Raw genomic sequence first — 57,671 nt, 5'->3', positions numbered from 1 at the left:
AACATGTCTATTCTACGAATAGAGAATCTCAAGAAATATTATGGAAAAGGAGAGCATACGGTCAAAGCCCTGGATGACGTGTCTATAAATGTAGAAAAAGGGGAGTTCGTGGCAATCGTCGGGACGAGCGGCAGCGGAAAAAGCACGCTGCTTCACATGCTTGGCGGTCTGGACCGGGCTACAGAGGGCAAGGTTTATGTCAACGGGCATGATATTTTTCAGATGAGTGATGAAAAGCTGACCATCTTCAGACGCCGTTCTGTAGGATTTGTCTTCCAGAGTTATAACTTGGTGCCGATCCTGAGTGTGCTGGCAAATATCGTCCTGCCCATTGAGCTTGATGGTGGCCAGATTGACCAGGAATATCTGAACCTGATCATCACAAGTCTGGGGCTTCAGGAGAAAGTTGGTAACCTGCCTTCTGCGCTCTCCGGAGGCCAGCAGCAGCGTGTAGCTATCGCAAGAGCGCTTGCCACCAAACCTTCCATTATTCTGGCCGATGAGCCCACCGGCAATCTGGACAGCAGGACCAGCCAGGAGGTACTTATCCTGCTGAAACAGCTCAGTGTCAAATTCGACCAGACCATTGTAATGATCACACATAACGAGAGCATTGCACAGATGGCGGACCGGATCATCCGCATTGAGGACGGCAGGCTTGCCGTGGGATCGGCGCAGGCCCACGGGGAGAGCCGGTTATGATCGCGACGAACAACCGGAAGACCATATTAAATCTGGCGATTACTAGCCTGAGAGCCAACCGGCTGCGGAATCTGGCTGCCATCTGCGCCATTATACTGACTACACTGCTCATCACCTCCATTTTCACCATGGCTCTAAGCATTAACCAATCCATGCAATACGCACAGATGAAGACAGTCGGAAGTGACTTTCACGGAGGGTTTAAATATCTTAGCCCGGAACAAGTGGAGACGCTGCTGAAGCACCCTTCCATTAAACAATCCTCTCTCTCCCTTAATTCCGGCATATTACATAATAAAGTGTTCGACCAGGACCGGGTTGAGGTGCTGCAGGTTGACCAGAATTACGCTGATCACGGCTTCATAGAATTTGTTGAAGGGGGATTGCCTGCCGGAGAGAATGAAGTTGCCCTGAATACCTGGGTTCTGGGCAAGCTAGGGGTGCAGCCAGAGCTCGGGAAGGAAATCACACTGCAGATCGATACCGGAGAACGGATCATTAACCGCAAATTCACCTTGTCGGGCTATTATGAAGCGGACAAGCAATTGGCGATGGCGGGTCTGGCTTTTGTCTCCAAGGCCTTTACCGATAAAAACCTCTCAGACATTGATCCCGTACAATCGAAGGAAAGCGGATCCTACGTAAACACCTCAGAACTGAGTGTCATGTTCAACAATTCATTTCATATTGAGAAAAAAATGAACAGGATTCTAGCTGATACTAGAATTACGGCTCCTATCGGGATCAATTGGGCCTACTCCAGCGTATCTTTGGCGGAAAATGTTGAGAGTATCCTTCCATATGCCGCAGTTATCTTTATCATTATGCTTAGCGGCTACCTGCTTATTTACAATATTTTTTATATTTCGGTGGTCCAGGATGTGAAGTTCTACGGCCTGCTGAAAATGATTGGCACCACCCCGAGACAACTGAGGAGAATCATCGCTATTCAAGCCAGGCTGCTGTACCTCATTGCTCTGCCATTCGGCCTTAGCTCCGGTTATATGACCGGCAGATGGGTTACACCTCTGACCACTTCGCTATCCGGGGAGTTAAAAGGAAATTCTCTTTCATCCAGTCCATGGATATTTGCAGGGGCAGCCCTCTTCTCCTTCCTGACCGTGTGGATCGCAGCGCATAAGCCGGGCCGGCTGGCAGCGGACATCGCCCCGGTGGAAGCCGTTAAATTCTCAGGCGTTCAGAATAGCGGAAAAAGAACCCTCAAGCCATCCAAGCATGGAGCCAGACTATACCGGATGTCGTTCTCCAACCTGTTCCGGAGCAAGAAGAAGCTGAGCCTGATGCTATCCTCGCTCTTCTTAAGCATTCTGCTATTTAACACGATATTTACGGTAATCTCCTCTATGGATGTCAATAAATATCTCAGTGCATATATTCATGGAGATTATATGATTCACAACAAGGGAATTGTCCAGCAGGAGGGGGAACGCTCAGTCAATGAAACCGAGCTGTCCGAGGAACTGTGTGCGAAGCTGAAGCATCTGGACGGTGTGGAAAGTATCGATAAAGTATATTATACCCTCTTCTCTTATCCTCCGGATGATTCCGTCCGTGCTTCAGCAGAGTCTTCAGCCACTCTATCAGCTATTCCGGATTGAAGAGGAGATACGAAGTGATGGCCGTGCTGAAATATAATGCTTTCTATGCAGCAACCAGTCAAACGTATTTCGGTAACGGCTACAATGCCTTTTTGCCTGCAGCCGAACTCCGGCAAGCCACTTTGGAGAGCGGGACTCCAGCAGACATCCTCTCGCTTACCCTGAATGCAGCCCCAGGCAAGCTTGATGAAACGGGGCAATTGATCAGGGAGGCTATCCGCCCGCTGGATGCTCTGCAGCTGAAATCAAGAGAAGATTACAGGAAGGAGTTAAGCGATGATATCCATATTTTTCAGATTATAGGGTATGGACTGAGTCTCGTAATTGCACTTATTGGCCTGCTTAATTTCATTAATTCTGTCCTGACCGGAGTGATCGCACGCAGGCATGAATTTGCCGTTCTAGAGAGCATTGGAATGACCAAACAGCAGCTCAAGCGTATGCTCGTCTACGAAGGCATGTACACCGTGCTTCTCACTGCGCTGCTTACTTCTACTTTAGGTGTGCTGCTGACTTACTGCACCGCCAGGGGTATTGCCGCAGGGATGGCCTACATGGAATTCCGGATGATGTGGCTGCCGTTTATTCTGATCATCCCGATCCTGGCAGTCCTCTCTTATCTCATCACCTTAAGCGCCTATAAGCCGCTCGCCCGCAGCCCGATCGTCGAAAGGCTCCGTAAAATGGAATAAAGGCATGCTGAAACAGCCGGATGCTCTAATAGAGTACCGGCTGTTGCTGTTATAAGATATGAAATACAGTTTAATAATAGCGTACCTGAACAGTCAGCAGAATGTGGTTATTCGCTCTCAGTGTACCGACTGCTGCGGCGGTTGTATATCAAGCGTTGCTTGAGTAGCCGCCGGCTGTGGCTTACTACGGAAAAGAGTTACCAAAACCACAGCCCCGATAATGATCACGGCTGCGATCAGGGTGTTCAAGGTAAGCTGTTCGCCTACCAGCAGCCAGCCAAGCAGCACAGCGACTACCGGATTAACGAAGGCATACGTGGAGACGAGGGTAGCGTCAGCATTCTTAAGCAGCCAGATATAAGCTGTATAGCCGACAATGGAGCCGAAGGTGATCAGGTAGGCCAGAGCCAAGTACGATCGCATAGAAATGCCAGAGAGTTCAAGTCTGGACCAGTCGCCGGTAAAATAAGAGAAAATCACCAGCAGCGCACCTCCCGTTAGCATCTGCGCCGCTGTCGCCATCAAAGGTGAACCCGGCATGGTCGCGCTTCGGGAGTACATGGACCCTACTGCCCAACTGATGGAAGCTGCCAGCACGGTAATAATTCCGATCAGATCGGTAGCGGTCCCCGTCTCCCCCTTCCCCGGCTGGAAGACCAGTACGGCGATGCCGAGCAGTCCAAGAACGATTCCTGCGATAACTCCGGTATTCGGCCGTTTGCCGCCGCGTCCAAGCCAGCCCATCAGCATCATCCAGACAGGCACTGCCGCCACGATGAGCGAAGCGATGGAGGAAGAGACTCTTTGCTCTGCCCAGGCCACAACCCCGTTGCCCCCAAGCAGCAGCAAGGCGCCGACAATCGCAGAGGCACGCCATTCACGCTTTACCGGACGTTTCGCTCCGCTTACTCTGGCAATGAGGTACAGGACCACACCTGCCGCAAAAAAGCGGACCCCCGCCATCAGAAAAGGCGGTATCGACTCGATGGCAATCTTCATGCCGACATAGGTGCCTCCCCAAAATAAATACACAAATAAGAGCGCTATTCCCACCACATATAACTGATTCATTTTCCCCTTATGCTTCATGCCACATCATCCCTTTTCTCTAAAAAACAGGTTTGTGAGGGACTCCCGTTCTATCATTTATAAGAACATCCCCTGGGCAAAATTATAGCATATCCCTCCCCGTACATTGACTAATCGTTAGAGTATCTCAATGTTAGCGGCTGGTTCTCATCAAGCCCAACTTTCTCAATATCTCCCTCTTCAATAGTATTATTAATAAAAAGTTTCCAGTGCTTCTCTTTATCATTTTTTATATCATCTACCTTAATTATTTGTCCTTTCTGATTTTTTTCGATTAGCATCCCCTGTTCAGCATTGTCTGAAATGGCCTGAAGTGCTTTCCAGACCGTGGGATTATCATCAATAATCTTAACGGTCTGAAGAAACAAAATATCATCTTCATTATAAATAACTACATTAACGTTTGTTTCCACATCTCCTTGACCTGTATATTTTACGCCATGATACTCAGGAGAAATCTCATCCCCCTTTTTACTTCCACATGCTGTTAACGATAATGCAATAACCATTACCACAACTAATATACTGTAAACGGGTTTTGTAGAATTCACTTTAGATTGAAACACTATTATTGCCCCCTTAAATATTATATTCAGCTATTTGCTTTCCCTCGCTCATTCACTAAACCGGATTCGTTCCATCAAGCTCTCCTTACTCAAGCGCCACTGCATATAGAAGGTAGTCACAACTTGAACTATAAAATAAGCGCATATTAAAATCAGCATCGCTCTCTGTGGTAGTTGATATTGGACATAGGTGGCGGATTGCTTGAAAATTTCAACGCCAAAATATCCTGCTGGAATGCCCAGTGAAAAAGTGAACAACAGACTGATTAGGATCACCATTAAGCCTTCACTGCCTAATTGTAAAATCAGCTGACTCCGCGACAGTCCAATAGCTTCAATTAAGCTAATTTCCCGCTTTCTAGAATTCATACTCGTTAAATTGGAATTTATTAAATTAAATATGCTAATAATCATTAATGCTGAAATAAGACCATTAGCCGCCAACTGAAGCACTTTCTTCATTCCATTGAACTCTTGATATATTTCTTGAAAAGAAGTGAATGTTATTCTTCTATCAGCATTTGCAATCCCTTTGAGAGTTTGCTCTACCTTCCCTTGTTGTCCTTGATCAACTAAAACACTAATCTGTTTTATACGTTGATCTAAACCCAATCGTTTGAACAAATCCTGATGAGCAATAAGAACTCCACCTTCTGAAGAATCACCTTTATAAGTAACATAGTTAGGCAAAACACCAACAATAGTGAATTCACGTTCTTTCTTTCCTTCTCCGTACTGAGCCATCCGAATTTTATCTCCCACATGGTAGCTTCCATCTTCTGCAATTGCGATGAGATTATCACCATTTCTCAGTTCCATAAGCATAGAATCATCTTTCCCAAGTCTTTTAAGTGTGTTTTTCATTAAGGCATCATCGTAAGCATAAATATCCGTTCGAATTTCCGGGTTTTTCATACTCGCCATGTCCTTGAGATGAAGGTTTGCATCTTGTTTGTTATAGATCAAGACATCATACATTTCTGTTAATACTTTCTTGACACCAGTAATAGCATCTACTTGGTTTATAACTTTGTTATTTAACAGATCTAGGTTTACATCAGTTCCACGGTAAGCAGCAGTACTTAATTTATAATCACCAGGCACCATACTTCCAGCCATATTATTAATATTAATACTACTTAGAATACTCCCAGTGACCACGAAAATAAGTCCTGTCAGGGTAATCGATGTTATGGTAACCCAAGTGCGTTTACGGTATCGGATCAATTGTGCCAATACCAAGGTGAACCCGCTAATTGAATTTTTGAATTTTTTTTTGGTCTTATGACTTCTCTTTCCCAAGTCTTCAGCGGGATTATAACGAATAGCTGCAATCTCCGTAATTCTTCCTACTTTTTTAGCAGGAATATAAACAGAAAATATAACGAGAATCAGACCTGTAATAAAAGCAATACAAGCAATGTAAGGAGTCAGTTGAACATATAATTCGGAGCCACCACTAGCCATATGTCCTAAGAAGGGGATAAATGCCGCGCTCCCCCCTACACCCAGCAAAAGCCCCATAGAACTCCCAACCAGCGAAATTATAAGTCCTTCCGTAAGAATCATCTTTCGCAGTTGATTAGGAGTCATTCCTATTGCTTTCATCATCCCAAATAAACGGATCTGCTCTGATATATATATATTGAATATGTTATAAATAACCATGGCTGCACTAATTATAATTACAAACACAACAATGGTTGCTTTCAGAATAGTTAACGGATTCTGCTCATATGCGCCATTGTAACGTTCATTGATTTGTATTTGATCAACTTTTAGCTGAGAACCCTCACCAATTTTGTGAGCCGTAGATGAAGCATTAAAGTCTGAATTCAAAAGAGCAAATAAAACAACATCCGGGTTAGGACTATATTGCCTGGAAAGGTTTTGAGAAATAAACATCAGACCAGCTCTAACCGTTTTACGTACGGCGATATCATCAATAATACCAACTAGTTTAAAGTTTTTTGTTATATGCTCTGTTTTCCCTGCATTCATAACTTGTAAATTCAATGGAATTACTACTCCTATGTTGGGCGAGAAACCAAGTTCCTCAATCACCCATTTATCCAATACAATTTCGTCGTCCGTTACCGGGGCTCTCCCTTCCCTTAATTGAATCAGTCCTTTATTAATTCCCTCTATATAACTTATAGCCATATTAATATTCAATTTTTCAAACGTGTCCGATTTAACATTTTTACTGATATAGGAAACATAGTGCTTTTTTATCTTCGGATTATTCTCAATAGCTTGTTGCTGCTCCGGCAACAAATGCTCATACTGCACATGATAGGCACCTAGCTCATTAATCGCTTCTCGCTTGCTCCTCTGGTCTTCAGAGTAGAAATAAGTCAGCACCACAAAAATTAAGGCTACGGCTAAAGCTACTGTACCTACAGTCAATAAGGTCCGGCTTTTGTAATGACGTAGATTTTTCAGGGATACATTGTGAACAGTAATTTTATTTTTCATCCTTCTACCTCTACTGCAATGGAACCGTCCACCACTCGAACAGTCCGACCTGCAAGCTTAGCCACTTCGTCATTATGCGTTACAACAATCAAAGTCTGGTTATATTTCTCTACGGATAAACGCAGCAAATCCAAAACGTTATTGCTAGAACGGCTATCGAGATTTCCTGTGGGTTCATCTGCGAGCACAATAGCCGGTCTAGCTGCCAATGCACGGGCAATTGCCACCCTTTGCTGCTGGCCTCCAGACAATACTGTGGGCAGACTGGCCCGCTTTTCATAGATCCCCAAAGTATTTAAAATATCTTCAATATAGCTAACATCTGCTTTCTTCCCATCCAGCCCAATGGGTAAAATGATGTTCTCCCACACATTAAGTGAGGGTACCAAATTAAAAGCTTGAAACACAAATCCGATTTGGCGGCGGCGAAACACTGCTAGTTGACTCATTGGCAATGTATAAATGGAAGTCCCATTTATGATGACCTCACCGCTTGTAGGAGCATCCAACCCCCCAATGATGTGCATTAATGTACTTTTGCCTGCACCAGACTGTCCAACAATAGAGATAAACTCACCTTTCGCCACTGAGAAATCAACATTGTGGATTGCCTTCACTTGACCTTCTCCGCTGCCATAATATTTACATAATTTCTTTCCTTCCAGAATCATATCGGCGCCTCCCTTTATACGTGGATACAAAAATATCCTCCCCTAAGTGGTTCTCTAGGAAAGGATATCCAATAGTTATCTATTATTTATCAACTCTGGTGCAGCAAAATCGAAACTTTCACACAGGCGCCACCTGACTTATTGTTCGTTAGCTGAATACTGCCCCCTTGCTTCTCAGCCAGTACCTTGCAAATATTCAACCCCATGCCATAATGGCTCTCCTCAGCTTCCGCCTTGCTTGTATAAAATGGCGTGGTAGCAAGCTTCAGATCCTGGCTTGAGAACCCTTTGCCATCATCACTGACTGTAATTGAAAAGAATCCTTTAACAAATTCAAAACGTACAGAAATCGTCTGACTTGCATAACGAAGCGAATTGGCAATCATATTTTCGTATATCCTGGTAACCATTCCTGTATCAATGTTCAACGATTGTTCAGCGATTTGATTTTCAAATGATAATTCCAATGAATGTTCCCGTGCCAGAAATTCAGCCAAACTGCTTAGTTGTTTCAAAAAAACGGAAACCTCTACTTGGGTCCATGCTACCGAGATATCTTCGAGTTTTTGGGCCTCGCCCATAATTTGCACATAATTCTCCAGCCGTAATATATGTATACTCATAGTTGTTATCGTATCCAGCAGCTTCTCCTTGTTTATTTTACCTTCTGGAAGATATCTATTTAAAAAGTCAGTGTATCCGCGCAATACGGTCAGTGGTGTCCGCAAATCATGTGAAAAAGCGGCATTTAACTGTTTTCTGTCCTCTATAGAACGCCACATCTGACGGTTGTTATCCTCCAAAGCAGCTCTCATGCTCTCAAAAGACCTGCACAACTGCCCCATTTCATCTTCGTTATATTGCGGAATATGAAAATCCAAGTCATTATTGGATATTTTAGCAGAAGCTTCGCGCAAAATCCCAATCGGTTGTTTGAGCTTATTGTGGTAAAACAACAAAGAAGCCGCCAGGGTAGCTAGCCCAAAAAATATCAAAATGGACCAAGAATCCAGAAAACTGCAAAACTTAATAATCTGTTCATCTGTATAAGAATAATCTGTATTAAAGTCCTTCATGTTATAGGTAATGGCTGGATTCTCAATGTCCGCTGAGGTGTAAGAGTCGTTATACTTCAGAAACATATTATTACGTATCTGGCCTGCCCCAGTAATAGTAATCACACTAAGGAGTCCGGCAATAAGGACAAATACAAGCATATAGATCATAAATGTCACCCTAATGGATAAGTTACGCCAACCTTTTATTACCCTACCCATTTATAGCCCACACCCCATACTGTTGAAATGTATATGTGATCACTAACCTCATTAAATTTAGACCGAATTCTTCTGATATGCTCTGCAACAACGATGCTATCCCCTTCATGATCCAGGCCCCAGACTTTTTCATAGATATGTTCTTTATCAAAGACTTGACCGCTGTTCATGGACAACAACTCAATAATACCAAATTCTTTCTTGGCAAAAGAAAGTGCGCGTCCTTTGTAATACACCCCTCTGGCGGAGTAGTCGATCACTAAATCATCTGAAAATCTGGTTTGTGTCTTAACAGATTGTCTTCGTTCACGGCGCAGATGTGCCTCCACCCTGGCTCCAAGCTCATCAATGCTGAACGGCTTCACAATATAATCATCCCCACCCACTCGAAAGCCATTAATTTTATCTGACTCTTCCACTTGCGCAGTCAGGAATATAATAGGGCAGGATACGAAATCCCGTATACGAGTGCACACCTCAAGACCATCAATCTCCGGCATATTAATATCCAGTATAATAATGTCTGGATTATACACTACTTTGCGTAATGCCTCCCCGCCGCTCCGCGCGGTTAAGACCTTATAACCATTTATCTCAAAATAATCTTTCAGCAGATTAACTATATCCGCCTCATCATCAACAATAAGAATTTGATTATTCATAGCTCATACTCCGCCTTCCTCGCCGGTACTTCCCCGTTCCCCGCCGAATATCGCTCCTTCCGCAAGCCCCGACACGAACCGCTGCAGCCAGGCATAGTACTCGGCCGCGTGCTCCAGCTTCTCCAAATCTCTGAGGCAGGCCTGCCGCTCCTCTTCGGGTGTGTCTGCTGCATAGGCCAGTGCCTGGAGGTCAGGGACCGCAGTTCCCATCGCTTCCTGCATGACATCGATCTCCCGCTGAAGCTTCAGGGTGAAGAAGTTCCGGAAGGCCTCGAAGAAGTCCGTCTCCGCTGCGTACAGCTCCTTCCGCTCACGCTTCTCCGGAAGCTTCGTAACCATGCGGGAGGCGATCAGGGAGCGGACTCCGTAGCTCATATTGCTTTTACTCATATTCATGACCTGCTTCATTTCCTCCAGTGTCATCGGCTTGTCCTCGAAGAACATCACCCCATACAGCTGCCCGAAGGAATAATTCGCTCCATATAAATCCATGGTCTGGGCTATGGCATCGATCACCGGGCCGAGCAGCTGCTCCCGGGGCGAACGGTGCGGATGTTCCTCGCCGAATGCGGCCTGCTTCATCAGGTGGCACCTCATTTTCACATAGAATCGTTCTCTCTACCTTACACAATACCGCAGCTTTACCGCAATCATCCTACAAATTTTACACAAAATCCGACCGGGTTTTACCCCCGCTTGACCACAAGCCTGCCTCATGAGTGTACAATTTTTTTTGAACAGAGGAGCTGTCCTCTGCATTATACCGCATCAACCAATATGAATGAAATGGAGAATATGGACGAAAATGACACGTTCAAAATTATTCAGCGGCTTGAAGCCCGTGCTGTTCACTCTGCCGGCCATGATCCCTTTCGCCGTATTCTGGCTCGCGCCGCTGCTGTATGTGCTGTATCTCAGCTTTACGGAATGGGATTTCATGAGCCCGGAGAAAACCTTTGTCGGCTGGCAGAATTATACCGATCTGCTCAGCAACCCCGCTTTTTACAAAGCGCTGAGGGTGACCGTTCTCTTCTGCCTCGGCAGTGTGCTGCCGGTGATCCTGCTGGGACTGGGTCTGGCCCTCCTCATGAACAGAAAGCTGAAGGGCTCGGCCCTCTATCAGATCCTGCTGTTCTCACCTTGGGTGACGCCGACCGTCGCTGTGTCTATCGTCTGGTCCTGGATTTATCAGCCTGAAGCCGGGCTTGCCAATGCGGTGCTGAACTTCTTCGGCCTGGATTCCATCGGATGGCTGCAGGACCCCAAATGGGCATTAATCGGCGTCCTGCTGGTCACGATTTGGAAGTCGGTCGGCTGGGCAATGATCTTCTATCTGGTGGCGCTGCGCAATGTGCCTTCCGACCTGCTGGAAGCCGGGGAGCTGGACGGGGCAAGCCCGGTGCAGAAGTTCCTGCGGATTACATGGCCGCTGATCTCGCCGACTACTCTTTTCTTATTCGTGGTGCAGTTAGTCTCGGCACTTCAGGCCTATGACCAGATTAATGTCCTGACCCAGGGCGGCCCGTCCGGCTCCACCCGCACTCTGCTCTATCTGTATTATCAGTCCGCCTTCGAATCGTTCCAGATCGGAGAGGCCTCTTCCGTTGCTGTCGTCCTGGTCTTGATCTGCATGCTGCTGTCTGTCCTCTCGTTCGGGATCAGCAAGCGGACCACTCATTATCAATAGAAGCTATACCATCAACCCCTAAGGAGGTCTCACCGCTTGCCTATATTCACACGTATCAGCGGGCTGGTCCGCCAGATTTTTTTCGCCGCGCTTGCTCTTCTGATGGCCTTCCCGTTTTATTGGATGGTTACGAGTGCCCTCAAAACCAATGATGAGATCTGGCGCTCCCCGCCCACACTATGGCCTGAAGTGCCGCTGTGGGGTAACTTCGCCGCAGCCTGGAACGAGGCGCCGTTTGCCAGATATATGGGTAACAGTATCTTCGTCGCTGTCTCCATTGTCCTCCTGCAGACAATCAATTCCGGGATGATGGCTTATGCGCTGACGCATATGAAATTCCGCCTGAAGGGCGTTTTTGCCGGAGTGATTCTGTTCGGTTATATGGTTCCTGCAACGGCAGTCTACCTGCCCGGCTACCTGGTCCTCTCCGAGTTACACTTGCTGAACTCCTATGCGGGCCTGATTCTCTCCAACTGTGTGAGTATCTTCTCGATCTTCCTGATTAGGCAGGCCTTCCTTCAAGTCTCGCATGAGCTGGTGGAGGCCGGTGAAGTGGACGGTGCCTCGCATATGCGGATTCTCTGGACGATCCTTGTGCCGGTCACAAGATCCTCATTCGCCGTACTGGCGCTGATTACCTTCATTGACCAGTACAACAATTACTTCTGGCCGATGCTCATTACGAAGGACCCCAGCCTGCAGCTGGTCTCGGCCGGTCTGCGCAGCTTTTTCGTGGAAGGAGGTGCTTACGGACTGAAATGGCCGCTCATCATGGCCGCCAGCGCCTTCACGATTGCCCCGCTGCTGCTAGTCTTCCTGCTGGCGCAGAAAACGATAATGCAAAGTGTCAACATGACCGCAGGCTCAAGTAAAGGCTAAACCCTAAACTTCAATACCCAAGAGGAGAATGATGATGAACGTATCAAGTGGAAACAGCTTCGCCGTCCTTTTAAAGGACCGTACCGTTCCAGCGAGAAATTCTTCTATTTTCAAAAGGTTGTCTGTAGTATCCCTGATCGCCGGACTCTCCGTGCTCACCGCTTGCGGCGGAAATGCCGCTCCCAACAATGCAGTCACAGCGGACGGAGCAGCCGCCGCAGTCCCTGCTGCCAATGCCGCTCCGGCTGGAGGCGCACCGGTCACGATTGAATTCTGGTATGGGCTCGGCGGCAAGCTGGGTGAAAATATGGAATCGCTCATTCAGAAATTCAACGCCTCCCAGCAGGAGGTCATCGTCAAGGGAATCGTGCAGGGGGATTATACAGAGACTGAACAGAAGCTTCAGGCAGCGATTGCTGCCGGGCAGGTCCCGGCGGCGGTCCTCTCCTCCAATATCGATTGGGCGCGCAAGGGTTATTACGCCGCGATGGATGAGCTGATTGCCGGGCAACCGGACTTCAATAAAGAGGATTTCGTCCAGACCTTTCTGAACCAGGGCCAGGTTGACGGCAAGCAGTATTTCCTCCCGATGTATGGATCGACCCAGGTGATGTACTACCGTAAGGATGCTTTTGCGAAAAGCGGCATAGACGCCAGCCAGATTAAGACCTGGGAAGACCTCGCTGCGGCCGCGAAAAAAATGACCGTCTCCGAAGGTGGCAAAACCACCTTCTACGGCTGGGAACCGATGTGGGGCTCCGGCAATATGGTTGATGCCGCTCTCAGCAAAGGAGGCAGTATTCTTAGTGAGGACGGCACCAAGGTCACGATTGATTCCCCGGAGTGGATCGACGCCTGGGAGTTCTTCCGCAAAGCAATTCATGAGGACAAGACGATGCGCATTCACTCGGGCGGGCAAGGCTGGGAGTACTGGTACAAGACAATTGACGATGTGATGAAAGGCCAGGCGGCCGGATACACCGGCTCCAGCGGCGACCAGGGCGACCTCGATTTCAGCGTCGTCTCCGCTATGGAGCAACCGGGCTGGGCCGGAGCCGGCGAAGGCAAACCTGTCGCCGGGGCGAGTATGGCCGGTATTCCTGCCAAAGCCGGAGACGCCGAGAAGCAGGCAGCGATGAAATGGCTGACCTACTTCACAAGCTCCGAGAATACGGCCTTCTGGTCCATCAACACCGGCTATATTAGCGTCCGCCAGTCTGCGCTGGAAGATCCGGCATTCGTCGCTTTCAGTGAGAGCAACCCGCAGATCAAAATCCCGCTGCAGCAGGCGGCTCATGCTTCCCCTCCGTTCCAGGACCCGACAGGCGGCAAAATTAATGATGCCTTGACCATCGCTGCGGATAAGGTGCAGATTGAGAATATCCCTGCAGCCGAGGCGCTGAAGGAAGCGCAGCAGACGGCTCAGGCGGCACTGGATAAACTGAAATAGAACGGCTGAACTACGCATGCAGGAACAAATATACTGCCGTCTGATGAAGGCGGCGGGTTCTATCTGAATGTGAGAGCATCTTGACTATTCAAATTATGAAGGGGGACGCTGCGTGATTGAGCTTAACACTCCGCAAGGAAACTATCCCATATCGGCCATCCTCTTCGACAAGGATGGAACCTTACTACAGTTCGTATCCCTCTGGGGAAGCTGGGGCGAGTGCTTCCTGGACCAGTTCACCTGGAAGCTTGAGCAGCGCGGACTAAGCTTCCCTGAGCAGCACCGGGCCTCCCTGCTGGGAACGGTTCATGATGCCGCAGGGAAGATCACCGATTACGACCGCAACGGTCCGCTCGCCATGGGCACGATGAGCGATCTGTACGCCATTGCGTCCTGGCAGGGTTATTCTCTCGGCCTATCCTGGGCCGAAGCGGTCGAACTGGTGGACTCCTGCCGGAATGCAGCGGATGCGATGCTGGAGCAGAGCCGTCCGGTCCGTCCTCTTCCCGGGCTGGTGCCCTTTCTGGACGCGTGCGCAGCCCAGGGCACGCCTATGGCCGTAGTGACTGCCGACGAAACTGCGGCAGCCGAGAGTCATCTGCGCTGGCTGGGCATCCGCCAGTATTTCACCGCCGTGATCGGCACCGATCAGGTGGAGCGGGGCAAGCCCTTCCCCGACATGGCGCTGCTTGCCTGCGGGCGGCTGGGGGTATCTCCGGCTGAAGCCGCCGTGATCGGCGATACGAACGGAGATATGCGGATGGCGAAGGCAGCGGGCGCTGCGGCAGCCATTGGGATTGCCGGCGGAATTACCGCCGGGCTGGCGGCAGACACGCGGGCTGCCGGGACTCTTTTGCCGGATGCAGATTGTATCGTGTCCTCTTATGCGGAGCTTGGCGTACGAAGGATGGTACGATGAAGGCCGAAGGGGCCATGGCCTGGGTATTTCTTGCCTTAGCTATTGTCTTCGAGCTGTCCGGAACGGTCTCCATGAAGCTGTCGCATGGCCTCACCCGGCCCTGGCCCTCTGTGCTGATGTTCGTATTCTACGGAATTAGCTTCACCTCACTGAGTGTCGCCCTCACCTCCATCAAGGTTGGAGTCGCTTATGCCGTATGGTCCGGGGCGGGTATCCTCCTGATTTCTCTGGCGGGGGCATTGTTGTTCGAAGAGAGGCTGACGGGCTCCTCCCTCCTATGGGTGACTGTGATTGTAGCCGGAATTATTGGTTTGAACATTAGTACCAAGGGGCATTAGCCTAACGAATAAAAAATATTTCAAGGAGGCTTCGCTTGCCTATGAATACATTTGCCACACCCGACGTTACTGAACCGCTGTTGACGTTCCAGATTATTACCGACACCCATGTCACGGCCGATCCCGAGCATGAGTACAATCAGAACTTCGGACGGGCGCTTGAGGATATAGCGGGACATGCTCAAGGCAGCAGCGGCATCATGCACATTGGAGATATAACAGACAATGGCTTCCCGGAGGAGTATGAGGAGGTCCAGCGTATTCTTGAACAGCATCAAGCCTCACTGCCGCAGCTTCGTTACACCTTGGGCAACCATGATGTCGGCCTCGGGCATTGGGAATCCCGCCTTGGGATGTATACTTCCCGGATGGGGATGCCGGGCCCCTATCATGACCACTGGATCTCAGGGTATCATTTCATCTTCCTCGGCACGGAGGAAGGGCTGCCTACGTTCTGCAATCTATCCGCTGAACAGCTGCAGTGGCTGGACCGCAAGCTTGGTGAACACGCACCAGACAAACCGAAGTCTAACGGGCAACTGCCGCCTGACCAGGAACAGACTTACCTGCCGGATCAGCCCGTCTTCCTCTTCCTGCACCAGCCGCTGAAGGATACGGTAGCCGGTTCACTGGAATCTCAGGAATGGTACGGGGTAACACAGGATCAGGAGCTGCGTACTATTCTGTCGCGGCACCCGCAGACCTTGCTGTTCACCGGACATACCCACTGGGAGCTGGAGGTCAGCAACACGATGTTTCCCGGCAACGGGCAGACGGCTACAATGTTCAATGCTGCTTCGGTGGCCTACCTCTGGACGGATGCAGATGAACACAAGAGCGGCAGCCAGGGCTATTATATAGAAGTCTATGCTGATAAAGTGCTTGTGCGGGGACGGGATTTCACTACCGGAACCTGGATTGAAGCGGCGCAATATGAGGTGGCGTATCCCGTTAACGCTCTAAGGTAATTCCGTTCGCGGAGCGTCCACCCAAGTGTCCACGCTACTCCTAATTACAATAAAAAGCTGTCCCAATCAGCCAGTTCATGGCGTTTGGGACAGCTTTTTCGTTTACTTTAATATAGCAGTCAATCCGTGTATCTTCTATTTAAAAGCAGGAAGCGCGATGTCCGCGTAATTATCCTCCAGGAACTTCTTCACTTCCGGGCCGCTGATCGCCTTCGCCAGCTTCTGGATGGCTTCGGAATCCTTGTTGTCCTCACGGGCAACGAGGGTGATGGTGAAGGCGGAATCTTCACGCTCGGTGATCAGCGCATCCTTCTTCGGAGTCAGACCCAGCGGGCTCGCGTAGGCTGGCGTCATCGCTACCAGATCCGCATCATCCAGCATCCGGGCCAGCATCAGCAGATCGACCTCCTCGAACTTATAGTTCTTCGGATTGGCAGTAATGTCAGCTTGGGTAGCCTGAATTCCTACCCCATCCTTCAGCGTGATCAACCCGGCATCTGCGAACATTTGCAGGGAGCGTCCAATATTGGAAGGATCATTCGCCATCACGAGCGTTGCTCCCTCGGGCAGATCAGCAATATTCTTGAAGCGTTTGGAGTACCCGCCGTAGATGGCATCATATACAGGCTGAACCGGCACCAGCTTTGCCCCTTTGCTGGCATTGAACTGTTCCATGTACGGGACATGCTGGAAGAAGTTCGCATCCACCTCTTTATTCGCCAGTGCTTCGTTCGGCTGCACATTATCGGACAGCACGACAACCTCCATATCCACGCCTTCTTCCTTCAGAATCGGCTTCACGATGTCGAGGATATCTGTCATTGGCGGAATCAGCGAGGCTACTTTGATCTTCACAGGCCCGGTGCTGGTTGCCGCCGGTGTCTCTTCCGCTTCTTTGCTGTTGCCGCAGCCTGCAAGTGCAAGCGTCAATACAAGCAGTACCAGTGCAAACGTGGTGGTTATTCTTCTTCCTGTTCTCTTCATGATATCTCTCAAGCCCCCATTATTGTATAGTATTCTAGCGTTTGTCCAGCAGTCTGGCTATCGTGCTTCCCGTGAACTGGATGAGCTGCACCAGCACAATCATCACGAGAATGGCGTAGATCATCACCTCAGTCTCGAAGCGCTGATACCCGTAACGGATGGCGAAATCACCCACCCCGCCGCCGCCGACAACCCCCATTACGGTTGAAAAAGAAATGAAGCTGATCGTAGACGCCGTGAGTCCCAGCACAAGCCCTGAACGGGCCTCTACATACAGAAATTTGAAGATGATTCCCAGCTTGGATGCTCCCATCGACAATGCCGCTTCAATCGTTCCCCGCGGAACCTCCAGCAGTGATTGCTCTACCAGCCGTGAGTAATAAGCAATGGCAACGATCGACAGCGGCACCGTGGCCGCCAGTGTGCCAATCGACGTACCTACGACCAGCCGCGTGAACGGAATCAGCGCCACCACCAGCAGCAGGAACGGAAACGAACGGATGACATTGACGATGCTGTTCAGCACCAGGGACAGCCCTCTATTCTCATACAACTGGCCTTTGCGGCAAAAATACAGCAGTGTCCCCAGCGGAAGCCCCACCAGCAGCGCAGCGCCTATGGCAATGCCGACCATAACAAAGGTCTCGCCGATAGACTGCCACATCTGATCCTGGTATTTCAGCATACTCTCAAACATGGGATGCCCCCGTTCTGCCGGTGATTCTCTCCCGGAAGGAGCCTGAATGCGTTCCCGGCGGGAGGAAGCCGCCCTCGCCGCGGGAGAAGGAATCTACGATCCGTCCGCCCTCCATGACGGATACCTCGGAACAGATGCTCCGCACAACGTCCAGCTCATGGGTAACGATCACGATGGTTACGCCCAGGGAAGCATTGATATGGCGCAGCACCTCCAGAATATCCGCAGTGGTGCCCGGATCAAGCGCAGATGTCGGCTCATCGCACAGCAGCAGCTTCGGATTGTTCGCCAGCGCGCGGGCAATCGCTACCCGCTGGCGCTGTCCGCCGCTGAGCTGGGCCGGATATTGCCCGGCTTTGTCTGCAAGGCCTACGAATTGCAGACATTCCTCCACCCGCTTCATCCGCCCTGCACGCGGCACTCCGGCAAGCTCTAGAGAGATCGCCACATTCCGGCTGACAGTGGCATTGCCGATCAGGTTAAAATGCTGAAAGATCATACCGATTCTCTGCCGCTGCCGGCGCAGCTCCTTGTCCGGCAGCTCCGTAAGCCGCTGCCCGTCAACCGTAACCGTTCCTGCATCGGGCCGCTCCAGCAGATTGATCAGCCGCAGGAGCGTGGACTTCCCCGCCCCGCTGGCGCCAATAATACCGTGAATGGCACCCGCCTGTACTTCAAGTGATACCTGATCGACAGCCGTATAAGGGCCGTCCTTCAGAGTGAAGCTCTTGCTAACCTGACTCAGCGAAAGAATATGAAGCCCTCCCTTACAGACTGCCTGAACGTACTCTCTGAACCTCAGGACTTATTGTACTATAATTATTTAAAATCTGTTTCATTAAAAATCTCTTTAAATAATAAGGTATTTCTTCCGCTGTGTCATCATTTTTTTCAAAATGATTGCTAAGCCCTTGGAAGAGCAGAGCATTATAAGGATGCTCGCCGCTCTATGGGATTATTCAAGGGAAGCAGGATAGTAGCACAAAAACGGGTGCAGTCCCTGGTAGGACTGCACCCGTTTTGCTATTTTGCATACATCAGTCTATTCGCTCTGAACGCTTATTCTTTCACACTGCCGACATTAAGACCCACTACGAAATACTTCTGCATGAACGGATATACCAGCAGTATAGGTACGGAGGCGACCACTGTGATAGCTGCCCGGATCGAAATCGGCGTGACCATCGCCCGTGCTGAATTCTGATCCATCCCCACCCCGTTGGTTACGGTAGGGTTCCCGTTAGAGTTCATCGTTGAAGACAGCAGCTTCATCAGCTCATACTGCAGTGTACTCAGATGCTGCTTGGAGGAGGTGTAGATGAAAGCATCGAACCAGGCATTCCAGGCTCCGACCGCCACGAACAGCGCAATCGTCGCCAGCACCGGCTTACAGAGCGGGAAAACGACCCGCATGAAGATTTTGAAATCCCCGGCGCCGTCGATTCTGGCCGATTCCATCAGACTCTCCGGTATCGTACCGATGTAAGTGCGGATGACGATCATGTTGAACGCGCTGATCATCGATGGAATAACATAAACCCAGAAGCTGTTCAGCAGGCCCAGGTCCTTAATCAGGAAGTAGTTCGGGATCAGACCTGCGCTGAAATACATCGTCAGCACGAAGATTACAGTAATAAACTTACGGAAGACATACTCCCTGCGGCTTAAGGTATACGCCAGCATGGTGGTCAGAAAAATATTAAGCAATGTAGAAACCACTGTACGTGCCACTGAGATCAGGAAAGCATCAAAGATCGTTCCGGTAGCAAAAATCGCCTTGTAATTCTGAAAGGTCCACTGTCGTGGCCATAAGTAAATGCCGCCGCGGATCGTATCATTTCCTTCATTAAATGAAACAGCAATGGTATTGATGAATGGATATAAAGTCACAACCACCAGACAGACCATGAAGACCGTATTGAAGGAAGTGAACAAAAACGGTTCAAGTCTGCCGGTGCCTAGGTTTCTTTTCGCCGTAAAGCCTGCTTTATGCCCAGGGCTAATCTGCCGGTTATCCGCCATTATAACAACCTCTCTTCCCCAAGCCGCTTGGAAATCCCGTTAGCCATAAGCAGCAATGTCACGCTGACCACCGTTTTGAAAATCCCGCCAGCGGTTGCGAGTGAATAATTCCCTTGTGCAAGTCCATATTTAAGCACGAAAATATCTATCGTTTCGGCCCAGTCTACTACCAGTCCGTTGCCGAGCAGGTACTGCACTTCAAAGCCTGCTTCCAGCACATGTCCTATGGACATAATCATCAGAATAACAATGGTTGCCTTGATGCCAGGCAGGGTTACGTGCATCATTTTCTTGTAACGGTTCGCTCCGTCAATCTCGGCAGCCTCATACAGGGCAGGGTCAATGGAAGCGATGGCTGCCAGATAAATAATCGTATTCCAGCCTACTTCCTTCCACACATGTGAAGCCCCTACGATTCCCCAGAAATATTTGCCTTCACTGAGCCACAGAATCGGCTCTTTAATCAGATGCAGCTTCATCAGAACGATATTTACAATCCCGTCATTGATGGACAGCGAGGTGGCCACAATACCGGTAACGATAATCCATGACAGGAAATGGGGCAGATAGGAGATTGTCTGCACGGTTCTTTTCCAGAATACTTTCTTAATCTCGTTAAGCAGCAGCGCCAGCACGATGGCTGTAACGAAGCCGAGGATCAGATTGATAACCCCCATAGCCAGCGTATTGCGCAGGACACGAATGAAGTTATCATCGGTGAACAAAAACTTGAACTGCTTCAGTCCCACCCATTCCTGCTCACCGAAGGACTTGGCCGGTCTGTAGTTCTGGAAGGCCATGGTCCAGCCCCACACAGGAACGTAGGCAAAAAGGATAATGTAGAGCATTAAAGGCACAGACATCCAGATCAGCTGTTGTTGATTCTTAATTACGCGCCAGGTAATCGGCTGCTTTTTCCTCTTGTTCTTCTTCGGACGCCGGACGCCAGTATCTATTTCTAAGGTCTCATCCATATTCGTTGTCTCCTACTCCATCAAATTAATGTAAGGTGGAAGGCCGGTTGACGGCCTTCCACCTTCTAAAACCCGGTACCAGACCTTACATTATTTACTCCAGTTCTCAATTCTCCACTTAATTTGCTCATTGATCTTGTCTTCGTAAGCCTTCACATTGGCTTTCTCGATCTGTTCCGTATAATCGGTCCATACGGAATCGAATTCGGCCGGCTTGGCAAGAATGGCTTTCGGCAGGAACTTGGTCTGCAGCTCATTTAGCTTGGTACTGGCGATTTTGGCATCCGAGCCTTCAATCAGGTCGATGGACCAGGCAGGATAATACACAGGGTTTGGCGGCGGATCGCTGAAGAAGTCCACGTAGGAATTGAAGCCATAGGCATCCAGAACTTCCTTATCGTACGGCTTCAGGCCTGCTTTGTATTCTTCCGGCTGTGCAGCGGCATCCGTGGAGTTGCCGTCGCTGTAGCTTCCTTCGGTCTTAGGCAGATATTCGAACAATGATTTGGCCTTGTTGGCCAGCTGCCAGGTTGCATCGGCTGCATCATCACGCTGCTTCTGGGTTCTCATGAATCTGCCGTTCTCAACAATATAATCCTCGCCTTCTACACCCCAGGAGAACAGCTTCTGCCACTTCTCATCCATCAGGGTGTCGAGCAGCTTGATAATCTTCACCGGATCTTTGGCATTAATGCTGATGCCGAAGCCATTGTTAAGATTGAGCACCGCAAGATCGCGGTAGTGGTCTTTGGTCGACTCATCGTATACCAGCGGAAGACCTACATAAGTGCGTTCAATTTTATTCTGGGTCGTCAGTGAATCCTCAGCAGCGTTGAAGTTCCAGTGCTGGTCGAACATCCCCAGAACGGTTCCGCTGGATAGCTTTGCCATATACTGGTCGTAGTTCTGCACAAAGGTTTCTTTGTCGATAATGCCCTTCTCGTTCATCTCGTTCAGCTTCTGATAGTACTTCTTGGCATAATCCTTATTGGCAAATACCTCGGCCACGCCGTCCTTCACGACTACGCCGCCATCATTCGGATGTCCGATCAGATGTTGAGGTGCGTTGAACAAACCCCAGTTTTTCCAGTCATAGTTCAGAATTTCGAACCCGATGGTCGGGCTTCCGTCGATTTTGGGATACTTTGCTTTATATTGCTCAATCAGGTCAAAGTACTGATCCAGTGTCTTAACCTTCGGATAATTGAATTCCTTAAGCACTGCTTTTTGAATCCAGAAGGCCGGTCCTGAATACCATGAGCTGTTGACCTTACCGTTATATACACCGTAGTTAGGCAAAATATAAATATGTCCGTCATTCGGGTCCTTCATCATGTTCCAATATTCTGCATAATGCGCTTTCAAATTCGGCGCATGCTCTTCGATCAGGTCTTCAAGCGGGATATAAGCCCCTGCTGCTGTAAGCTTGGTGCTCCCGGTCATAAGGTCCGGATAATCCTGACCGGCAATCATAACGCCCAGCTTCTGGTTAATGTCGCCTGCTAAGAATTCCATATCGAAGCTGGCACCGGTCTCCTCTTTGATCTTCTTGTAGATCTTGTTATCCGGTGTCGGCTGTTGCCCGGCTACCCCGATAAATGCGCTAACCTTGAACGGTTCAACCTTTCCTCCCGTGTTAGCTGAAGCAGAATCCGCTGTTGTTGTCGCCTTTGATTTGTCAGTTGTAGCAGCATTCTTGTCGTTGCCCCCGCCGCAGCCTGACAGTGCGAAGCTTAGGGTTAATAGAGCAACCAGGGAATACTTAAACGTCACTTTCGACTTGCCCCCCATAAAGCACCTCCATAGTGTTTGTCTTTAATTTGTAAGCACTTACACAAGTAAATTATAGAGGTGAACTATCCGCTAAAATACGACCGAACTAAAGGTGTACCCCCGAAAATTTTAGAACTTGGCATGCCGGTACTCATTCGGGCCCATGTGCAGCTCCTTCTCGAACCGCTTCAGAAACTGTCCGTAATTGGCATAACCGACACGTTCGGCAATCTCTGAGAGCTTCAGCCTGCTCCCGCGCAGGAGCTCAGCCGCAGCCTGAATCCGCAGATGATGCAGCTGCTCATTGAAGGTCATCCCGTTCTTCTTAATCAATAATTGCCCCAGGTATACCGGATGCAGGAAGAAGATCTCGGCCAGCTTCTGAATGCTCAGGCTCTCCTGATAATGCTCCCCGATGTACTGGTTGATCTCCCGGACAATCCCATGCGACTTATAATTCTGCTCTTGCACCAGCAGATCTATGGCCTTCCCGCCGTAGGACAATAAGCGGCTGAGCAGCCCGCTCAGCGGGGTCATCGCCTGCTGAATCTCTGATACCTCAACACCCGAGGCCACTCCGCCCTCTTCGCCTGCGGCTTCTGCCCCGGGTGCGAGTGCGAATATCCGGTACATGAGGTGGATTACGAATTTGCGCACCACCTCCGGCGCCACCTGCTGTTCCCGGAAGCTGCGGGCCGCTGCCTCCAGTGCCTCCCGGTAGCCAGCCGCGTCCAGGAGATTCACGCAGTCCAGCAGAGCATCCATCAGCCCGATGTGGTCATAGTGATAACTGAAGGGCTTGTCCTGCACCGCGCTGTAAGCCAGCACCCCTGCCTGCTCCGGCTCGTAAAAGAAATGTAAAAGAGTCTCTTTGGCCCGGCCATAACTGCCCTCTATGGACACTAAGGAGTCTTCGGGGGTTCCCAGAGCGATGTGGATATTCTCTCCCCCGTACTCGCGCAGCAGGGTAACCAGCACTTCAGCTATTCCGGCAGCGTCCCCGCTGCCTTCCATCATCCCGTACACGATCCCGAGCAATCCTGCTTCCAGATCGATCGTCACCACTGCCTGATATCCGGCCAGCAGGGAGACTGTGCGGCTCCTCACCTCTGTATACAGCTCCGGGACTGTCCGGATCAGGCAGATGTTCCAGGAAGTGCTTTCCTTGAAGCCGGGCAGAGTCTCCAGCCATTCCATAAGCTCGGGTTCTCCCTTTTTGCCATATAACAGCCCCTTGATTAAGGTTGCCGCCTCTTCCCCGGAAGCGGTCTCATGGATTCTTCTGCGGTTCGCCTCCTGCTCCAGCTCCAGGCGGATCTCCCGCAGCTCCTCGGTAGCCTCCTCCGGGAAAACCGGCTTCAGCAGATAATGATTGATTCCGTAGCTGATTGCCTTACGGGCGTATTCAAACTCACTGTAGCCGCTCAGAATGACGAACTTCGTCGAATCCGTCCCCTCCTGCCGCCACTGCCCGATCATCTCCAGACCATTCATCAGCGGCATATGGATGTCGGTAATGACCAGATCCGGCTGAAGCTGCTTCATCATCTGCAGCCCCTCCCGGCCGTTGCCGCAGGTTCCGCACAGCTCGAAGCCCAGCTCCTGCCAATCGATCCACATCTCCATACCTTCCAGAGCGCTAGGCTCGTCATCGATTAATAGAACTTTGTATTTCATCGTCTATACCTCTCTTTCCAGGGAATAATTCTTCTCAAGCAGCTTCAGGGGAATGCCAAAGGTCACTACGGTTCCCTGATCCGGCGTACTGGATATCTCGAAGCGCACCTGATCTGCGTAATTCAGCTCCAGTCTGCGGTATACATTGCGAATCCCGATGTGGGTGCCCGAGTAATCCTCCTTGCGGACCGCGAACATCAGCTCCTTCAGCTTCTCCGGCTCCATGCCCTTACCATTGTCGGATACTGTAATCTGCAGCCTGTTATCCAGCACGACCGCAGCCACTTTGATTACGCCCAGCCCCTCAATCGTCTGCAGGCCATGCTTGCAGGAATTCTCGACCAGCGGCTGCATACTCAGCTTCGGTATTTTATAATCCAGGGACTGCTCATCGATCTCAAAGGTATAATCGAATTTATCCCTGAACCTGAATTTCTCAATCCTCAGATACATGTCGATAAATGCGATCTCCTCGCGCACCGGCACAAGATCCTCCTTCCAGCTCAATAGTCTGCGCAGCAGCTTCGACAAGCTTTTTATAATATCGGTGACATCGTTATATTTGTTCTTGGTGCAGACCACCAGTATCGCATTCAGCGTGTTGAACAGGAAGTGGGGGTTCATCTGGCTCTGCAGGAAATTCAGTTCCGCCCTGACGCGCTCCATCTCCAGGTTCTTGCTCTGGATCTCCAGCTTGTACACATCGTTGATCAGGGAGTGGATTCTGGAGGTCATCCGGTTAAAATTGTGGATTAGCCCGCCAATCTCATCCCGGCCCTCATCGATGGCGATCAGCTCGAACTTCTCGTTCGTCACCTTCTGCATATGCCGGGACAGCCGTTTCACCCGGTAGTTGTAGGAGCGCAGCATGATATATATGAATATACTGGTCAAAAGAGTAAGCGTGGTGGCTAGGCCCGCTGCGTACAGCCGGATATCGAGAACCGCCTGGGAGATCCGCTCCCCCTGCGTAATTCCGACAATCCGCCAGCCTTTGAGATAATTTGCCGTCCCTACAGCCATTACCCGAACCCCCTCGCTCTCGTCCTGGCTGTCCCCCCACTGATCGAATACCGGATAGGGATCATCCGTAATATGCTGATAGCCGCTGTCCGCTGACATCACGATCTTGTTCTCCCCATTGATCAGATAGAGGCTCAGGTAATCCCGTTCCCGGACGATAATGTCATAGATCTCACTAAGGTCCAGATCGATCCGCAGCACCTTCTCATAGTTGTTCAGATTACGGTAATTGTCCATGGTCTCAATAATGCTGAGCGTCGGGGTGGATGAAGCCAGATTCTTGTTCTCCATGATCCGGTAAGCAGCAACATAGACCTGGGTAGTGGCCTTCTTGGCCTGCCGGTACCAGTCACTGAACCATACTTTATCGTTCATTACCTGATAATTCCCCCCGGATACAACCGTCTGGTTGTTCGTGAATATACTGATTCGTTCCAGCTGGTTATTGACAGGCATATAGCTGTTCATCCGGTCTCTCAATTGTTCGTTGAACATACTGTAGAATTCGATAGAGTCCGTATAGGTCCGGTCCAGCATCTCGTACAGATTCTTATCCGCAGCCAGCGTGTAGCCGACAGAGACTCCCCCTTCAATAAAATCATGAATGTCCTTCCGCGCCCGCTCCATGGAAATCTCCAGATTCTGCTGCTCCCGCGATTTGATGAGATCTGTAATCCGCTCCAGGAATACCAGATTCAGCACCATGATCGGCAGGAGCACACCCACAATGTAGATGAGATAGAACTTGTAGCTTAGCGGAATATCATTGACGATGGTGCCGAATTTAAACCGTTTTGTCGCCATCCCTCACACACACCCGGCTTTCTTAAGATTTCGGGGTCCCCGTAAAGTACCTGAGTAACCTTCGAAGCCAACGCCCCACTTTGTGGGGTTATTTTATCATTATAGAATTTATATGTTTTCGGGGTCCCCGCAAAGTACCTGAGTAACCTTCGAAGCCACAGCCCCACTTTGTGGGGTTACTTTAGATTTCGGGGTCCCCGCAAAGTATCTGAGTAACCTTCGAAGCCAACGCCCCACTTTGTGGGGTTACTTTAGATTTCGGGGTCCCTGTAAAGCACCTGAGTAGCCTTCGAAGCCATAGCCCCACTTTGTGGGGTTATTTTAGAGCTGTTTATTGTTGTGGGCATTCTTGTACACCGAAGGTGATGAACCCACCTTATTCTTGAACTTGTCGATGAAATAATCGGTATTGGAAAAGCCCACCTGCACCGCGATATCCGATATCTTGAGCTGGGTGCGCTTGAGCAGGCTTTTGGCCGCTTCGATCCGCTTCTCATTCAGATAATCGCTGAAGCTGCGCCCCGTCTCCTTGCGGAACAACTGGCCCAGATAGGCAGAATTCATGTGGAACTGCCTGGCGAGATCCTGGAGCTGCAGCTTGCTGCGGAATTCCAGATCTACATATTGAATAACATTATAGATGGTGTTCCCCTCGTTATGGGCCCGCAGCTCGGTGAGGTACGCTGCGGTCTCCAGGCAGAGCCGGTCCACATACAGGCTGAGCTTGTAATAGTCCCTGAGCCCGCCCATGTTGCCGTACTCCTTGTGCATCGCACACATGATCTGGTCGGGGTCTCCCTGCATCTCAGCAATACTCCGGCATAAGGTCATCTCCAGATGGGCTACCTCAGCCTGTGCAGCGTCAATACTCACCCTCTTGGCGGTCATGGCTGCGAAGGCTTCCCTGGCAGCGGCCCGGATTCTCTCAGGCACGCCTTCCTTCACCTCGTCCAGCACACGCGTAAAGTGCCCGTCAGTGAATTCGGGAGACAAGCGGGCCGTACGCAGGTCGTTGTAGTAGAAAATCCCGCCCCGCTCCTTCCGGTACTTGAGCCCCCACACCTCAAGCGTCTGGGTGTACAGCTCCTGGATGGCGCGCAGACCGTTCCCCCGGCCGCTGATCATTACAGCCACCGGTACCCCCAGCTTCGCTGACTGCACCTTCTGCACCTGAGCAGCTGCTGCCTCCAGCGCTTCCGTGGACAGTCCGGCTGAGCGAATCAGAAGCCCGGCCCTTCCGGCCGGGTCCTGGAACACATAGCCCAGGTGATCCGGGAAGCCTTCGGTATCCCCTTCATTCAGGCTCACCGTACCTGAACCTGAAATGGCAGCAGCAAGAATGCATTGCAGCTCTGTATCAGGCTGAAGCCTCAGCAGTCCGCAGGCGGCGTATTCCAGCTCCTCACTCCAATCCCCCTGGACACAACGGCTGATCAGATTATGCACCAGAATATTATGCTTCTTCCGTTCCTCTAATCTGGAAGCGGTTTCATAATGGATAATAGCTCGGATCTTCCCGAGCAGTTCCTCGATCTCCTCATCATCCACCGGCTTCAGCAGGTAGCCGTCCACCTTGTGGCGCAGCGCAGTCCGGGCATAGTTGAAATCGTCATATCCGCTCAGGATCACGAACCGGGGCGGCGGATCTACCGTTTCCTTCACCGCCGCAATCAGCTCCAAGCCGCTCATCACCGGAAGATTGATATCCGTCAGCAGCAGATCCGGCCTGTGCTCCCGGATCAGCCGCAGGGCCTCCCCGGCACTAAGCGCTTCAGCGCATACCTCGAATCCGGCTTTCTCCCAGTTCACCATCGTCCGGAGTCCTTCCAGAACCCAGGGTTCATCGTCCACAATCATGACTTTCAGCATGAGCTCCGCTCCCCTCTCAATCATCAAAATTTGGTAAGTACTTGAATTACAAGTAATGCTAACATACAAGTTCAATCATGTGAATGTTAAGTTAAGCGAGGCTTTCTTTAAACGAAACAGGGAAGTCCGCAGCCAGTATGATCTGGCTGTAGACTTCCCTGTTATCAACTTACCTTCTTAACGGCCTATTGTATTCGGTTTTTCACCTACATTCGGCAAACTTTCCTTCCCATACGAGAACAAAATGCCTGCGGCATCCCCATTGTGATCGGTTTTTCGACCACATTCGGCCCACACGCCTCTGCCGCACCGAATGTAGTCGGTTTTCCGACCATATCCAGCCCACACGCCTCTGCCGCACCGAATGTAGTCGGTTTTTCGACCATATCCGGCCCACACGCCTCAGCCGCACCGAATGTGATCGGTTTTTCGACCATATCCAACCCACACGCCTCTGCCGCACCGAATGTGGTCGGTTTTTCGACCATATCCGGCTGTTCGGTGAAATCAGAGAAGTCATTCCTATGACTGATCCAGAATATAGTCATCCTGCCGATGCTCCAAGACACTTACCCCCAACTTTATGCACAACTTATCCACATCGGACGCAAATCATAATTTCCTAATCAACAAAAAAGCCGCCCAACCGCACCGGATGTTTTATGAGAAAAACATCCGGTGCGGGGCGACTTCATAAAAAGCGCTCAACTATAACTTTAGTATCTGTCTTAACCCTATTCCTCTTCTCCCAGCTCCGCCCGCAGCTTCAGGAACACCTGATAGCTGCGCTCCGCGACCTCAGAGATGGCGATCGGGTGGAAGCCCGGCAGATCCGCATACAGCAGGTCGTTCAGCGGTGCGGTCCATTGGACCGGCAGCTTAGCAGCCCCCAGCTTCGCTCCCATAATGGAGCCGACAGTGGCCCCGTTGCAGTCGGTATCCATTCCGGCCGATACGGAGGTAACCACCGCTTTCTCGAAGTCATCGCCGCCGTAGATCAGCGAGGCGGCTACAATGGCAGCGTTGTTGTTCGTATGCACCGGGTCGTAATGGCTGAACTCGTTCCAGAGGGTGCTGACCAGTTCGCGCTCACTACTTGCCTGCTGTGCAATTTCTACGCCCCGCAGCACGTCCTTCGCCAGTCTGCTCGTCTGCGGAATCTCACTCAGGCCGATCTGTACAATCTCTTGGTTGCTGAGACCTGCGAACGCCGCTGAGATCATCGCTGCATTGAACATCTCGCCATAGATTCCGTTCTTCACATGCGAGAACGACGCATCCCTCCAGCCCAGCTCCGCAGCCAGCTCGGGATGTCCGGCCGCTCCATAAGCCAGGGCATCCGCACGGATCGCCGCACCAATCCATTCCCGGTACGGATTCAGATGCATCCGTACCCGTTCCTGCCGCAGCGGCCAATCCGCCGGCTTCTCCCCGTGCAGATGGGAGGTCTCCTGAGCAAAGTTCATATAGCTCTGCGTTTCCGCCGTGCAGACCTGACTGTAGGTCAGATGCCCGTGCCACAGCTTGCCGATATCCCAGGAATCCCAGTTCAGCCCTTTTTGCTCCAGCAGCATCAGGCCAAGCACGGTATAACGGATATCGTCATCGCTCTCCATGTAGCTGATCTTCTCGCGCGTACTGGTGAATGACCAGTCGCTTAAGCCCAGGCCGTATTCCTCCCTTGCCGTGGAATGCTCAGGAGTATAACCTGTAATCGGCCAGGCATCCGCACCGCGGAACCACAGCTCGATATTCTCCCAGCCGGTCCGGCCATCCTTCCCGTACAGGTAATCCCAATATTCCAGCGGCTTGCCCAGCGCGCAGCCTACACTCCGACCGAGCCAGGCCCCGTAGAACCTGTCCCGCCACTGGTCCGGCGTCCAGTCCACCGCTAGCTTGCGCGGACCTTCCGGACGGAGCTGCCTGATCCCCGCCAGATCCGAAGGCTCCTTATAAGGGAAATCAGCGGATACAGGAAGTGCCATCAGCTCCCGGTATACCTCCATCAGCTTGTCCTCATCGCTCCCGGCCGCATCCAGCTTCTCCGCCAGATTGCCCGGCTGGCAGCCTTCCTCGATCCGCTGCTGCAGCTCGAACCTTACCGTCTCCTGCAGACGTTCCCAGCCCGCCATCGGCTACGCTTCTCCTGCCGGCGACTCCAGCTGCCGGTCTAACCGATCCAACGAATCGAACAGCAGTTTGATGAAGGCTTCGCGGTCTACACCAAGCAGTACCTCCGTATTCGCAGGCTGGTCCGGCTTCTTGCGGCGGTCGGCCACGGTCATACCGCGGGTAAGCTTGCCTTCGGTCTCTACCGTTACATACAGGTGCTCGGATTCGAACAGCTCCGGGTGCAGCAGCCAGGCAATGGCGCAAGGATCATGCAGCGCATTGCCGACAAAGCCCATTTTCTTCCCGTAGATCGAATAGAAATCCAGCAGCTCGCCGACCATGACGGACACGGGACCGCGCGTCTTCAGCTCCTGAATCTCCTCTTCGAAGATCGCCGCTTTATCTGTCACATCCAATCCGCTCATGACAATCGGAATGCCGGATTCGAAAACGATCCGCGCCGCCTCCGGGTCTACATAAATATTGAACTCCGCTGTCCGGGTCACGTTGCCGTAAGCCAGTCCGCCGCCCATTAGAGAGATCTTCTCGATCCGATCCTTCACTTCCGGGTACGCCGTAATCAGCAGGGCGATATTCGTCAGCGGGGCGGTAGGCACCAGAGTGATCTTCTCTTTCGAGGCGCGGATAATCTCCAGCATGAATTCTACTGCTCCCTGCTCTACGGGCTTGAACTTGCTCGCCGGCAGCGCCGGGCCATCCATGCCGGACTCCCCATGGGCTTCCTCCCCGGTAACAAGCTTGCCCAGCAGCGGCGCCGCAGCGCCCTTGGCTACCGGAATATCTGCATTTACAAAGCTGAGAATCTTGAGGGCATTGTCGGTGATTTTATCCAGAATCTGGTTGCCGCCAACGGTTGTAATCCCCCGGATATCCAGCTCTCCCGGATGTGCCAGCGCAAGCAGAATGGCAATCGCGTCGTCATGCCCCGGATCGCAGTCAATAATGATAGGTGTTGGCATCGTTGTCGCTCCCTTGTATTAGTTGTGAGTGGCTAGATAAGACGCACTTAAGAGTTGAACTCCAAGCTTGGTCGTCACTGCGGTGAACATTTGGACTTCCGGCCGCTGTTGTCACCAGACCGCTTCTTTTTGCTTTTCGTTAATTTCTTTCATACGCCTTATCTACCTTGTTTATTTCGTAACAGTCGTCTTCAGCTTCTTATTCTTCTTCCGTGTCTCCGAGACCGCATAGATAATCAGACCGATCACCGTTGCCACATAAGGCAGCGTAGCAATCAGCTCGGCTGGAATCTTCAGCACCTGCAGGGCATTGGAGAGCGCGTCGGCTGCGCCGAAGAGCAGTGAGGTCAGCGCTGTGCCCACGGTGGTGCTCCGGCCCATGGATTCAGCAGCGATGGCAATCCAGCCCCGGCCGGCGATCATATCGCGGGTGAACAGCGACAGGTAGCCCATCGACATATAGGCTCCGCCCAGACTGGCGAAGAAGCCGCTGAGCAGCAGCGCGCTGTACTGGATACGGACTACACTGACACCCACCGACTGGGCCGCATGCGGATTCTCGCCTACAGAGCGGATACGCAGCCCCAGCGGTGTACGGTTGAGCAGATAATAGACTACGAGTACCGACAGTATAGAGAAATACGTCAGAATGTGGTGCCCCGACAGGATCGGGCCCAGCACCGGAATATCCTGCAGGAGCGGAATATCTATACTCGGCAGTACTTTACTCGCCAGGGAGGTGGAAGAGCCTTTGTCACCGCTCAGCAGGTACAGAATAAATACCGTACCGCCGGAAGCGAACATATTGATCGCCACCCCGCCGAGAATAATGTGGGTCTTGAACTTCAAGGTGAAAAAAGCCAAAATGCCCGCAATCAGCGTTCCCGACAGCACCGCCCCAAGCAATCCCACCCAGGCGCTCTGCGTATAGGCGCTCACAATAACCCCGGCCAGCGCCGAGACCAGCATGATACCTTCCATCCCGATGTTGATGATTCCGGCACGGTTCGAGATCAGCGCCCCCAGTGCAGCGAACAGAATCGGCGTGGTTACACGCAGGACAGAGAAGGCAAAATCCGTCGTCAGAATGACATTCAGCAGACTGTTCATGCTTCCTTCGCCTCCTTCAGCAGCATGCGGTTCTTCCAGAACTTGAGGAACTGCTCCGCAGAGATCAGCAGAATAATCACAGCCTGGATAATCGAGATCATCTCGGACGGCACATCGGAGAGGCGCGACATCATATCGGCGCCAATGCGGATATAGGCCAGGAAGAGCGCCGATACAATGACGGAGAACGGATTATTCTTGGCCAGCATGGCCACCAGAGCACCATCCATACCGTAGCCCGGTAAGGAGGTCCACTGAAACCGGCTGTACATCCCGAGCACTTCCACCGAGCCGCCCATACCGGCAATGAACCCGGCGATCAGATGGACCAGAATGATCACCTTGGCCGTCTTCATGCCTGAATAACGGGCGAAGTCCCGGTTAACCCCGGTCATCCGCAGCTCATAGCCCCATTTGGTCCGGTACAGGAACAGGTGGGCCAGCACAATAAGCACCAGCACAATAATAAGTCCGGTGTGAATCCGCGTCCCTGCAAACAGCTTGCTGAGCTGGGCCGTTTTCTCGAATTTAAAAGAAACGTTGGCAAAGGCCTTGGCATCCCGCAGATGATAGTTCAGCAGGTACAGCCCCACCCCAAACAGGATGTTATTGAACATCAGCGAGGTTACCAGCTCATTGGCGTTCCACTTCGCTTTGAGAATACCGGGGATGGCTGAGAGCAGTGCCCCTACGATCGAGCCCGCAAGAATCGCCACTACCGGATGGAACCAGCTGTTCAGGCTGAGATGAATCGCCAGCGCAGTAGTCACGACACCGGAGAAATAGAAGATCCCCTCCGCCCCCAGGTTGAACATATTGGCCCGGAACAGCAGGGAGACCGCAAGACCGGTGAACATCAGCGGAATCGCCATCTCAATGACATTGCCGATATGGCCCTTCGTGGACAATGGCTCCCAGAGGAAGATTCCGATCGTTTTCACCGGGTGGTCACTGACCAGCGAGATAATCAGGAACGCGATAATAAGTGCAATGACGATGACCGCCGCTGTGCGGATCGCCTCGAAATATTTGACTTTAAACATGATATGCGGCCCTCCCGGTCTGCTCTTTGTCCTGCCGGTTAATTCCCAGCATGTAGAGCCCCAGCTCTTCCTCACCGACTGCTGACGGATTATCGAAATAGGCCACAATCTGGCCCTCATACATCACGAGAAGACTGTCGCTCAGCTCCAGAATCTCATTCAGATCTGCCGATACCAGCAGCGTGGCACAGTTCGCCGAGCGCAGCTCCAGCAGCTTCTGGTGAATGAACTGGGCAGCCCCGATATCAACGCCCCGGGTCGGCTGCTCGGCGATCAGCAGCTGCGGATTCGTGGAACACTCCCTGGCTACGACTACCTTCTGCATGTTACCGCCGGACAGCATGCCGATCGGCTGCTGCGGGCCGGAGCAGCGCACCTTGAATTCCTCCACCAGCGCAGAGGCCAGCGCAGCAATTCTTGACCCGTGCAGGAAAGGCCCTTTATTCATATCCTTCTGACGGTAGCGCGTGGAGATCAGATTGTCGGCAATGCTTGCATCTCCGGCAGAGCCCTGGCGCATCCGGTCCTCAGGGATATAGGATACCCCCAGGTTGCGGATGTCCAGAATATCCAGCTCACGGATGTCCTTCCCCTTCACCTGTACCGACCCGCTGCCGCCAACCCCGCGCAGGCCACCGGTCAGTGCCTCGATCAGCTGCGTCTGTCCGTTCCCTTCAACGCCGGCGATGCCGACAATCTGGCCTTCACGGACCGAGAAGCTGATCTCGGAGAGCAGCGCTTTTCCCTGGCTGTCTGAGACGCTCAGCCCTTCCACCGCAAGCACCGGCTTGCCGTAGGGAAGATCGCTTTTGTCATACTTCAGCACCACATCCCGCCCAACCATCAGCCGCGAGATCTCCTGCTCTGTTACTTCCTTAGTATCGAAGACGCCTTCACTCCGGCCGCCGCGCATGATGGTAATCCGGTCACAGATGGCTTTGACCTCCTTCAGCTTGTGCGAGATGAACACAATCGTGTGTCCCTGCTCCTTAAGCTGCTGCAGCTCATGGAACAGCTCCTCCGTCTCCTGCGGAGTCAGCACTGCCGTTGGCTCATCGAGAATGAGAATCTTGGCCCCGCGCACCAGCGCCTTCAGAATTTCCACTTTCTGCTTCATGCCGACACTTAGGTCCTCCACCTTCGCCTTGGCATTCACTGATAGATTATATTTACGTGCAGTTGCCTCCGTCAGGCGTACGGCCTCTGCATAATTGAAGCCAACGCCCTTCTTCGGCTCCATACCGAGCACCATATTCTCCGCCACCGTAAAAGAAGGCACCAGCATGAAATGCTGATGCACCATCCCGATACCGCGGTCAATCGCGTCCTGCGGGGACTGCAGCTTCACTTGTTCTCCCCGGATGTAGAGCCCGCCTTCGCTTGGGCTCTCCATTCCGAACATAATTTTCATCAGAGTCGATTTACCGGCTCCGTTCTCACCCGCAATCGCATGGATCTCGCCTTCGCGTAGGGAGAACTCAACGTCCTTGTTGGCAACCACACCGTTCGGATACACTTTGGTGATTCCCCGCATTTCCAGCAGAGCATTTGCCATGGGTCATCAACGCCTTTCAACCAAAGATTCTGTTCATGTCCTTAAGGTTTAACAGCATTACGGATGGCTTCCACTTCAGAAGTCTCCATACCCATTGCGTTATCCACCTTAATTTCCTTATTGATCAGCTTCTGCTTCACTTCTTCAATCTTGGTCTGCAATTCAGCCGGGAATGCCGCCTTGTAGATCTCGTTCTCGGCAATGCCTACGCCGTCTTCGACGAAGCCAAGCACATCGCGTTTACCCATTTCAAGCGTGCCGTCCTGCAGTTTCTTCACTGCGCCAAGGATGGCCGAATCAATCTTTTTAATCGCAGAAGTAACGATCAGGTTGGCTTTCACACTATCCGTATCCTTCAGCAGCATCGCCTGGTCAGAATCGACGCCGATCGCATATTTGTTCTTTTCCTTCGCTGCATCGAAGATGCCAAGGCCCGTACCGCCCGCTACGTTGAAAATAATATCCACACCCGAGTTATACTGGATCAGCGACAATTCCTTGCCCTTGGCAGGGTTTACGAAATCTCCGGCATAAGAGACAGCTACCTTCACTTCTGGATCAACATACTGTGCTCCCTGAATGTAACCAACCAGGAAGGCATTGATGCCGGGAATGTCCATTCCGCCCAGGAATCCGATCACATTGTCCTTGTTGGCATTAGGCATATCAGACTGGGTAGCAAGCGCCGCAGCCGCTCCGGCCAGGAAGGAGACCTCATTGGTCGAGTAAGACATATTGTACATATTGGCAGGCGCTTCCTCGATGTCGGTGTCATAGTTGATGAATTTTTTATCGGGATTTGCTTCTGCCGTTGCATTGAACATTTCTGTAATTTCCGAGCCGCCGGAGATGACAACATCCCAATCCTCAGCAGCGATATCATTAAAAGTCGGCTCCCATTTCGTCTTGTCAGCGCCCATTTCCACAACCTTCGTCTCTGCGCCAAGCTCGCTTTTCACCTTCTGCAGACCATTGTTCGCCGCATCAAAAAACGACTTGTCCCCCAGCGTTCCCGGAATCAGCAGCACCACCTTGAGCTTGTCCCCCGCAGCCGCGCCGCCGCCTTCCGCATCCGTTCCCGGAGTTGCAGTCGCACCATTCCCGTTCCCGGACTTGTTGTTCCCGCATGCAGCGACCAGTACCATAACTGCCAGTAACATTAAAGTGAGCATTTTCTTTTTCATTTTCTAAGTTCACACCCCTATTTGTAATAGATCCACCCTGCCTGAATAGCATAAAATCCCAATTACACGTTTTGTTGGTCCCATCGAATCGGGCAGCATGAATAAGCGACTGTTGAAATTCTGAAAATAAGCATTTTACTCTGAAAACCAAACATTTCATGTTACATTTCGCTAAAAAACCGTAAAATATCCGAACAAGATGGCCAGTCTAGTTGAGAATCTTCGGTTTTATTGATAAGATCATATCAAATGAAAACATAAATATTTATATATTTTCGGTCATGTTTTTGTACGATTCGGCTAAATGACGATCAAGGGAGGCTCATCATGGATCGTGTCCTATATATTGTAAATGCAGAACATGAAGCAGGTACCTATATCCCTCCGCACCAGCATGAGTGCTTCGAGCTTGTCTATTACATCCACGGTCAGGGCACCTGCAGCATCGGCCAGCGCAGCTATCACTTCCGGCCCTCTACCTTCGCCCTCATTCCGGCTGGCTTCAAGCATGATGAGAATCATCAGCCCAGCCCGGAGGTGCTGTTCGTCGGCTTCCACTGCGGCAATCCGGTGATCAATTCGCTGTCCGGTGTGTTTGACGATGATAAGGAGCACACGGTCCTTCAGACCCTACAGCGGATGAATGCGGAATTCAAGCGCAAACGTGACGGGTTCACCGAGCTGCTGAATTTGCAAATGAGCGAAATTACCGTCTATCTCCAGCGGCTGCTCAGCGCCTCCGATTTCCATTCCCCGGCAGAGGATCAGATGCAGTATGTGCTCAATTATATGAACGAGCATTACCGCCACAAGCTCTCCATAGCCTCTCTAGCCGAAATGTCCGGCTACAGCTACGACCGCTTCCGGCATCTGTTCAAGGAGCGGTTCATGCATTCGCCCCACCGTTATCTTTTACTAAAACGCTTAGATTATGCCAAGTCGCTCCTCCTGCACAGCCAAATGCATATCTCAGAGGTCTCGGCTGCAGCCGGATTCGTCAACGATGCCCAGTTCTGCAATATGTTCAAACGGGAGGTCGGCCTCTCCCCGCGCACCTTCCGCATTCAGAGCAGAGTCATATAGGGAATAGTCCCCTCCCCTGTCACAAGTAGCTTTTGTACACGAATCTTGCATTTGTTCACTGCGCAGGGGTCCGGCCTGTTCACAGTTGTAAGCTTGTTCTACTGTCCTGTTCATAGGCTGGAGCTTATAATCGTACTATGAACATTTAAAACAAGGACGGTACCCGCAAGAATACACAGTGAGTCAGGGGGCTACTTTGGATGAGACTGAACAAGATCGGCAATCAACGGGCACTGTACAGCAGACTGCTAGTCAGCATTACGCTTTGCGTCTCCTTAACCTTTCTGGTCTCCACCATCATTTATTACAACTACTATATCGGCGTAGAAAAGAAACAGACCTTCCAGTCCGACCTCGGCAACCTCACACAGACCAGCCGGGAGGTCGTGAACATGACGGATGCTGCGCAATCGCTTTCTTTTCAAATCTACCGCAACAGCACCATCTCCAAAATCGTATTCTACGATAAGCCGGACATCTACGATGTCACCGCCGCCATGTCCGAGCTGGGCAACTATCTAAGCTCCATGCCTTATATCGAATCCATCTATGTATATAATCCCAAGGGCGGGCAGCTGTATGTTGCCTCCTCCCATGGTCAGAACGGTGTGTATACCGAGAAGGAGCTGGTCGATACCTCCATTCTGGATATCCTGAGCCACTATCAGAACTATAAGGCGTTCACTCCCATTCCCAGAGTCTATTCCAACGGCGCACAGGAGAACGATCAGGTCCGTGCCTACACCTTCCTGTGTCTGGATGCGATCGGCTGGGACCGGGCCATTAATTCGGCGGTGATTGTGAATATTTCGGCTCCGTGGATCAACAAAGAGATCGCCAGCCCGGCGGATTCCACCAGCGCGACCTATATTCTGGATGATCAGGGCGCCTTCCGCTCCAGCAACAGCCTGAAGCAGCAGGAGCTGACCCCGGAGGAAGCAGGATTCATCGAGCAGCGGATCAAGGGCCGGGAGGCCGGGTATTTCATCGCTCCCTTCGGGGGCGTGAACTCGCTGATCTCTTATACGGCACCGGATGATTTAAGCTGGCAGTATGTACGAATTACGCCGTATGAGATCATTACGAAGCAGACCAACAACATCCGCAACACCACCTTGCTGATCGCAGGTCTGGTGCTGGTGGCCGGCATCGGCCTCTCCTGGATCATGTCCAGAAGCCTCTACCTGCCGATGAACCGGATTGTCAGCGAGATGCATATTCTGGAGACCGAGAAGCGCGACAGCATGTTCATGATCCGGCAAAATACACTGCGGGACCTGATCCTCGGCCTGAAGCCTTTGCAGTCCATGCAGCAGGTAGAGAAGCTGCGCCAGCTCGGCATTCATTTCACCTTCAATGATGATTACCGGCTGATCCTGCTGCGGATTGACCGTTACCGGGAGTTCCGGGAAGCCCGCTCCTCTTATCTGCTGGCCTCCAAATTCGCCATTATGAACATCGCCTCCGAAATCTGCGGCCAGACCTACCGCGTGGAGACTGTGGATATGAACGATGATGGGATTCTGGTGCTGCTGAACATTATCGATCCCGTGGAATATACGGATACCGGCCTAATCGAAGCCCTGCTCCGGCAGATTCAGCAGGCCTGCTCCGACTATTTGAAGATCAGTCTTACCCTGACCTACAGCCATATCGACCGTAATGCCAGCCATCTGCATCAGCTCTATCAGCAGGTCCGCGAGGCGTCGAATCACCGCCTGTTCTATGGGCATGGCAGTATCCTGAATGCCCGGGACATCTGTGCGCTGGAGTCCAGCACTTATCATTATCCGGCGGACAAGGAGAAGAGACTAGCGGATGCGCTGCTGAGCGGCAAGCTGACGGACGCCGCCGAGCAGTTCAGCGCGATGATCCGCGAGACCGGGGCCTTCCCTTACCAGACCGCACAGCTAACCGTGTCCAGGCTCAGCGTCACCATCAGAGAAATCGTGAACACTATCCAGAGGCGTAACCGCTTACAAATTGATGGAATGGCCGAGCTGCCGAGCCTGGACGCTATCGAGACGATAGAGGAGCTCGAGGAGGCCTTCACCGCCCTCTTCCATACCCTGCAGGAGCAGCTGGCCGGCAAAAAGAACACCAAGCAGCACGACCTCATCTGCCAGATCAACGCCAAGATCAATGAGGATTACATGAAGCCTCATCTGAGCCTGAACCAGATCGCCGATGAACTGGACATGTCACCCATCTATATCAGCCGCCTCTACAAGCAGCAAACCATGAACAGCATCGTCGATGTCATCCTGGAGGTGCGGATGCGCGAAGTGTGCGCCCTGCTGGAGAACACCGACCTGCCCGTCACCGCGATCGCCGAGCGCTGCGGCTTCACCAGCAGCTCCTACCTGCACCGGATGTTCAAGCGCAGCTTCGGTACGACGCCTACCGACTACCGGCGTTTAAAGAGCGTGCGGACTATATAAATCGTATTTGTAAGTTTTCGAACTGGGGCCGTGGCCCCAGTTTAGATTCAACTTGTTAACATTTTCACAATTGAAAATGTAAAAAAACACGATATACTAAAATCACATAAGATTGGTTTGCTAACTGAGGAAATTGTACAGCAAGCAAAAATCATATCTTCTTATTTATCCGGGAGGTGTCTTTTTTGGAAGACGTTATTAATTTTGTTCAAGCTTTCAAAGGTCTGGAGGAGCGGATCGATGAATTTATTAATGAGGATTCATTCCTGGAATATTTAGAAGGATCAGAAGCAGTTGTTGAAGGAGGAGCTTATGTTTGGTCCAAATTAAAACCTGCTGAAATTAGTAAACAGGATCACATTAACTCAGATTATATGAGTTTAGCAGAAGAGGTCAGAAATGTTTTGACCAATGAACACAGTCCGCATATTGAAAAGTTTGAACGGAGTTGTGCCATAGTATTAAACTATATTCGGCAAGACACTCTGCTGTGGGTTCCTGGACTGAAAAACGTAATTGAAAATATAAAATCAGAACTGGACTTACAGCAATTTTTCATAGAATTGACTAGATAGCACACTTTATCATCCATGGTACAGTAACGCTTTGGTGGAACACCAAGCCTTCTTTTAATCGCTTTGGTGGAACACCAAGCCTTCTTTTGTTCGCTTTGGTGGAACACCAAGCCTTCTTTTGTTCGCTTTGGTGGGACACCATGCCTTCTTTTGTTCGCTTTGGTGGAACACCAAGCCTTCTTTTGTTCGCTTTGGTGGAACACCAAGCCCTTCTCCGTGTGCACGGAGAAGCTAGGGTACGCTTCACCTCAAGCCGGTCTCCAGATTCGTGGAGACGGGCTCTTCTGCTCTCCCCACCTGCCCCGGAAGCCTGGGGCTGACGCGGCAAGAGGGCCGGGGTTGACTCAGGTGTGCCCAGCGCTTAAACAGCGGAGAAAACGGAATGAATGTGGAGAAGCGGAGCGTTCGCCTTTGTGTCCGGATTTTCACCGCTAAGGTAAAATCAAAAAATCCGGACACAACAGCGATCGGAACATCGTTCCGTTTTCGGAGCGTCCACCCAAGCGCCATCGCCACTCCAGCACCAGCACCAGTACCAGCACCAGCACAAGCACCCACTCCAGCTCCCGCGCACACAAAAGGCCCCAAAAGCCATTCGGCTCCTGGGGCTCCCCTCATTATTTTAGACCTTTTTCAGCCACATAAGCCTCCCACTGCTTCGTCCACTCCGCCTGAATCTTCTCCAGGCCCGCCTGCTTGGCCTTCTGCATGAAGGTCTCCAGGCCCTTATCCACATCATCCACCAGTCCGGCCTCCAGCGGGAACAGGTACTGCTTCTCTACCTGCTCAAGCGCAGCCTTCTCTGCCTGATAGGAGGTGTAGTCCTCGGCGAAGCCCAGGAACAGGTCCGGCTTCTGGATTTTATCCAGCTCATCAAAGATCGCCTTGACCCCGTCGAAGCCCTTGTCAAACAGCATGAACTCCGGATTTCTCCACGCCCAGCCGTTCATGCCCTCACGGGTGAAGCCATTGGAGGTACTGGTGCCGACCAGCTTGTAATAGCCGTCTTCTACTGTGTAGTTCTTGCCTTCAATACCGTATTGCGTCAGCTGATTATACCGTTTGTCGAGCACCATCTTCTGATAGAAGGCAAGCGCCCGCTCCGGGTTCTTGCTGCTCTTCGGAATAGCGAACCCGTTGTGAATCGGATGTACAGGGGTCGCATAGCCGGTGGTTAAGCCGAAAGGAGAATACGCCAGCTCCCAATCCGGATGAGTTGTGCTGATCTTCATTTTCATATCATTGAACCGGTTAGGATTGTCCCCGAACATGCTGGCCGCTTTACCTGAAGTGACCGGGTCCTGCATCGTATCCTTAATATTCAGCACATTCTTTGGAATAAAGCCTTTATCGGCCCAGCGCTTCATCATCTTCAGCTCTTCTTTTTGCTCCTCGGAGCCCCAGTAGGAGTAGACCGTGGACGGAGAATCATACTTCACACCCATGCCGTACGGCAGCGCGCCGACCATTTTATGCAGCTCCGTATAGATATAATGAAGGTTGTTACCCACATCGCTGTTGAGGGACATCGGCATCATATCCGGCTCGTTTTTGACAATGCCGTCCATATAAGCCTCATAGCTGGCCAAGTCCTTGGGCTCCGGGAGATTGTATTTCTTACGCAGATCTTCGCGGTAGACGAACCCGTTGGTTACATACTCCTTGAAGGTCGCCGGAACCGTATAGATTTTACCGTCAACCTTAACGTCCTCCCACATCTTCTCAGGGACGAATTTCTGGAGCTCGGGAGCCGCCTTAGGTAGCAGATCATCCAGTGCCAGGAAGGCACCGCGCTTCGCATAGGATTGATATTGCGTCCAGTCCGCCGTAAAAATCAGATCTATCGCCTGCCCGGAGGACAGCAGCAGCTTATACTTCTGATCCCAGTCCGTCCAGCTGGTGAAGTTGAACTTCACCGTGGCGTTCAGGTCCGCTTCAGCCATTTTGTTGACCTCCGCCTGGATGGCCGGAAGATCCTTAGGAGCATCGCCGAGCATATAGAATTGCAGCTCCACCTTTTTCGAGGTGTCGATCCCGCTATCCGCTGCCGGAGCAACTCCCTCTGATGCAGGCGGTGTGCCTGCGTTGCCGTCCTTCCCGGCGCTGCCGGTATTGCCATTGCTGTTCCCCCCGCCGCAACCGGCCAGGAGCGATAGAGCGAGCAATCCAGTTGTAAGCGTAACCAAAGATCGTCTGCCTGCTTTCTTTCTCATGAATGAACCCTCCTAGAATTTGTTGTAAGCCCACGCTTCCCCGATGCCCTCGTGCAGTTCTCTACCCGGAAGCATACCATCCTTGTGTCTAACTCTATGTTAGCCGATATAGCAGATGTACGGTAAAGGTACAGTCTGCCAGCCGGTTCTAACCTTTCACCGCTCCGATCGTCAGACCCTTCACGAAATAACGCTGGATGAACGGATACAGGAACAGAATCGGTCCTGTGACCACAATCGCCATCGCCATCTTGGTGGATTCTGTCGGCAGATCACTGCCTAAGCTGACCCCGGTACCCGCGCCCATATTGGCGATGAAGGAGGCTGAGTTGATGACATTGTACAAATGGAACTGCAGCTGATACTTATGCGGATCATTAATGAACAGCGATGAGGAGAACCAGTCGTTCCAGTAAGCCAGCGCAAGGAACAGGCCTACCGTAGCAATCCCGGGCATCGAGAGCTGCAGTACAATGCGCCAGTATATTTTGAAATCCCCCGCCCCGTCAATCTTGGCCGATTCGAACAGCTCCTCCGGCACCGCCGAGCGGATGAAATTCTTCATCAGAATAATCAGGAACGGCGTCATCAAGCCAGGGAAAATCAGCGCCCCGTAAGAGTCCGTCAGATGCAGATACTTGGTGATCATAATGTACCAGGGCACCAGCCCCCCGCCGAACAGGGTCGTGAAGTAAATATAGAACGAGAAGGTATTGCGGTATTTGAAATCCTTGCGGGCCAGCACATACCCGGCCATCGTCATGAAGAACAGTCCCAGCGTCGTCCCCGTCACCGTAGTAAACAGCGTCACCCCATACGCCCGCAGTACCTCATCAGGGAAGGTGAATACCGTCTTGTAGCCCTCCAGCGAGAACTGCGCCGGGATGAAATGATAACCATCCTTGATGATGGACTCATTAGCTGTCAGGGAAGCCGAAATAATCAGCAGGAACGGAATCAGACAGGCTAAGGAGCCCAGTATAATTACGGTGTAAGCCACTCCCTGGAGTAGTCTGGTGTACGAGTCGTCTTTGATTTGCATGCTCTTTCTCTCCTTCCGCAGCAGGTTCCGCACAACCTAGAACAAGGCGTAATCGTCATTTATTTTACGGATGATATAGTTGACCGTCATAATCAGGAAGAAGCCGAACAGTGATTGGTACAGGCCGGCCGCCGTGGCCATCCCGACATCGAAGGTCACCTTGAGCGAACGGAACACGTACGTATCCAGAATATCCGTTGTATTGTACAGCACCCCGTTATTGCCAATCAGCTGGTAAAAGAGGTCAAACTGCCCCTTCATAATACTCCCCAGCGAGAACAGCAGCAGCATGACGAAGGTCGATTTCAGCATCGGCACCGTGATATACCAGATCCGCTGAAAAATGTGGGCACCGTCAATTTTGGCCGCTTCATAGTATTCCTCACTGATGCCCGTGATGGAGGCCAGGTAGATGACCATGCTGTAGCCGAGATTTTTCCAGAGATAAAAGAGAATGATCAGGAAAATCCAGATAACCGGATTATTATAGACATCCACCGGATTCGCCCCGAACTGCGTCAGCAGCGTATTCAAGAAACCGTTATCATAATTGAACACATTGTAGACGATAACGCTCAGAATAACGAACGATACGAAATACGGCAGGAACATGACCGATTGGGTCAGCTTCTTGAACCACTTCACCCGCAGCTCGCTGAGCAGAATCGCACAGATAATCGCCAGCACATTCCCGAGTAAAATAAAAGCCAGATTGTAGCCGATCGTATTGAGCGTCAGCTTCACCAGCGTGCCCGACTTCCAGAGGAATTCAAAGTTCTTGAGCCCCACGAAGGGAGCGTCGAACAGCCCGGAATTGAAATCAAACTGCGTGAATGCATAATAGACCCCGACCATCGGAAAATACGAGTTAATTAGAAAGAACAACAGCGTAGGCAGCAGCATCAGGAACAGAATCCGGTTATGGACCAGCTCATACACGAAGCCCTTCTTCCTTGTCTTCCGGGTGCCGGACTCAAGCTGCGTGGACAGCCCGCCTGTTCCCTTCAAGGGAAGCTGGGTGACGAGCGGTATACCGGTCTTGCGTTTGCGGTGTCTCAAAGCCTTCACTCTCCTATGCCTATAGATAAGTTGCCGCGTCACTGGGTTCGAAGCCTCTGCCCTTGGGCCTTGATGGCCCCTGCGGCTTCGTGAAATCCAATGTATGACCTGAGTATAGAAGAAGCCTCCTGCGGCTGAACAGTGAAGCTTCGGGATATTCCTGTACTTTACGGCTAACCGCACTGTGCACTTATCATACATTTGTGCAGTAATCGCAAGTTCAACGCAAATAAGCCCCCGGAGTACTCCTTAAGGAGAAGAATCCGGGGGAATTCGGGTGGTCGCGCTGGACCTATCCACAGCCTTACGATTTAAACTTGCCTGTAATAAATTATAGGTGATATACTCTGGGAAATGTACTAATTCTCCAACCTAAACTTTCAATATCCAAACTTTCTTCAGGAGGCCAGCCCATGAACCCGCTTCTGTTCCGCATCCCTCCCCTGCCGCATTATATAGCCAGCGGCCTCAATCACTGCCAGCCCGGCTATCAGCACCGGAGCCGCCAGCAGATCAAGGTATTTGACTTGCTCATTGTCCAGCAGGGATGCCTGTATATCGGCGAGGAGGAGCAGCGCTTCACCGTGAAGGCAGGCGATGCCTTGATCCTTCACCCCGACTGCCACCACTTTGGAACCGAAGGCTGCAAGGAGGATACGGCCTATCATTGGCTCCACTTTCAGACCTTCCATGACCTGCCCGCCTTATCGGTGACAGGGTCCGCTTCCGGCACTCTGACTGAGACTACAGGAGAGCATCCCGCTTCTCTATTCGATATCAGCTCCTTCAATCTGGTGTTATCGCAGTTTGTTAACTTACTTCTGCCGGACAGAGCTTACGAGGTATTGGAGCAGCTCACGCAATTGCAGGCCACCGCCCACCTCGAAGCCGTCCGCTTCAGGCAGCAGCTCCTCTTCCAGGATCTTCTGCAGCAGCTGGCCGCTTCTGTGAACCCGGAGCACCGCAGCTCCCAAACCACCCTATGTGCCGAGCAGGCCGCCTCCTATCTCCGCACCCACTACCGTGAAGAGATTACAACCGCCATGCTGGGAGACAGCCTCAACTTCCATCCGGTCTATATCGCCCGTTGCATGAACAAGGTATATGGCTGTTCACCCATGGAATATCTGCTCCGCTACCGTATCGGACAGAGCAAGCTGCTGCTAATGCAGACCAGCTTCCCGATCTCCCGGATTGCCGAAGAGGTCGGCTTCAACCAATCCTCCTACTTCAGCTCCAGCTTCATGAAGCTGGAGGGGTTGTCGCCGCGCGAATACCGGCAGCGCTTCTCATGAAACAGGCCATCAGCGAAGAATACGCTGATGGCCTGTTTACTTAGTGATGATTACGCCTCCGGCAATGCCGCCGTCAGCGTGAACTCGAATTCCAGCTGCTGACCCGCTGCGATCCGGTATTCCGGATGCACCGGCGCTCCCCAGCTGTCATCCCCGCCCACACCCATCTGCTGTGCAGCGAGGGTGACAACCGTATAGTGCACCTTAGGCAGCTCATAAGCATGTGCTGCCTGCTCCAGCTCGAACGCTGTATACGGTGACAGCGTACATTCCAGCGGCTGGCCCGCAGCCGCCTGAACTTGCAGCCCATACCCCCGGCTGTCCGTGATACTCACCTCACGGACGCCCGTCCGGTTGCCGGATTCCTGCGGCACCAGATACGGTGACGGCAGCTCCGTCACCTTACGCCGGAAGCGGGTGAGCCGCGCTCCATACGCGCGGTCACTGTAGTTCTCTTCCGGTCCGCGGGCATACCACTCGGTGGCCTCGTAGTCTGCCGGCATCCGGAAGGATACCGCCACTACCGGCACATCCGGCAAGCCGTCTGCTCCGGTGTAGACCATCCGGACACGGACGCTGCCGTCGGCATGGACCGTGTATTCAATGCTTGCCTTCAGCTCACTGCTGATGCTGAAGGCGTAGTCGAAGCTGACCGTAGCCCGGTCTGCTTCGGTGTGCAGGCTGACCGCCGTACACTGGCGGGCCAGACTGGCCGCGAACCAGCCGCCGGCATGGTACCCCAGCGCAGTCCCTTTATCATTGTCGGTCGTTGCCCGCCAGAACAGCGGAGCCGGCGGAGTCGCAATCATCTCGCGCCCCCCGTAGCAGAGCGACACCAGGGAGCCCGCCTGCTTGGAGAACAGGGCGGAGAAGCCGCGCCCGGTGACCCCGATATTTACATCCCCTTCAATGACGCCGAACTCCCCGGACGCAGGCAGCAGTGCCTTTTTCCCGCCTGCTGTTGCCCCGGCTGCTTCTACGCGGAACACATGCTCTCCATAAGCGGTCTCGAAGCCCGCTTCTGCCCACCGCTCCGCTTCCTTCAGCACCAGGCTGGCCGCCAGAGTGTATTCTCCCGGGACGGCTGACACCTCCGGCAGTTCCAGCGAGATTCTCGCCTCTTCCTGAGCCGCAACCGCAAGCTCCTGCTGCCCCTTGAAGATTTCCCGTCCTTCTCTGAGCAACCTGAACTCCAGCAGCAGCCGCTCCGTTCCCTCGAACAGATTGCCGTTGATCACCGTCACGGCATCCGCTTCAGGAACAAGCCGGATGTTTTGGTAGAGGAACTTCACCTCTTGCATCTTCGGCGTGATCGTCCGGTCAGCGAAGACAATCCCGTTGCCGCAGAAGCTGTAGTCCGTCGGCCGGTCATTGAAATCCCCTCCATACGCCAGATACTCTTCACCGTACCGGTTCTTGGCTACCAGCGCCTGATCGATATAATCCCAGATGAAGCCGCCCTGATAGAGCGGATACCGGCTCTCCAGCTCGATATATTTATGGAGTCCTCCAACCGAATTCCCCATAGCATGCATATACTCACAGCTGATATACGGCTTATCCGGCTGATTCTCCAGGTACTCCACAATGTCGGCGGGCTTGGCATACATCCGGCTCTCCATATCACTGCTGTCATTATATTTGCGGTTATGGAAGACTCCTTCATAATGCACCAGCCGTCCAGGATCAGCCTTGCGGAAGTAATGGGACACCTTGAGAATGACCTCACCCGCATACGATTCATTGCCGCAGGACCAGATCAGGATCGACGGATGATTTTTATCGCGCTCCAGCATCGATACCGCCCGGTCCATGACAATCCCCTCCCACTCCGGCTTATCCCCGGGGATGTTCCAGGACGGCTCAACGGCGCCCATCTTCTGCCACGAGCCATGGGATTCCAGATTCATCTCATCAATCACATACACCCCGTATTCATCACACAGCTCATACCAGAGCGTCTGATTCGGATAATGCGAGGTCCGCACTGCGTTGATATTATTCTGCTTCAGGATGATGATATCCTTAATCATATCTTCCCTGGAGATGTTCCGTCCTGTGCGGGGGTTGAACTCATGGCGGTTGACGCCTTTGAACATGATCCGTTTCCCGTTCAGCAGCATCAGCTTGTCCTTCAGCTCGAACACGCGGAAGCCTGCCCGCTGCACAATCGCCTCCACCAGTTTCCCTTCGCTATTACATACAGAGATACAGACGTTATACAGGTACGGATTCTCCGCGCTCCACAGGAACACCTTGCCTGCATCCATACTCAGAGCCGCCTTACCTGCCACAGCCCGTCCTTCTGCTGTCGCCACCACAGCGCCTGCCGCATTCTTCAGCTCCATTCGGATCATAGCCTCGGCCTCTGACGCCATGCGAAGTTCAGCCGTTAACTTGCCTTCCTCATAGGAAGCATCCAGCCCCGCCTGAATCCGCAGATCCTGTACATGCAGCTCAGGAACCGTATACAAATACACCTCACGAAAAATCCCCGAGAACCGCCAGAAATCCTGATCCTCCAGCCAGCTCCCCGTACAGCGCTGATAGACCTCAACCGCGAGCTTATTGGCTCCTTCCTGCAGATAGGGTGTCAATTCAAATTCCGCAGGGGTGAAGCTGTCTTCACTGTAGCCGACGAAGTGCCCGTTCAACCATACATAACAAGCCGCCTCTACCCCCTGAAAAGAAATAAAGACCGGTCCCTTCCCCATATTCTCCGGCACCTCAAAAAACTTCACATAGCTGCCCACCGTATTACTGCTCACCGGAATCTCCGGCGGTCTTACAGCATCCAGACCGTCCCAAGGATACATCGTATTCGCATATTGCGGCCTGCCGTACCCCTGAAGCTGAATATGACCCGGTACCTGGATGTCCCCCCAGCCACTCGTATCATATTCCGTCTTATAGAAATTCTGCACACGGGCTGCCACATTCACTGCATAACTGAATTTCCAATCTCCGTTCAGAGAGTGGCGCAGCGCCATGGGGGCTTGTCTCTCCGCTTCCTCCATCGTTCTATAATAGCGGTGGTCCGAATGCGCTTCCAACCGGTTCACCTTAAATACAGATACATCGCTCAGCCAATCCAGACTAGGTTCATTGCCTGACATTATAGTGTCCTCCTTCATCTTCTTGAAGTGAATATGTTCCTTATTCTACCCAAAGTTTGCCCCGGCTCCAAGAAGCGGATCACAACTTCGGTGCAGATAACTTACTTTTCAGGTGGTTTTATGATTTCCGGAGGCTTTCGCTTCATTCTCAAGGGAGGAGAAATAAGCGATCTTATGGTCAATCTTCCGGGCAAAGCTCTGAAAGAACTTAATCTTCTCATCGATATGCTGTTTATGCTCCTGCAGCAGCTTGCGCTGATCGGGCAGACGGTCCCTGCCTTCCTGCGAGAACGCAATGAATTGCTTAATGTCCGCTATAGCCATTCCGGTATCCTTCAGGCAGCAGATTAGCGAGATCAGCTCCAGATCCTCATCATTGAAGCAACGGTTACCGTTCACATCCCTTGCCACAACCGGCAATACACCCTCCCGTTCGTAGTAACGCAGCGTATATTGGCTCAGTCCGCTTTTTTGTGCTATGGTTTTGATGCTGTATCCCATCATGCAGCTCCTTTCTGCCAACCATGGCTGGCTTCACCTATATGTAAAGGTAACACCAATCCGTTTCTATGAACAGCCACTCTATGATTCTATTGACTTACACCTAACTCTAAGGTCTAAGCTTACACTATACCTTCATTTAAGGAGTGAATAATTAATGGTAAAAAGAATTAATGTGGCTAACGGTACACTTGAGGTGTCCGAGATTTCACTCGGCTGTATGCGGATCGCTGATTTGTCTCCCAAAGAGGCTGAAGTCCATATCCACAGCGCCCTTGAGGTGGGGATAGACTTTTTCGACCATGCAGATATTTATGCCGGCGGCAAAGCGGAGGAAGTATTCGGGGATGTACTGGCCACAAATCCCGGCATGCGCGACCGGCTGATGATCCAGGCCAAATGCGGCATCCGCAATGGCTTCTTCGACTTCTCCAAGGAGCATATCGTGAGCTCAGTAGAGAACAGCTTGAAGCGGCTGCAGACTGATTATGTAGATGTCCTGCTCCTCCACCGCCCCGACACCCTGATGGAGCCGGAAGAAGTAGCCGAAGCCTTCGATGATCTGGAGCGCAGAGGGCTGGTCAAGCATTTCGGCGTCAGCAATCAGAACCCGCTGCAGATTGAGCTGCTGAAAAAGAATGTCAAGCAGCCCCTCCTCTTCAACCAGCTTCAGCTCAGCATCATGGTTACCGGCATGATAGATTCCGGCTTCAATGTCAACATGACCAATGCGGGTTCCGTAGTCCACGATGGCGGAATCCTGGAATACAGCCGCCTGCACGATATGACCATCCAGCCCTGGTCGCCGTTCCAATACGGATTCTTCGAGGGCGTATTCCTGGGCAACGAGAAGTTCCCTAAGGTAAATGAAGTGATTAACCGTCTTGCCGCAGAAAAAGAGGTAACCGATACCGCCATCGCGACCGCCTGGCTGCTTCGCCATCCGGCCAAAATGCAGCCGATTGTCGGCACCACCAACACCGCGCGCCTGCTCGACATCGCCAAGGCCTCAAGCATCACCCTCAGCCGCGAGGAATGGTACGAGATTTACCGTGCAGCGGGAAATGTGCTGCCTTAAACCAGACCATCTGTATGAAAGACCTGCAAATCCTCTTTAGAAAGGGGTTTGCGGGTCTTTTTGTATTGCACCCATGACTTCAAGCAAGTTTTATAATAGGCTCTTGCAAAAAATTTTATATCATAATACGCTTTTCACAGACATCGATGTACTTATATTTAGAAGGAGAACAACTATGAATAACAGAATTCTAGATTTCGAGAATCTGATTAAAACAGAGTATGGCAATATTGCAGGTATTGTAGTACTGCTCGGCAGCGAAAAGGTATATGAAGGCTATTTTGACGGCTACACCGCTAACGATCCGATCCATATTGCATCGGTGACGAAGAGCGTTGTGTCTGCACTGATCGGCATTGCCATAGACAAAGGCTATATTAAAAGCATTGACCAGAAAGTATTGGAATTTTTTCCTGATTACACGGTCAAACGCGGTGAAAAAACGATACAGAATATCACAATTAAAAATATACTGACAATGACCGCACCGTATAAATACAAGTCGGAGCCATATACAAAGGTCTATACCAGCGAGGATTGGACCAAAGCTGCGCTGGACTTGTTGGGTGGCAAGGACGATCCTGGAGGATTCAAGTATTCCACAATCGGCCTACAGGTCCTGTCGGGAATCCTCACCAATGCAACCGGCCAATCTGTACTTGATTTTGCCACAGAACATCTGTTTGAACCGTTGGGAATCAAAGTGCCCCCTAATGCGAATATACATTGTAAAGAAGAGTATTTGGCGTTCCTCAAAGATAAATTTGTTAATGGTTGGATCATAGATCCCAAAGGAACGAGCACCGCCGGTTGGGGACTTACCTTAACCCCCTTGGATATGGCAAAGATCGGTCAGCTATACCTAAATGAAGGTTTGTGGAACGGCAAGCGAATGCTATCCGCAAAATGGATCAAGGACAGTACCCAAGAAAACAGCCGATGGGGAGAGTTACCTTACGGGTATTTATGGTGGATTGTTAACAATGAGGGACAAGGTTGTTATGCGGCTTTGGGCGACGGCGGAAATGCGATTTACGTAAATCCCGACAAGAAAATTGTAGTTACGATTGCTTCCCGTTTCATGCCGCGTGCGAAGGACAGAATTCAATTGATTACAAAGTATATCCTACCGTTGTTTGAGCCGACAAAGGAGTAACCGACATCACCCTCAGCTGCGAGGAATGGTATGAGATTTACCGCGCATCCGGGAATGTTCTGCCTTAACGAAGAAGGCAAAAAATATACCGCCAGCTTTAGACCAAAAGTGGTCTAAAGTCTGGCGGTGTTTTCTATTTTCTTTAACTACCTCGCGATTGGACTCGCTTTTTTACCTATCCTATAAATTCCGATCCAGGCTAACATTAATACGATCTGAGCCAGAACGACCAGCCACAATACTTCTGTGAAACCTCCTATGAGGCAAAATATAGTGTTAACCAGCGGGAACCCTACGAAAGTAAACATGATCGGAAAATCTTTTTTGGGAGTGATTGAATAGTTAGCCTTCCGGTCCCAGAACTTTGTGAAAGCTAATGCTAAAACTCCGATTGTAATGACAGAAAGTGCAATCAACATCACCCATTGCATATTAGATTCTCTGGCGAAGAACGGCCCCATATAATTAAAGAAGTTGGATAAAGGTGAGAACATACAAGCCAATGACGCAATTGCCGCCAGAAACGGATAGATGTAACCAACGGTTTTACTGTAGCCTTTCTTTTTATGCCACCATTCCCCAATTAGAATAAAGACGGTCCAATATCCCGCGATATAAATCCATCCTGTAAAATTCATCACGGGTTCCCCATAAATTTGAGGTTCACCGGCCAGCGGATAATAAGTCCATCTTGCAATGGTTCCATCCATGGTCTCAAAAATCTGTTTAACGGCCACCGGGTCGAGTGAAAAGTCAAACACCATCGCACTTAATCCCGTAATAAACGGTTTCGTCCAGGACGGTATATTTACAGACTTTAGCACACGCAAGGTGGAATAAATAATCAGGAACTCAATAATAGGGACAGTAATTGGTATGTTAAACAACATTAAAATACTGCGCCCATAGGCGTAGAACCCTTCCCCAAGCGATGAAGCAGTAATTTCAAAAACGGCGGCGTAAAAGAACACAAAACCTATAAATTGCAGTAAAACCGTTTTGGGATGTGTTTCCTTATCAAGGATATAGAACACCATTAGGACAGCAGCAATTAAGACAAGAATGTCTTGAATAACCCATACAGGCACTACAGTTATACTACCCATTTTCTTCCTCCAATTAATTTAATTTGAATCGAATGTTTAAATAAATTATAATATCATCATGTTAGTTAAACAACAGGCTGTTCGTTTGAATAATGTTAGTTATTATACAATTCATATTAGATTTGTTCATTTACTATTTTATTATTTTAAATTAGGAGGATACGATGTCAGACAAAAAAACAGATCACCGGGTGAGATATACAAAAATGGTTATCAAAGAAAGCTTGTTGAAGCTGCTGACAGAGCGGTCTATCAATAAAGTTACCGTGACCGACATTTGCAGTGAAGCAAATATTAACCGCAACACCTTTTATTCACACTATGCGAATCAGTTTGAGCTGCTTTCAACGATCGAAAATGAACTTTACGAAGAAATTAAGCAGCTTGGGATTCGTTCTGCAAGCCCCCAAAAGCTGTCTTATGAATTATGTAAGTATATAAAAGCGAATAAAACGATATGTGAGGTTCTGTTCTCCGAGCATGGCGATAAAGAATTATTAGAAAGAATTCTTTATATCAGTCACGATTTAACGATTGAGCGATGGAAGCAGGAATTAAAATATTTTGATCCGCAATTATTTGAGTCCTGGTATACGTTCACCGCTCATGGCAGTATAGCCATTATTAAAAAATGGGTGAGCAGTGGCCTGAAGGAAAGCCCGGGTAAGGTTGCAGCTTTTATTGATAAAGCGACCGAGGCAGTATCCAAGGCTTTTTATTCCGAGGAATTATAAATCATTAAAAATGAAGCGGTCCCTCTTTTTTGCGGGCCGCTTCTCTGCTCTTTTGCCAACATTCATTTTCATTCTGACTGATCCGGTTGATCTTTTGCTGCTTGTATAAGTGCGGCCTCTTTCGCTGAAAGCTCATTTATCTATTAGGCTGGAAGGGCCATTCATGGCTGTAGACATCGGATATCTTTTCCAGCACTTGCTTATCATATTATGTGAATTTCAATTCACGACTGAGGTTGTCCGCCGCATGGACTGCGCCTTGTTAGTGCCGGGTCAAGATATGCTTGAAATCCGGCTGATGTACCATCGCATCATAAATATAGAGCACATTTCCGCCAGGATAACCGAGTACGCACTCTACGCCTTCCTGCAGCAAGCCGCGCAAAAGCACCTCCGAACCGGTGATATATTCCCCTGCTGGCATGGTTGTTTCATTCGTCATTCCTAACTGCTGTTCCATGGGGCAGCCTCCTTTGCAAAATAAAACCCCTTTCCTCCTGATCAAACTGACAGCGGTCAGCTCGTACAGGGACGGAAGGGGATTGTTTCGCGGTACCACCCAGGTTTACTGCAATCTCGCTTTCTGATATTAGCATAGACTCGTTTTTTTCAAATCGAATGAATACCTTTATGCTCAGTTGAGAGGTACGTTAGCGATAGAAGTCAACCATATCTCCAAACAACTGTTTAATTAATTCAAGCTCGCTTTCGTTATATTTCCCCAAAAATTCGTACATTCTTTGCTTTTCCTTCGCATGAAGCTCATCATGAGCAGCAAATAGCTTTTTGCCGACAGACGTTAGCCGAAAATACACTTCCTTTTTGTTGTCGTTGAGCTGGGCTTTTCGAACCCAACCTGCCTTTAGTAATTTATTTGCGATCTTGGAGGTATTTCCTTTGCTTAAATTGATTCTCTCCGCGATGGAAGTGAGATTGATCGGCTCCTGCTCACCGATGCACGCAATGATGTGCAGTTCCGTCATATTCAAGCTGAATTCCGATTCAATATATTTCCGGATATCCTCCAGGTATGTGGCAGTTATTCGGGTTTCATATTGCTCTTTTTGCTCAAGAAACTGAACGAAAAATTTATGAATGGCGGTTTTGTTCTTATTGGCAGTATCCATGATTATACTGGCTCCTCAACTTGTTTTTATTATTATATCATATATTGTTCTCTGTGAAACAAATGTTCATACACTTATTTATATTAGGGTTGACAGAACAAATAGCAACAAAGTAAACTGATATTGTTTCATATGAAACAAAAGAAGAATATAATTTTCATCACACTTGTTTTAACAGGCAGTAAAAAAGGTTCCAACGAAACAATAATTGATGAAGGAGGTTTACTGGAAATACTTGACCACTTTTCAAGAGAAGATTTATAAATATGGGAATGGAGCCTACCTGCCTATGGAAATTGTGAATCCGAAGATATTGACGGACAAGGTTACATCTGTAATTTCTCATGTCGTGGTAACTACTGCCTCAAAACTGGCTTTCATCTCAGGTCAGGTTTCTGTAGATGAATCAGGAGCATTGATCGGTTCAGGGGACTATTACGCGCAAGCGATTCAAGTGTTCACCAATCTTAAGTATGCATTGGAAGCCGTGCAAGCGGATCCCTTGTGCATTGCAAAAATGAATATTTTTGTCGTTAACCACAGCCCGGATTTGATTTCGATTATTTTTGACGCCGGATTTCATGTGTTTGGCCCTAACTGGCCGAAGACAGCAAGTACCTATATAGGCGTTCAAGCACTAGCCGATCCTGAATGGCTTATCGAAATAGACGCTATCGTGATCTTCCCATAATGTATAAGAAAAGAGGTTATTGATATGAAATATGAAGTCATCCTGATCGGTGGCGGTCCTGTCGGCATGATGTTGGCTGGAGAATTGGCCTTAGCCGGTGTAAAGGTATGCGTCATTGAGCGACTAAAGGAGACAACCCCATATTCACGTGCGCTTACCGTACATCCACGCACGCTTGAAATATTAGATATGCGTGGAGTGAAATCACAATTAATCAAGCAAGGCCGCTTACTTTCGAGAGGACATTTCGCCGGATTAGAAACTCCTTTAGATTTCTCGGTGTTGGATTCTTCTTCCAATCATACCCTCTTTTTACCGCAGAGTGAGACGGAGAAGGTGCTGGAGGACTGGACTCTTAGTCTTGGCGCGGAGGTCTTGAGAGAGGTTGAGGCTCTGTCTGTGCATCAGGATGAGAATGGGGTCAGCGTTAAGATCGCGGGACCGCATGGAGAAACAACGTTAAGATCAGCTTATGTGGTAGGTACGGATGGAGCCAGAAGCTTGGTTCGCAAACACGCAAATATATCCTTTGAAGGTACAGATGCCACCTTCACGGCTATTCTGGGGGATGCCGTTCTATCTGAATTGGCTCCTATGAGTGTCATATCCCGAATTACAGAACAAGGATTGGTCAGCATCATTCCAATACATGATCATATCTATCGAGTCTTGATGATCGATATGGAGAGACGTAACGTCTCCAAGGATGAGAGCGTTACATTGGAAGAGTTTCGTTCATCGCTCATCCGTACGACCGGAAGCGACCTGGGATTGAACGATGTGAAATGGATGTCCCGATTTGGAAATGCTACACGGCAAGCGGGACGCTATCGGAATGGTCGATTGTTCTTGGCGGGAGATTCGGCGCACATTCATTTTCCCGCTGGTGGACAGGGAATGAACGTCGGCTTACAAGAAGCGATGAACCTAGGCTGGAAGCTTGCAGGAGCAATCAAAGGCTGGGCTCCAGACTGGCTATTAGACAGTTATCATGCCGAACGTTTTCCATGGAATACGGGCTTGCTCCGGAATACCGAGGTCCAAACCCTGCTTCTGGACGTGACGCCTCTCATCACGGAACTGCGAAGCATGCTGGCTAATCTGATCCAAATACCGGAGGCTAATTATCAAATCGCTGCACAAATTTCCGCCCTGGACGTACATTATGCACCCGACGCTGAAGCGCGTTCCCATCCTTTAAACGGGAAACGTTTCAAAGATCTAAGCTTAAAGCTGAAAGACGGGCAATTAATTAACTCCTATCCACTCCTGCACAAAGGTACTTTTCTTCTGTTGCATTTCCATTCTAATGAACAGAATAGCGGTCAATGGGAAACGTATAGCAACCTTCAAGTTGTACATGCCTCTTTAGCTGAGGCTGACGCGGATTGGAACGACGTCCACACGGCGCTTATTCGGCCGGATGGACATATTGCCTGGGCGATTTCTCTATCCGATCCAAATCCAATTCAAACCATAAAAGAAGGAATTATTCGCTGGTGCGGAGACATTACCGTGTAGTAATTCGGGATAAACTAAAATCTCGCAGTGTTGTCTTGCTAGGATCGAAGCCAAGGAACTCCGGTGGCGCTGGTTATCCTTGACCGGCCGGCGGAGCTGGCGACTGGAGGAACTTTTGCGGTAGGGAAATGATCCAGAAAAATAAGAACAGCCCATTAGATGAAAAATCTAATGGGCTGTTCTTACTAAAAATAATACCGGCGAGAGGACTCGAACCTCCACGGTTTCCCACTCGATTTTGAGTCGAGCGCGTCTGCCATTCCGCCACGCCGGCGTATACATATATAATTTCCAGAAAAAATAATGGAGGTGCCACCCAGATTTGAACTGGGGATAAAGCTTTTGCAGAGCTTTGCCTTACCACTTGGCTATGGCACCACATGAAATGGAGCGGACGACGGGAATCGAACCCGCGACCCTCGCCTTGGCAAGGCGATGCTCTACCGCTGAGCCACGTCCGCATATAATGGCTGGGGATATAGGAATCGAACCTATGAATGACGGAGTCAAAGTCCGTTGCCTTACCGCTTGGCTAATCCCCAATATATTTTTTAAAAGAAAATGGGGCGACCGATGGGTCTCGAACCCACGAATGCCGGAACCACAATCCGGTGCGTTAACCCCTTCGCCACGGTCGCCATGTGAAGCTTTTAAGTTGTATTGCTATGTAATTCTTATAAAAGAAATGGGGCGACCGATGGGTCTCGAACCCACGAATGCCGGAACCACAATCCGGTGCGTTAACCCCTTCGCCACGGTCGCCATATGATTCTTTTATATAAAATTACTTGGCAGGGGCAGCAGGAATTGAACCCACACCAACGGTTTTGGAGACCGTTGTTCTACCTTTAAACTATGCCCCTAAAAAATGGTGGAGGCTGATGGATTCGAACCACCGAACACGTACGTGAGCAGATTTACAGTCTGATGCGTTTGGCCACTTCGCTAAGCCTCCACGGTATGGTGCCGGCGAGAGGACTTGAACCCCCAACCTACTGATTACAAGTCAGTTGCTCTACCAATTGAGCTACACCGGCATATTAAGTTGTGTATGGTGGCGCGGGAGGGAATCGAACCCCCGACACAAGGATTTTCAGTCCTTTGCTCTACCGACTGAGCTACCGAGCCA

The 57,671-nt window shown here is 50.7% G+C and carries 48 protein-coding genes, 10 tRNA genes and 1 pseudogene; 18 read left to right on the top strand and 41 right to left on the bottom strand.

All coding sequences use genetic code 11. From position 1 onward, the window contains the following. The first annotated feature begins 3 nt into the window (after positions 1 to 3). From C173_RS27415 to C173_RS35145, 3 genes are read left to right on the top strand one after another with little or no spacing between them, the layout of a single operon-like run. Positions 4 to 702: an ABC transporter ATP-binding protein gene (locus tag C173_RS27415; RefSeq protein ID WP_036731130.1), complete on the top strand. Its 699-nt coding sequence runs from the start codon at positions 4 to 6 to the stop codon at positions 700 to 702. Further along, the gene (locus C173_RS27410) at positions 699 to 2,321 is read left to right on the top strand and encodes an ABC transporter permease (RefSeq protein WP_051478485.1); all 1,623 of its coding nucleotides are present in this window, start codon (positions 699 to 701) and stop codon (positions 2,319 to 2,321) included. Before C173_RS27415 ends, C173_RS27410 begins: the two co-directional genes overlap by 4 nt. 17 nt (positions 2,322 to 2,338) lie before the next feature. Beyond that, a complete protein-coding gene (locus tag C173_RS35145; RefSeq protein WP_051478481.1) occupies positions 2,339 to 3,013 on the top strand; it encodes an ABC transporter permease in 675 nt (224 codons plus the stop codon). 117 nt (positions 3,014 to 3,130) lie between these two features. On the opposite strand, the gene C173_RS27405 is transcribed toward C173_RS35145, so the two are convergent. From C173_RS27405 to C173_RS27375, 7 genes are all read right to left on the bottom strand, one after another. Next, complete coding sequence (locus C173_RS27405; RefSeq protein WP_235192046.1) at positions 3,131 to 4,084, bottom strand: EamA family transporter; 954 nt, start codon at positions 4,082 to 4,084, stop codon at positions 3,131 to 3,133. A 128-nt stretch (positions 4,085 to 4,212) separates the two neighbouring features. After that, positions 4,213 to 4,668, bottom strand: a complete 456-nt coding sequence (locus tag C173_RS27400) for a hypothetical protein (RefSeq protein ID WP_036731128.1) — start codon at positions 4,666 to 4,668, stop codon at positions 4,213 to 4,215. A gap of 48 nt (positions 4,669 to 4,716) precedes the next feature. Then, positions 4,717 to 7,146, bottom strand: a complete 2,430-nt coding sequence (locus tag C173_RS27395) for an ABC transporter permease (protein WP_036731126.1) — start codon at positions 7,144 to 7,146, stop codon at positions 4,717 to 4,719. Then, positions 7,143 to 7,817 carry an ABC transporter ATP-binding protein gene (locus tag C173_RS27390; RefSeq protein ID WP_036731124.1) on the bottom strand — a complete coding sequence of 225 codons (675 nt, stop codon included), beginning with the start codon at positions 7,815 to 7,817 and terminating at the stop codon, positions 7,143 to 7,145. The genes C173_RS27395 and C173_RS27390 overlap by 4 nt, the downstream gene beginning before the upstream one ends. Before the next feature lie 89 nt (positions 7,818 to 7,906). Next, a complete protein-coding gene (locus C173_RS27385) occupies positions 7,907 to 9,043 on the bottom strand; it encodes a HAMP domain-containing sensor histidine kinase (protein WP_051478478.1) in 1,137 nt (378 codons plus the stop codon). 38 nt (positions 9,044 to 9,081) lie between these two features. After that, positions 9,082 to 9,756 (bottom strand): response regulator transcription factor, encoded by a 675-nt coding sequence (locus C173_RS27380; RefSeq protein ID WP_036731187.1) that lies wholly within the window; start codon positions 9,754 to 9,756, stop codon positions 9,082 to 9,084. A 3-nt stretch (positions 9,757 to 9,759) separates the two neighbouring features. Further along, positions 9,760 to 10,338 (bottom strand): GbsR/MarR family transcriptional regulator, encoded by a 579-nt coding sequence (locus C173_RS27375; RefSeq protein ID WP_036731120.1) that lies wholly within the window; start codon positions 10,336 to 10,338, stop codon positions 9,760 to 9,762. Positions 10,339 to 10,561: 223 nt separating this feature from the next. On the opposite strand from C173_RS27375, the gene C173_RS27370 reads away from it, so the two are divergent. The 6 genes from C173_RS27370 to C173_RS27345 all read left to right on the top strand — a co-directional run bounded on the left by C173_RS27370 (position 10,562) and on the right by C173_RS27345 (position 15,997). Continuing rightward, the gene (locus C173_RS27370) at positions 10,562 to 11,443 is read left to right on the top strand and encodes a carbohydrate ABC transporter permease (protein WP_036731118.1); all 882 of its coding nucleotides are present in this window, start codon (positions 10,562 to 10,564) and stop codon (positions 11,441 to 11,443) included. 36 nt (positions 11,444 to 11,479) lie between these two features. After that, positions 11,480 to 12,322 carry a carbohydrate ABC transporter permease gene (locus C173_RS27365; protein ID WP_051478477.1) on the top strand — a complete coding sequence of 281 codons (843 nt, stop codon included), beginning with the start codon at positions 11,480 to 11,482 and terminating at the stop codon, positions 12,320 to 12,322. A 34-nt stretch (positions 12,323 to 12,356) separates the two neighbouring features. Then, positions 12,357 to 13,772: an ABC transporter substrate-binding protein gene (locus tag C173_RS27360; RefSeq protein WP_155991661.1), complete on the top strand. Its 1,416-nt coding sequence runs from the start codon at positions 12,357 to 12,359 to the stop codon at positions 13,770 to 13,772. A 112-nt stretch (positions 13,773 to 13,884) separates the two neighbouring features. After that, positions 13,885 to 14,691, top strand: a complete 807-nt coding sequence (locus C173_RS27355) for an HAD family hydrolase (protein WP_036731116.1) — start codon at positions 13,885 to 13,887, stop codon at positions 14,689 to 14,691. Continuing rightward, entirely contained in the window at positions 14,688 to 15,029 is a 342-nt protein-coding gene (locus C173_RS27350) for a DMT family transporter (RefSeq protein ID WP_036731114.1), read from the top strand. The genes C173_RS27355 and C173_RS27350 overlap by 4 nt, the downstream gene beginning before the upstream one ends. A 41-nt stretch (positions 15,030 to 15,070) precedes the next feature. Continuing rightward, positions 15,071 to 15,997 (top strand): metallophosphoesterase family protein, encoded by a 927-nt coding sequence (locus C173_RS27345; protein WP_036731112.1) that lies wholly within the window; start codon positions 15,071 to 15,073, stop codon positions 15,995 to 15,997. A gap of 135 nt (positions 15,998 to 16,132) precedes the next feature. Here C173_RS27345 and C173_RS27340 read toward each other — a convergent pair whose 3' ends face one another. The 16 genes from C173_RS27340 to C173_RS27265 form a co-directional block, all read right to left on the bottom strand. Further along, positions 16,133 to 16,981 carry a MetQ/NlpA family ABC transporter substrate-binding protein gene (locus C173_RS27340; RefSeq protein WP_051478475.1) on the bottom strand — a complete coding sequence of 283 codons (849 nt, stop codon included), beginning with the start codon at positions 16,979 to 16,981 and terminating at the stop codon, positions 16,133 to 16,135. 34 nt (positions 16,982 to 17,015) lie between these two features. Further along, the gene (locus C173_RS27335) at positions 17,016 to 17,678 is read right to left on the bottom strand and encodes a methionine ABC transporter permease (protein ID WP_036731110.1); all 663 of its coding nucleotides are present in this window, start codon (positions 17,676 to 17,678) and stop codon (positions 17,016 to 17,018) included. After that, positions 17,671 to 18,432, bottom strand: a complete 762-nt coding sequence (locus C173_RS33110; protein WP_081751369.1) for a methionine ABC transporter ATP-binding protein — start codon at positions 18,430 to 18,432, stop codon at positions 17,671 to 17,673. The genes C173_RS27335 and C173_RS33110 overlap by 8 nt, the downstream gene beginning before the upstream one ends. Positions 18,433 to 18,737: 305 nt before the next feature. After that, on the bottom strand, positions 18,738 to 19,700 hold the full coding sequence (locus tag C173_RS27325) for a carbohydrate ABC transporter permease (RefSeq protein ID WP_036731108.1): 963 nt from the start codon (positions 19,698 to 19,700) through the stop codon (positions 18,738 to 18,740). Beyond that, positions 19,700 to 20,674, bottom strand: coding sequence for an ABC transporter permease (locus C173_RS27320; protein WP_036731106.1), 975 nt, complete (start codon positions 20,672 to 20,674; stop codon positions 19,700 to 19,702). The genes C173_RS27325 and C173_RS27320 overlap by 1 nt, the downstream gene beginning before the upstream one ends. Positions 20,675 to 20,764: 90 nt before the next feature. Next, positions 20,765 to 22,465: a sugar ABC transporter substrate-binding protein gene (locus tag C173_RS27315; RefSeq protein ID WP_036731103.1), complete on the bottom strand. Its 1,701-nt coding sequence runs from the start codon at positions 22,463 to 22,465 to the stop codon at positions 20,765 to 20,767. Between the two features lie 111 nt (positions 22,466 to 22,576). Further along, complete coding sequence (locus tag C173_RS27310) at positions 22,577 to 24,124, bottom strand: response regulator transcription factor (protein ID WP_036731101.1); 1,548 nt, start codon at positions 24,122 to 24,124, stop codon at positions 22,577 to 22,579. Positions 24,125 to 24,127: 3 nt separating this feature from the next. After that, the gene (locus C173_RS27305; RefSeq protein WP_036731099.1) at positions 24,128 to 25,951 is read right to left on the bottom strand and encodes a sensor histidine kinase; all 1,824 of its coding nucleotides are present in this window, start codon (positions 25,949 to 25,951) and stop codon (positions 24,128 to 24,130) included. A gap of 321 nt (positions 25,952 to 26,272) precedes the next feature. Beyond that, positions 26,273 to 27,820, bottom strand: coding sequence for a response regulator transcription factor (locus tag C173_RS27300; protein WP_036731097.1), 1,548 nt, complete (start codon positions 27,818 to 27,820; stop codon positions 26,273 to 26,275). A 206-nt stretch (positions 27,821 to 28,026) separates the two neighbouring features. Next, positions 28,027 to 28,368, bottom strand: coding sequence for a hypothetical protein (locus C173_RS27295; RefSeq protein WP_036731095.1), 342 nt, complete (start codon positions 28,366 to 28,368; stop codon positions 28,027 to 28,029). Between the two features lie 186 nt (positions 28,369 to 28,554). After that, complete coding sequence (locus C173_RS27290; protein WP_036731093.1) at positions 28,555 to 29,952, bottom strand: ADP-ribosylglycohydrolase family protein; 1,398 nt, start codon at positions 29,950 to 29,952, stop codon at positions 28,555 to 28,557. Between the two features lie 3 nt (positions 29,953 to 29,955). Continuing rightward, positions 29,956 to 30,912 (bottom strand): nucleoside hydrolase, encoded by a 957-nt coding sequence (locus C173_RS27285; protein WP_036731091.1) that lies wholly within the window; start codon positions 30,910 to 30,912, stop codon positions 29,956 to 29,958. Positions 30,913 to 31,083: 171 nt separating this feature from the next. Then, complete coding sequence (locus C173_RS27280; RefSeq protein WP_036731089.1) at positions 31,084 to 32,022, bottom strand: ABC transporter permease; 939 nt, start codon at positions 32,020 to 32,022, stop codon at positions 31,084 to 31,086. Then, the gene (locus C173_RS27275) at positions 32,019 to 33,065 is read right to left on the bottom strand and encodes an ABC transporter permease (RefSeq protein WP_036731087.1); all 1,047 of its coding nucleotides are present in this window, start codon (positions 33,063 to 33,065) and stop codon (positions 32,019 to 32,021) included. Before C173_RS27275 ends, C173_RS27280 begins: the two co-directional genes overlap by 4 nt. After that, complete coding sequence (locus C173_RS27270) at positions 33,058 to 34,620, bottom strand: ABC transporter ATP-binding protein (protein WP_036731085.1); 1,563 nt, start codon at positions 34,618 to 34,620, stop codon at positions 33,058 to 33,060. Before C173_RS27270 ends, C173_RS27275 begins: the two co-directional genes overlap by 8 nt. A gap of 41 nt (positions 34,621 to 34,661) precedes the next feature. After that, positions 34,662 to 35,780 carry a BMP family ABC transporter substrate-binding protein gene (locus C173_RS27265; RefSeq protein WP_235192045.1) on the bottom strand — a complete coding sequence of 373 codons (1,119 nt, stop codon included), beginning with the start codon at positions 35,778 to 35,780 and terminating at the stop codon, positions 34,662 to 34,664. Between the two features lie 351 nt (positions 35,781 to 36,131). Here C173_RS27265 and C173_RS27260 point away from each other — a divergent pair, with 351 nt between their 5' ends. From C173_RS27260 to C173_RS27250, 3 genes are all read left to right on the top strand, one after another. Beyond that, positions 36,132 to 36,887 (top strand): AraC family transcriptional regulator, encoded by a 756-nt coding sequence (locus C173_RS27260; RefSeq protein ID WP_036731081.1) that lies wholly within the window; start codon positions 36,132 to 36,134, stop codon positions 36,885 to 36,887. Positions 36,888 to 37,087: 200 nt separating this feature from the next. After that, entirely contained in the window at positions 37,088 to 39,328 is a 2,241-nt protein-coding gene (locus C173_RS27255; RefSeq protein WP_036731079.1) for a helix-turn-helix domain-containing protein, read from the top strand. A gap of 185 nt (positions 39,329 to 39,513) precedes the next feature. Beyond that, a complete protein-coding gene (locus C173_RS27250; RefSeq protein ID WP_036731077.1) occupies positions 39,514 to 39,903 on the top strand; it encodes a hypothetical protein in 390 nt (129 codons plus the stop codon). 617 nt (positions 39,904 to 40,520) lie between these two features. Here C173_RS27250 and C173_RS27240 read toward each other — a convergent pair. From C173_RS27240 to C173_RS27230, 3 genes are all read right to left on the bottom strand, one after another. Next, on the bottom strand, positions 40,521 to 42,116 hold the full coding sequence (locus tag C173_RS27240; protein WP_036731074.1) for an extracellular solute-binding protein: 1,596 nt from the start codon (positions 42,114 to 42,116) through the stop codon (positions 40,521 to 40,523). Positions 42,117 to 42,264: 148 nt separating this feature from the next. Further along, a complete protein-coding gene (locus tag C173_RS27235; RefSeq protein WP_036700398.1) occupies positions 42,265 to 43,158 on the bottom strand; it encodes a carbohydrate ABC transporter permease in 894 nt (297 codons plus the stop codon). A gap of 36 nt (positions 43,159 to 43,194) precedes the next feature. Continuing rightward, positions 43,195 to 44,061 carry an ABC transporter permease gene (locus tag C173_RS27230; RefSeq protein ID WP_235192047.1) on the bottom strand — a complete coding sequence of 289 codons (867 nt, stop codon included), beginning with the start codon at positions 44,059 to 44,061 and terminating at the stop codon, positions 43,195 to 43,197. A 569-nt stretch (positions 44,062 to 44,630) separates the two neighbouring features. Here C173_RS27230 and C173_RS27225 point away from each other — a divergent pair. Then, positions 44,631 to 45,512 carry a helix-turn-helix transcriptional regulator gene (locus C173_RS27225; protein ID WP_036731072.1) on the top strand — a complete coding sequence of 294 codons (882 nt, stop codon included), beginning with the start codon at positions 44,631 to 44,633 and terminating at the stop codon, positions 45,510 to 45,512. Between the two features lie 50 nt (positions 45,513 to 45,562). Here the strand turns inward: C173_RS27225 and C173_RS27220 are convergent, their stop codons facing one another. After that, positions 45,563 to 48,628 carry a glycoside hydrolase family 2 TIM barrel-domain containing protein gene (locus C173_RS27220; protein ID WP_036731070.1) on the bottom strand — a complete coding sequence of 1,022 codons (3,066 nt, stop codon included), beginning with the start codon at positions 48,626 to 48,628 and terminating at the stop codon, positions 45,563 to 45,565. A gap of 108 nt (positions 48,629 to 48,736) precedes the next feature. Beyond that, positions 48,737 to 49,129, bottom strand: a complete 393-nt coding sequence (locus C173_RS27215; protein ID WP_036731067.1) for a MerR family transcriptional regulator — start codon at positions 49,127 to 49,129, stop codon at positions 48,737 to 48,739. A 157-nt stretch (positions 49,130 to 49,286) separates the two neighbouring features. Between C173_RS27215 and C173_RS27210 the strand changes: the two genes are divergently transcribed. Both C173_RS27210 and C173_RS27205 read left to right on the top strand, forming a co-directional pair. Continuing rightward, positions 49,287 to 50,207 (top strand): aldo/keto reductase, encoded by a 921-nt coding sequence (locus C173_RS27210; RefSeq protein ID WP_036731065.1) that lies wholly within the window; start codon positions 49,287 to 49,289, stop codon positions 50,205 to 50,207. Between the two features lie 175 nt (positions 50,208 to 50,382). Continuing rightward, the gene (locus tag C173_RS27205) at positions 50,383 to 51,363 is read left to right on the top strand and encodes a serine hydrolase domain-containing protein (RefSeq protein ID WP_036731063.1); all 981 of its coding nucleotides are present in this window, start codon (positions 50,383 to 50,385) and stop codon (positions 51,361 to 51,363) included. Positions 51,364 to 51,509: 146 nt separating this feature from the next. Here the strand turns inward: C173_RS27205 and C173_RS27200 are convergent, their stop codons facing one another. Then, the gene (locus tag C173_RS27200) at positions 51,510 to 52,469 is read right to left on the bottom strand and encodes a carotenoid biosynthesis protein (RefSeq protein ID WP_036731061.1); all 960 of its coding nucleotides are present in this window, start codon (positions 52,467 to 52,469) and stop codon (positions 51,510 to 51,512) included. Positions 52,470 to 52,633: 164 nt separating this feature from the next. Here C173_RS27200 and C173_RS27195 point away from each other — a divergent pair, with 164 nt between their 5' ends. Then, positions 52,634 to 53,203 carry a TetR/AcrR family transcriptional regulator gene (locus C173_RS27195; RefSeq protein ID WP_200869598.1) on the top strand — a complete coding sequence of 190 codons (570 nt, stop codon included), beginning with the start codon at positions 52,634 to 52,636 and terminating at the stop codon, positions 53,201 to 53,203. Positions 53,204 to 53,468: 265 nt separating this feature from the next. On the opposite strand, the pseudogene C173_RS27190 reads toward C173_RS27195, so the two are convergent. Both C173_RS27190 and C173_RS27185 read right to left on the bottom strand, forming a co-directional pair. Further along, positions 53,469 to 53,663, bottom strand: a pseudogene (locus tag C173_RS27190) (thiamine pyrophosphate-binding protein); the annotation flags it as partial. 190 nt (positions 53,664 to 53,853) lie between these two features. Next, complete coding sequence (locus tag C173_RS27185; protein WP_036731057.1) at positions 53,854 to 54,330, bottom strand: MarR family transcriptional regulator; 477 nt, start codon at positions 54,328 to 54,330, stop codon at positions 53,854 to 53,856. A gap of 235 nt (positions 54,331 to 54,565) precedes the next feature. Between C173_RS27185 and C173_RS27180 the strand changes: the two genes are divergently transcribed. Together C173_RS27180 and C173_RS27175 are read left to right on the top strand one after the other, a co-directional pair. Further along, complete coding sequence (locus C173_RS27180; protein ID WP_235192044.1) at positions 54,566 to 55,021, top strand: RidA family protein; 456 nt, start codon at positions 54,566 to 54,568, stop codon at positions 55,019 to 55,021. Positions 55,022 to 55,045: 24 nt separating this feature from the next. Continuing rightward, positions 55,046 to 56,542: a monooxygenase gene (locus C173_RS27175; RefSeq protein WP_036731055.1), complete on the top strand. Its 1,497-nt coding sequence runs from the start codon at positions 55,046 to 55,048 to the stop codon at positions 56,540 to 56,542. Positions 56,543 to 56,737: 195 nt separating this feature from the next. On the opposite strand, the gene C173_RS27170 is transcribed toward C173_RS27175, so the two are convergent. The 10 genes from C173_RS27170 to C173_RS27125 form a co-directional block, all read right to left on the bottom strand. Beyond that, positions 56,738 to 56,816: transfer RNA gene (locus tag C173_RS27170), tRNA-Leu, on the bottom strand. 30 nt (positions 56,817 to 56,846) lie between these two features. Next, positions 56,847 to 56,920 (bottom strand) — tRNA-Cys (locus C173_RS27165). An 8-nt stretch (positions 56,921 to 56,928) separates the two neighbouring features. Beyond that, a tRNA-Gly gene (locus C173_RS27160) sits at positions 56,929 to 57,003 on the bottom strand. A 6-nt stretch (positions 57,004 to 57,009) separates the two neighbouring features. Beyond that, positions 57,010 to 57,084, bottom strand: a tRNA-Gln gene (locus tag C173_RS27155). 20 nt (positions 57,085 to 57,104) lie between these two features. Next, a tRNA-His gene (locus C173_RS27150) sits at positions 57,105 to 57,180 on the bottom strand. A gap of 48 nt (positions 57,181 to 57,228) precedes the next feature. Continuing rightward, positions 57,229 to 57,304 (bottom strand) — tRNA-His (locus tag C173_RS27145). A 27-nt stretch (positions 57,305 to 57,331) separates the two neighbouring features. Next, positions 57,332 to 57,405 (bottom strand) — tRNA-Trp (locus tag C173_RS27140). A 6-nt stretch (positions 57,406 to 57,411) separates the two neighbouring features. Next, positions 57,412 to 57,497: transfer RNA gene (locus C173_RS27135), tRNA-Tyr, on the bottom strand. 6 nt (positions 57,498 to 57,503) lie between these two features. Then, a tRNA-Thr gene (locus C173_RS27130) sits at positions 57,504 to 57,579 on the bottom strand. A 15-nt stretch (positions 57,580 to 57,594) separates the two neighbouring features. Then, positions 57,595 to 57,670, bottom strand: a tRNA-Phe gene (locus tag C173_RS27125). Position 57,671: the final 1 nt, after the last annotated feature.

Source organism: Paenibacillus sp. FSL R7-277 (assembly GCF_000517965.1).
Classification (GTDB): domain Bacteria; phylum Bacillota; class Bacilli; order Paenibacillales; family Paenibacillaceae; genus Paenibacillus_AQ; species Paenibacillus_AQ silagei.
The sequence above is the reverse complement of the archived record's forward strand: the minus strand, read 5'-3'. Positions and strand labels throughout refer to the sequence as shown.

Bases quoted from the DNA above. Each gene is read 5' to 3' on its own strand.
- C173_RS27415 (WP_036731130.1), top strand. From the start codon at position 4: ATGTCTATTCTACGAATAGAGAATCTCAAGAAATATTATGGAAAAGGA.
- C173_RS27410 (WP_051478485.1), top strand. From the start codon at position 699: ATGATCGCGACGAACAACCGGAAGACCATATTAAATCTGGCGATTACT.
- C173_RS35145 (WP_051478481.1), top strand. From the start codon at position 2,339: ATGGCCGTGCTGAAATATAATGCTTTCTATGCAGCAACCAGTCAAACG.
- C173_RS27405 (WP_235192046.1), bottom strand. From the start codon at position 4,084: ATGAATCAGTTATATGTGGTGGGAATAGCGCTCTTATTTGTGTATTTA.
- C173_RS27395 (WP_036731126.1), bottom strand. From the start codon at position 7,146: ATGAAAAATAAAATTACTGTTCACAATGTATCCCTGAAAAATCTACGT.
- C173_RS27390 (WP_036731124.1), bottom strand. From the start codon at position 7,817: ATGATTCTGGAAGGAAAGAAATTATGTAAATATTATGGCAGCGGAGAA.
- C173_RS27385 (WP_051478478.1), bottom strand. From the start codon at position 9,043: ATGATCTATATGCTTGTATTTGTCCTTATTGCCGGACTCCTTAGTGTG.
- C173_RS27380 (WP_036731187.1), bottom strand. From the start codon at position 9,756: ATGAATAATCAAATTCTTATTGTTGATGATGAGGCGGATATAGTTAAT.
- C173_RS27375 (WP_036731120.1), bottom strand. From the start codon at position 10,338: ATGAAGCAGGCCGCATTCGGCGAGGAACATCCGCACCGTTCGCCCCGG.
- C173_RS27370 (WP_036731118.1), top strand. From the start codon at position 10,562: ATGACACGTTCAAAATTATTCAGCGGCTTGAAGCCCGTGCTGTTCACT.
- C173_RS27360 (WP_155991661.1), top strand. From the start codon at position 12,357: ATGAACGTATCAAGTGGAAACAGCTTCGCCGTCCTTTTAAAGGACCGT.
- C173_RS27350 (WP_036731114.1), top strand. From the start codon at position 14,688: ATGAAGGCCGAAGGGGCCATGGCCTGGGTATTTCTTGCCTTAGCTATT.
- C173_RS27345 (WP_036731112.1), top strand. From the start codon at position 15,071: ATGAATACATTTGCCACACCCGACGTTACTGAACCGCTGTTGACGTTC.
- C173_RS27340 (WP_051478475.1), bottom strand. From the start codon at position 16,981: ATGAAGAGAACAGGAAGAAGAATAACCACCACGTTTGCACTGGTACTG.
- C173_RS27335 (WP_036731110.1), bottom strand. From the start codon at position 17,678: ATGTTTGAGAGTATGCTGAAATACCAGGATCAGATGTGGCAGTCTATC.
- C173_RS27325 (WP_036731108.1), bottom strand. From the start codon at position 19,700: ATGGCGGATAACCGGCAGATTAGCCCTGGGCATAAAGCAGGCTTTACG.
- C173_RS27320 (WP_036731106.1), bottom strand. From the start codon at position 20,674: ATGGATGAGACCTTAGAAATAGATACTGGCGTCCGGCGTCCGAAGAAG.
- C173_RS27315 (WP_036731103.1), bottom strand. From the start codon at position 22,465: ATGGGGGGCAAGTCGAAAGTGACGTTTAAGTATTCCCTGGTTGCTCTA.
- C173_RS27310 (WP_036731101.1), bottom strand. From the start codon at position 24,124: ATGAAATACAAAGTTCTATTAATCGATGACGAGCCTAGCGCTCTGGAA.
- C173_RS27305 (WP_036731099.1), bottom strand. From the start codon at position 25,951: ATGGCGACAAAACGGTTTAAATTCGGCACCATCGTCAATGATATTCCG.
- C173_RS27300 (WP_036731097.1), bottom strand. From the start codon at position 27,820: ATGCTGAAAGTCATGATTGTGGACGATGAACCCTGGGTTCTGGAAGGA.
- C173_RS27295 (WP_036731095.1), bottom strand. From the start codon at position 28,368: ATGACTATATTCTGGATCAGTCATAGGAATGACTTCTCTGATTTCACC.
- C173_RS27290 (WP_036731093.1), bottom strand. From the start codon at position 29,952: ATGGCGGGCTGGGAACGTCTGCAGGAGACGGTAAGGTTCGAGCTGCAG.
- C173_RS27285 (WP_036731091.1), bottom strand. From the start codon at position 30,912: ATGCCAACACCTATCATTATTGACTGCGATCCGGGGCATGACGACGCG.
- C173_RS27280 (WP_036731089.1), bottom strand. From the start codon at position 32,022: ATGAACAGTCTGCTGAATGTCATTCTGACGACGGATTTTGCCTTCTCT.
- C173_RS27275 (WP_036731087.1), bottom strand. From the start codon at position 33,065: ATGTTTAAAGTCAAATATTTCGAGGCGATCCGCACAGCGGCGGTCATC.
- C173_RS27270 (WP_036731085.1), bottom strand. From the start codon at position 34,620: ATGGCAAATGCTCTGCTGGAAATGCGGGGAATCACCAAAGTGTATCCG.
- C173_RS27265 (WP_235192045.1), bottom strand. From the start codon at position 35,780: ATGTTACTGGCAGTTATGGTACTGGTCGCTGCATGCGGGAACAACAAG.
- C173_RS27260 (WP_036731081.1), top strand. From the start codon at position 36,132: ATGGATCGTGTCCTATATATTGTAAATGCAGAACATGAAGCAGGTACC.
- C173_RS27255 (WP_036731079.1), top strand. From the start codon at position 37,088: ATGAGACTGAACAAGATCGGCAATCAACGGGCACTGTACAGCAGACTG.
- C173_RS27240 (WP_036731074.1), bottom strand. From the start codon at position 42,116: ATGAGAAAGAAAGCAGGCAGACGATCTTTGGTTACGCTTACAACTGGA.
- C173_RS27235 (WP_036700398.1), bottom strand. From the start codon at position 43,158: ATGCAAATCAAAGACGACTCGTACACCAGACTACTCCAGGGAGTGGCT.
- C173_RS27230 (WP_235192047.1), bottom strand. From the start codon at position 44,061: ATGCTGCTGCCTACGCTGTTGTTCTTTCTAATTAACTCGTATTTTCCG.
- C173_RS27225 (WP_036731072.1), top strand. From the start codon at position 44,631: ATGAACCCGCTTCTGTTCCGCATCCCTCCCCTGCCGCATTATATAGCC.
- C173_RS27220 (WP_036731070.1), bottom strand. From the start codon at position 48,628: ATGTCAGGCAATGAACCTAGTCTGGATTGGCTGAGCGATGTATCTGTA.
- C173_RS27215 (WP_036731067.1), bottom strand. From the start codon at position 49,129: ATGGGATACAGCATCAAAACCATAGCACAAAAAAGCGGACTGAGCCAA.
- C173_RS27210 (WP_036731065.1), top strand. From the start codon at position 49,287: ATGGTAAAAAGAATTAATGTGGCTAACGGTACACTTGAGGTGTCCGAG.
- C173_RS27205 (WP_036731063.1), top strand. From the start codon at position 50,383: ATGAATAACAGAATTCTAGATTTCGAGAATCTGATTAAAACAGAGTAT.
- C173_RS27200 (WP_036731061.1), bottom strand. From the start codon at position 52,469: ATGGGTAGTATAACTGTAGTGCCTGTATGGGTTATTCAAGACATTCTT.
- C173_RS27195 (WP_200869598.1), top strand. From the start codon at position 52,634: ATGTCAGACAAAAAAACAGATCACCGGGTGAGATATACAAAAATGGTT.
- C173_RS27185 (WP_036731057.1), bottom strand. From the start codon at position 54,330: ATGGATACTGCCAATAAGAACAAAACCGCCATTCATAAATTTTTCGTT.
- C173_RS27175 (WP_036731055.1), top strand. From the start codon at position 55,046: ATGAAATATGAAGTCATCCTGATCGGTGGCGGTCCTGTCGGCATGATG.